Annotated in this window: 47 protein-coding genes and 2 pseudogenes (1 of these 49 running past the window's edge); 32 read left to right on the top strand and 17 right to left on the bottom strand. The window is 70.6% G+C overall.

The genetic code is table 11. The features are described 5' to 3' along the window. Together ADK67_RS32770 and nhaA are read left to right on the top strand one after the other, a co-directional pair. A protein-coding gene (locus tag ADK67_RS32770) for a cation:proton antiporter (RefSeq protein ID WP_053720430.1) crosses the window boundary here: on the top strand, positions 1-511 show its 3' portion. 698 nt of this gene lie to the left of the window's left edge; the window shows 511 of its 1,209 coding nt (coding positions 699-1,209); its start codon lies beyond the left edge, outside the window; its stop codon occupies positions 509-511. A gap of 223 nt (positions 512-734) precedes the next feature. After that, positions 735-2,027 (top strand): Na+/H+ antiporter NhaA, encoded by a 1,293-nt coding sequence (gene nhaA, locus ADK67_RS32765; protein WP_053720429.1) that lies wholly within the window; start codon positions 735-737, stop codon positions 2,025-2,027. Between the two features lie 77 nt (positions 2,028-2,104). On the opposite strand, the gene ADK67_RS32760 is transcribed toward nhaA, so the two are convergent. The 6 genes from ADK67_RS32760 to ADK67_RS32735 all read right to left on the bottom strand — a co-directional run bounded on the left by ADK67_RS32760 (position 2,105) and on the right by ADK67_RS32735 (position 7,700). Further along, positions 2,105-2,995, bottom strand: coding sequence for an SDR family NAD(P)-dependent oxidoreductase (locus ADK67_RS32760; protein WP_053720428.1), 891 nt, complete (start codon positions 2,993-2,995; stop codon positions 2,105-2,107). Positions 2,996-3,015: 20 nt separating this feature from the next. Next, positions 3,016-3,837 carry a DUF3592 domain-containing protein gene (locus tag ADK67_RS32755; protein WP_053720427.1) on the bottom strand — a complete coding sequence of 274 codons (822 nt, stop codon included), beginning with the start codon at positions 3,835-3,837 and terminating at the stop codon, positions 3,016-3,018. 130 nt (positions 3,838-3,967) lie between these two features. Continuing rightward, on the bottom strand, positions 3,968-4,981 hold the full coding sequence (locus ADK67_RS32750) for an SPFH domain-containing protein (RefSeq protein WP_053720426.1): 1,014 nt from the start codon (positions 4,979-4,981) through the stop codon (positions 3,968-3,970). Then, positions 4,966-5,415, bottom strand: a complete 450-nt coding sequence (locus ADK67_RS32745) for an NfeD family protein (RefSeq protein WP_053720425.1) — start codon at positions 5,413-5,415, stop codon at positions 4,966-4,968. The genes ADK67_RS32750 and ADK67_RS32745 overlap by 16 nt, the downstream gene beginning before the upstream one ends. 146 nt (positions 5,416-5,561) lie before the next feature. Further along, complete coding sequence (locus ADK67_RS32740; RefSeq protein WP_053720424.1) at positions 5,562-6,722, bottom strand: PucR family transcriptional regulator; 1,161 nt, start codon at positions 6,720-6,722, stop codon at positions 5,562-5,564. A gap of 120 nt (positions 6,723-6,842) precedes the next feature. Continuing rightward, positions 6,843-7,700: a class I SAM-dependent methyltransferase gene (locus ADK67_RS32735; RefSeq protein ID WP_053720445.1), complete on the bottom strand. Its 858-nt coding sequence runs from the start codon at positions 7,698-7,700 to the stop codon at positions 6,843-6,845. Positions 7,701-8,549: 849 nt separating this feature from the next. Between ADK67_RS32735 and ADK67_RS32730 the strand changes: the two genes are divergently transcribed. The 9 genes from ADK67_RS32730 (at position 8,550) to ADK67_RS32690 (ending at position 28,694) form a co-directional block, all read left to right on the top strand. Further along, positions 8,550-10,604: an acyltransferase family protein gene (locus ADK67_RS32730; RefSeq protein WP_053720423.1), complete on the top strand. Its 2,055-nt coding sequence runs from the start codon at positions 8,550-8,552 to the stop codon at positions 10,602-10,604. Between the two features lie 518 nt (positions 10,605-11,122). Then, positions 11,123-12,658 carry an amino acid adenylation domain-containing protein gene (locus tag ADK67_RS32725; RefSeq protein ID WP_082404179.1) on the top strand — a complete coding sequence of 512 codons (1,536 nt, stop codon included), beginning with the start codon at positions 11,123-11,125 and terminating at the stop codon, positions 12,656-12,658. A gap of 162 nt (positions 12,659-12,820) precedes the next feature. Then, the gene (locus ADK67_RS32720) at positions 12,821-13,900 is read left to right on the top strand and encodes a beta-ketoacyl [acyl carrier protein] synthase domain-containing protein (protein WP_157621025.1); all 1,080 of its coding nucleotides are present in this window, start codon (positions 12,821-12,823) and stop codon (positions 13,898-13,900) included. Between the two features lie 364 nt (positions 13,901-14,264). After that, complete coding sequence (locus ADK67_RS32715) at positions 14,265-19,331, top strand: MupA/Atu3671 family FMN-dependent luciferase-like monooxygenase (protein WP_331459354.1); 5,067 nt, start codon at positions 14,265-14,267, stop codon at positions 19,329-19,331. Between the two features lie 11 nt (positions 19,332-19,342). Then, positions 19,343-20,419 (top strand): phytanoyl-CoA dioxygenase family protein, encoded by a 1,077-nt coding sequence (locus ADK67_RS32710; RefSeq protein WP_053720419.1) that lies wholly within the window; start codon positions 19,343-19,345, stop codon positions 20,417-20,419. Then, positions 20,416-23,460 (top strand): AMP-binding protein, encoded by a 3,045-nt coding sequence (locus ADK67_RS32705; RefSeq protein ID WP_082404177.1) that lies wholly within the window; start codon positions 20,416-20,418, stop codon positions 23,458-23,460. The genes ADK67_RS32710 and ADK67_RS32705 overlap by 4 nt, the downstream gene beginning before the upstream one ends. Beyond that, the gene (locus ADK67_RS32700) at positions 23,457-25,151 is read left to right on the top strand and encodes a beta-ketoacyl [acyl carrier protein] synthase domain-containing protein (RefSeq protein ID WP_053720417.1); all 1,695 of its coding nucleotides are present in this window, start codon (positions 23,457-23,459) and stop codon (positions 25,149-25,151) included. The genes ADK67_RS32705 and ADK67_RS32700 overlap by 4 nt, the downstream gene beginning before the upstream one ends. Beyond that, positions 25,144-26,931, top strand: coding sequence for an ATP-binding cassette domain-containing protein (locus ADK67_RS32695; RefSeq protein ID WP_157621019.1), 1,788 nt, complete (start codon positions 25,144-25,146; stop codon positions 26,929-26,931). Before ADK67_RS32700 ends, ADK67_RS32695 begins: the two co-directional genes overlap by 8 nt. Continuing rightward, a complete protein-coding gene (locus ADK67_RS32690) occupies positions 26,928-28,694 on the top strand; it encodes an ATP-binding cassette domain-containing protein (RefSeq protein WP_053720415.1) in 1,767 nt (588 codons plus the stop codon). Before ADK67_RS32695 ends, ADK67_RS32690 begins: the two co-directional genes overlap by 4 nt. On the opposite strand, the gene ADK67_RS32685 is transcribed toward ADK67_RS32690, so the two are convergent. Next, entirely contained in the window at positions 28,667-30,400 is a 1,734-nt protein-coding gene (locus tag ADK67_RS32685) for a condensation domain-containing protein (protein ID WP_082404173.1), read from the bottom strand. The genes ADK67_RS32690 and ADK67_RS32685 overlap by 28 nt on opposite strands. A 188-nt stretch (positions 30,401-30,588) precedes the next feature. On the opposite strand from ADK67_RS32685, the pseudogene ADK67_RS32680 reads away from it, so the two are divergent. Next, a pseudogene (locus ADK67_RS32680) lies at positions 30,589-31,878 on the top strand (IS701 family transposase); the annotation flags it as partial. Positions 31,879-31,955: 77 nt separating this feature from the next. Here the strand turns inward: ADK67_RS32680 and ADK67_RS32675 are convergent. Further along, entirely contained in the window at positions 31,956-32,318 is a 363-nt protein-coding gene (locus tag ADK67_RS32675) for a GntR family transcriptional regulator (protein ID WP_053720413.1), read from the bottom strand. Positions 32,319-32,335: 17 nt separating this feature from the next. Beyond that, a complete protein-coding gene (locus ADK67_RS32670; protein ID WP_053720412.1) occupies positions 32,336-33,226 on the bottom strand; it encodes a hypothetical protein in 891 nt (296 codons plus the stop codon). Positions 33,227-33,745: 519 nt separating this feature from the next. On the opposite strand from ADK67_RS32670, the gene ADK67_RS51470 reads away from it, so the two are divergent. Next, on the top strand, positions 33,746-33,901 hold the full coding sequence (locus ADK67_RS51470; protein ID WP_157621017.1) for a hypothetical protein: 156 nt from the start codon (positions 33,746-33,748) through the stop codon (positions 33,899-33,901). Between the two features lie 722 nt (positions 33,902-34,623). On the opposite strand, the gene ADK67_RS32665 is transcribed toward ADK67_RS51470, so the two are convergent. Beyond that, positions 34,624-36,099 carry a SulP family inorganic anion transporter gene (locus ADK67_RS32665; protein WP_053720411.1) on the bottom strand — a complete coding sequence of 492 codons (1,476 nt, stop codon included), beginning with the start codon at positions 36,097-36,099 and terminating at the stop codon, positions 34,624-34,626. Positions 36,100-36,460: 361 nt separating this feature from the next. Between ADK67_RS32665 and ADK67_RS55460 the strand changes: the two are divergent. From ADK67_RS55460 to ADK67_RS52865, 5 genes and pseudogenes are all read left to right on the top strand, one after another. Continuing rightward, a pseudogene (locus tag ADK67_RS55460) lies at positions 36,461-36,577 on the top strand (IS982 family transposase); the annotation flags it as partial. 209 nt (positions 36,578-36,786) lie between these two features. Then, positions 36,787-37,974, top strand: a complete 1,188-nt coding sequence (locus ADK67_RS32655) for a hypothetical protein (protein ID WP_053720409.1) — start codon at positions 36,787-36,789, stop codon at positions 37,972-37,974. 101 nt (positions 37,975-38,075) lie between these two features. Further along, a complete protein-coding gene (locus ADK67_RS51460) occupies positions 38,076-38,417 on the top strand; it encodes a YncE family protein (protein ID WP_157621015.1) in 342 nt (113 codons plus the stop codon). 61 nt (positions 38,418-38,478) lie between these two features. Next, the gene (locus ADK67_RS32650) at positions 38,479-39,030 is read left to right on the top strand and encodes a superoxide dismutase (RefSeq protein WP_197289730.1); all 552 of its coding nucleotides are present in this window, start codon (positions 38,479-38,481) and stop codon (positions 39,028-39,030) included. A gap of 222 nt (positions 39,031-39,252) precedes the next feature. Continuing rightward, complete coding sequence (locus ADK67_RS52865; RefSeq protein ID WP_197289731.1) at positions 39,253-39,627, top strand: potassium transporter TrkG; 375 nt, start codon at positions 39,253-39,255, stop codon at positions 39,625-39,627. 184 nt (positions 39,628-39,811) lie between these two features. Here the strand turns inward: ADK67_RS52865 and ADK67_RS51450 are convergent, their stop codons facing one another. Then, a complete protein-coding gene (locus ADK67_RS51450; RefSeq protein ID WP_157621013.1) occupies positions 39,812-39,997 on the bottom strand; it encodes a hypothetical protein in 186 nt (61 codons plus the stop codon). Positions 39,998-40,265: 268 nt separating this feature from the next. On the opposite strand from ADK67_RS51450, the gene ADK67_RS32645 reads away from it, so the two are divergent. Next, positions 40,266-40,484 (top strand): hypothetical protein, encoded by a 219-nt coding sequence (locus tag ADK67_RS32645; RefSeq protein WP_053720408.1) that lies wholly within the window; start codon positions 40,266-40,268, stop codon positions 40,482-40,484. Positions 40,485-40,813: 329 nt separating this feature from the next. Here the strand turns inward: ADK67_RS32645 and thpD are convergent, their stop codons facing one another. Genes thpD through ectA form a run of 4 tightly spaced genes read right to left on the bottom strand, consistent with a single transcriptional unit; the run spans position 40,814 to position 43,948 of the window. After that, positions 40,814-41,701: an ectoine hydroxylase gene (gene thpD, locus ADK67_RS32640; protein ID WP_053720407.1), complete on the bottom strand. Its 888-nt coding sequence runs from the start codon at positions 41,699-41,701 to the stop codon at positions 40,814-40,816. Next, a complete protein-coding gene (locus ADK67_RS32635) occupies positions 41,698-42,144 on the bottom strand; it encodes an ectoine synthase (RefSeq protein WP_053720443.1) in 447 nt (148 codons plus the stop codon). The genes thpD and ADK67_RS32635 overlap by 4 nt, the downstream gene beginning before the upstream one ends. After that, on the bottom strand, positions 42,141-43,400 hold the full coding sequence (gene ectB, locus ADK67_RS32630) for a diaminobutyrate--2-oxoglutarate transaminase (RefSeq protein ID WP_053720406.1): 1,260 nt from the start codon (positions 43,398-43,400) through the stop codon (positions 42,141-42,143). The genes ADK67_RS32635 and ectB overlap by 4 nt, the downstream gene beginning before the upstream one ends. Beyond that, on the bottom strand, positions 43,397-43,948 hold the full coding sequence (ectA, locus tag ADK67_RS32625) for a diaminobutyrate acetyltransferase (RefSeq protein ID WP_053720405.1): 552 nt from the start codon (positions 43,946-43,948) through the stop codon (positions 43,397-43,399). The genes ectB and ectA overlap by 4 nt, the downstream gene beginning before the upstream one ends. A 268-nt stretch (positions 43,949-44,216) precedes the next feature. On the opposite strand from ectA, the gene ehuB reads away from it, so the two are divergent. The 10 genes from ehuB (at position 44,217) to ADK67_RS32575 (ending at position 51,459) form a co-directional block, all read left to right on the top strand. Further along, positions 44,217-45,113, top strand: a complete 897-nt coding sequence (gene ehuB / locus ADK67_RS32620) for an ectoine/hydroxyectoine ABC transporter substrate-binding protein EhuB (protein WP_063797805.1) — start codon at positions 44,217-44,219, stop codon at positions 45,111-45,113. A 15-nt stretch (positions 45,114-45,128) separates the two neighbouring features. Continuing rightward, positions 45,129-45,827 carry an ectoine/hydroxyectoine ABC transporter permease subunit EhuC gene (ehuC, locus tag ADK67_RS32615; protein ID WP_053720404.1) on the top strand — a complete coding sequence of 233 codons (699 nt, stop codon included), beginning with the start codon at positions 45,129-45,131 and terminating at the stop codon, positions 45,825-45,827. Further along, complete coding sequence (ehuD, locus tag ADK67_RS32610; protein ID WP_053720403.1) at positions 45,824-46,483, top strand: ectoine/hydroxyectoine ABC transporter permease subunit EhuD; 660 nt, start codon at positions 45,824-45,826, stop codon at positions 46,481-46,483. Before ehuC ends, ehuD begins: the two co-directional genes overlap by 4 nt. Positions 46,484-46,491: 8 nt before the next feature. Then, on the top strand, positions 46,492-47,256 hold the full coding sequence (gene ehuA, locus ADK67_RS32605) for an ectoine/hydroxyectoine ABC transporter ATP-binding protein EhuA (RefSeq protein ID WP_269436082.1): 765 nt from the start codon (positions 46,492-46,494) through the stop codon (positions 47,254-47,256). Between the two features lie 60 nt (positions 47,257-47,316). After that, complete coding sequence (locus tag ADK67_RS32600) at positions 47,317-47,691, top strand: ATP-binding protein (RefSeq protein WP_053720401.1); 375 nt, start codon at positions 47,317-47,319, stop codon at positions 47,689-47,691. Between the two features lie 190 nt (positions 47,692-47,881). After that, on the top strand, positions 47,882-48,169 hold the full coding sequence (locus ADK67_RS32595; protein WP_053720400.1) for a hypothetical protein: 288 nt from the start codon (positions 47,882-47,884) through the stop codon (positions 48,167-48,169). A gap of 11 nt (positions 48,170-48,180) precedes the next feature. Then, complete coding sequence (locus tag ADK67_RS32590) at positions 48,181-48,468, top strand: hypothetical protein (protein ID WP_053720399.1); 288 nt, start codon at positions 48,181-48,183, stop codon at positions 48,466-48,468. A gap of 102 nt (positions 48,469-48,570) precedes the next feature. Further along, positions 48,571-49,242, top strand: a complete 672-nt coding sequence (locus ADK67_RS32585; RefSeq protein ID WP_053720398.1) for a response regulator transcription factor — start codon at positions 48,571-48,573, stop codon at positions 49,240-49,242. Then, positions 49,242-50,603 (top strand): sensor histidine kinase, encoded by a 1,362-nt coding sequence (locus ADK67_RS32580; protein WP_157621011.1) that lies wholly within the window; start codon positions 49,242-49,244, stop codon positions 50,601-50,603. Before ADK67_RS32585 ends, ADK67_RS32580 begins: the two co-directional genes overlap by 1 nt. 316 nt (positions 50,604-50,919) lie before the next feature. Then, a complete protein-coding gene (locus tag ADK67_RS32575) occupies positions 50,920-51,459 on the top strand; it encodes an SRPBCC family protein (protein WP_053720397.1) in 540 nt (179 codons plus the stop codon). 36 nt (positions 51,460-51,495) lie between these two features. Here the strand turns inward: ADK67_RS32575 and ADK67_RS32570 are convergent, their stop codons facing one another. Continuing rightward, positions 51,496-51,912, bottom strand: coding sequence for a hypothetical protein (locus tag ADK67_RS32570; protein WP_053720396.1), 417 nt, complete (start codon positions 51,910-51,912; stop codon positions 51,496-51,498). Between the two features lie 80 nt (positions 51,913-51,992). Here ADK67_RS32570 and ADK67_RS55455 point away from each other — a divergent pair, with 80 nt between their 5' ends. After that, positions 51,993-52,199 (top strand): ADP-ribosylglycohydrolase family protein, encoded by a 207-nt coding sequence (locus ADK67_RS55455; protein ID WP_082404165.1) that lies wholly within the window; start codon positions 51,993-51,995, stop codon positions 52,197-52,199. An 854-nt stretch (positions 52,200-53,053) separates the two neighbouring features. Here the strand turns inward: ADK67_RS55455 and fxsT are convergent. Beyond that, positions 53,054-55,612 (bottom strand): FxSxx-COOH system tetratricopeptide repeat protein, encoded by a 2,559-nt coding sequence (fxsT, locus tag ADK67_RS32565; protein WP_157621009.1) that lies wholly within the window; start codon positions 55,610-55,612, stop codon positions 53,054-53,056. A 164-nt stretch (positions 55,613-55,776) separates the two neighbouring features. Between fxsT and ADK67_RS32560 the strand changes: the two genes are divergently transcribed. Further along, entirely contained in the window at positions 55,777-57,036 is a 1,260-nt protein-coding gene (locus ADK67_RS32560) for an IS701 family transposase (protein ID WP_053720394.1), read from the top strand. A 152-nt stretch (positions 57,037-57,188) separates the two neighbouring features. Further along, the coding region (locus ADK67_RS32555) for an IS630 family transposase (protein WP_157621007.1) at positions 57,189-57,671 on the top strand (483 nt) is incomplete at its 3' end.

The raw sequence follows: 57,671 nt of genomic DNA, 5'->3' as shown, positions 1-57,671 counted from the left end.
CCACGCCAACCCCTACCTGGCCGCGTTCGCCGCGGGCTCCGCCCTCGCCACCCTGGACCGGGTGACGGCGGAGAACTTCGAGCACTTCGGCGACCTGCTGTCGGAGGTCACCAAGTTCGCCGGCCTGCTGGTGTTCGGCGCCCTGATCACGCCGGAGCGCATCTCGCACCTGACCGCAGGCGACTGGGCCGTGGCGGTCATCGCGATCGTGCTGGTCCGGCCCGCGGCCATGCTGCTGTCGTTGCTGCGCACGCCGCTGCCGCACCGGGAGCGGACCGCCGCGGCCTGGTTCGGGCCGAAGGGCTTCGCCTCCGTGGTCTACGTGCTGCTGGCCGTCCAGGCGGGCATACCCTCCGGCGAGCACGTATTCGACCTGGTCGCGATCACCATCGCGCTGTCGATCGTGCTGCACTCCTCGATCGACGTGCCGGTGGCCAAGGCGCTGAGCTTCGAGCCACCGGACAACCTGCCCACCGGTCGCCCCGACGAGCAGGGCAGGCGCGGGTTGTGACCGGGGTTCCTCCTGCTCCTGCTGCCCCACCGATCGAGCGACCGCGCCCCTGGGGATGACCACGCACGGTGACCGAGGGCACCGGACGTTCATGACGATGTGATCATCGGGTTCGCGTTCCGACACCCACCACCGGGTACGGTCGGGGCGTTGCCCGCGTGCGGGCGTGGTGTGCCGGGAAGCCTGGTCGGCGACGTGTTCCGCCGACCGCTGGGAGCCGCCCGTGCAACGCCGTGCCACCACTCTGTTCAACCGGGGTTCCTGGCCCGAGGCCAAGCGGATCGCTGACATCCTCCGCTTGGAGACCGTCGGCGGGGTGATCATGCTGGCCGCCGCGCTGTCGGGCTTGGTCTGGGCCAACTCGCCGTGGGCGCCGACCTACAAAGCGTTGCGCGACTTCGAGTTCGGCATCGCCTCGCTGCACCTGGAACTCAGCGTCGGGCACTGGGCCTCCGACGGGCTGCTGGCGATCTTCTTCTTCGTCGCCGGGCTGGAGCTCAAGCGCGAGTTCGTGGCCGGGGACCTGCGCGACCCGCGCCGGGCCGCGGTGCCGGTGGCCGCCGCGTTCGGCGGGGTGGCGGTACCCGCTCTGATCTACGTGCTGGTCAACCTGGGCACCCCTGGCGCGGCGTCCGGGTGGGCGATTCCGACCGCGACCGACATCGCCTTCGCCCTGGCCGTGCTGGCGGTGATCGGCCGTTGCCTGCCGTCGGCGCTGCGGACGTTCCTGCTCACCCTGGCGGTGGTGGACGACCTGATCGCGATCGTGATCATCGCCGTGTTCTACACCGACGATCTGGCCGTGACGCCGCTGCTGCTCACGGCCGTGCCGCTGGCGCTGTTCACCGTGCTGGTGCAGCGGCGGGTGCGCTCGTGGTGGCTGTTGCTGCCGCTGGCCGTGGCCACCTGGGGGTTCATGCACGCCTCCGGGGTGCACGCGACCGTGGCCGGGGTGCTGCTGGGCTTCGCCGTGCCGGTCATCCGCCGCGCGCCCGGCGAGGGGCCGGGGCTGGCCGAGCACTTCGAGCACCGGTTCCGGCCGTTGTCGACCGGGGTTGCCGTGCCGGTGTTCGCGTTCTTCGCCTCGGGCGTGGCCATCGGCGGGATGGACGGCCTGACCTCGTCGCTGGCCGACACGGTGACCCTCGGCATCGTGGCAGGTCTGCTGCTGGGCAAGCTGGTGGGCATCACCGCCGCCACCTGGCTGGTGTCGCGGTTCACCCGCGCCGAACTGGACGACGACCTGTCCTGGGTGGACGTGGTGGGCCTGGCGGTGCTGGGCGGCATCGGGTTCACCGTGTCGCTGCTGGTGGGCGAACTGGCCTTCGGCGAGGGCAGCCGGCCCTACGACGACGCCAAGATCGGCATTTTGCTCGGCTCGCTGTTGTCCGCCCTCGTCGCCACGGTCATCCTGCGCGTACGCAATCGCGTCTACCGGCGCATCCACGAGGAGGAGAACCGCGACGAAGACCACGACGGCATCCCGGACGTCCACCAGCGAAACGTCATTGACTAACGCCTGTTAGTGGATAGCACAACGGCGACCGGTCGACCTGCGGCTGCGCGTGATCGGCGCAGCCGCCACCGCGGCCCTCACCACGCCCACGACGGGTTGCCGGCGGCGGCCTGGGTGACCGCCCACAGACGTTCACGGGCCGCCGGGTCGCGGGCGAACGCGGGCACGTTCACCGGCCGTCCGCGCTCGTCGACGTAGACGCCGCGAACAGCCCCGTCCGCCCGACCTTCCCCGTCCTCGGTGACGCGCACGTACGTGGCGGCCAAGTCCTCCGGCGAGGCGGCCAGCCGGTTCTTGGGCGCGTACAGCACGCGCAGGAGCCGCGGCATCCCGGCCAACCGGTCGGCGTCCAATCGCACCGCGGGCACCCGCACGCAGGTCACGTCGACACGGCCCGCGGTCCTCGACGCCAGTTCGAGGCTGAACATGACCTGCGCCAGCTTCGAGTGGTAGTAGGCCCTGGTGGGGCTGTACCAGCCGGTGCCGTCGAGGTGGTCGAAGCGGATCCTGATGCGGGGCATGGTGACCAGGCCCTTGCTGGCCACGGTGACCACCTTCGGACGGGGTGCGGCCCGCAGCAGCCCGCTGAGCGCGGCCGTCAGCCGGAAGGGCCCCAGGTGGTTGGTCACCCAGATCAACTCGTGGCCCGCCGCGGTGTAGCGGGGTTCGCGGAGCGTCTGGTCGAAGTTCGCCGCGTTGTGGATCACCACGTCGAGGTGGTCGACGTGCCGCACCACCGAGGCCGCCACGGCGTCCAAGCCGTCCAGCTCCGCCAGGTCGGCGAGCACCAGCCGCGCCGGTTCCCGCGCGCTCGCGTTGATCCGGGCCAGCGCGTCCTCACCCCGCCTCCGGTCACGGCACAGGGCGAACACCCGGTGACCGCGCTCGGCCAACTGCCGGGCGGCACGCAACCCGATACCGGAACCAGCTCCCGTGATGACGACGGCGAGCGGGCGAGGGTCGTTCATGAAGTGCTCCCCAGATTCTCTCATCGCGAGTCCCGTAGGTGGGTCCCGGCTTCCCGGGCGGCCGCGAGGACGGGACCGCGGGTGAACACCACCGTCAGGTGACGGCCACGACCGCCGACGAGGACCTCACCGGTGCGGAACTCCGGCGGGATCGCGTAGTTGACCGGGCGGGTGGTCACCACGGTCACGGCGCGCTCCGACGGATCCGCGGGGAACTCGATGTGGTGCAGCCGCTTGCCGCGGGCCTCGACAACACCTCGACGCCAGCCGTGGCGACGCAGGGCACGTGCGCGGCGCCCCCACCTGACCGACCCGATCAGCCCGGGAGGCAGCAGCACCACTGACACCACGAAGGCGGCGATCGTCAGCATGGACGGCAGATAGGGGTCGTTGGCCACGCCCGGCGCGGCGATGCGCTCCGGGTCCCGCCGGTCGTAGAACACGGTGATCGGGTCACCCACGCCCAACTCCGGGCTGGTGTCGTCGAGGTTCATCCAGCGGGTCCGCACCTCTCCCTCGACGGTGAACCGCACCTGGATCGAACCGGCCGCGCCGCGCCGGCCCGGTTCCGTGCCGACCACGACGCCCGACGCGGTCCGCCCCGTCGCGAGCAGCTCATCGGCCCTGTCCACCAAGAGGGTGGCGCCCACGACGAACCCCACGAACAGCAGCAGACCCGACGACAACATCACGCGGCCGCGACGGCGCAGGCGCCGCACCGCGAGCGTCGCCACCGCGTCCGGCACGGTGTACCGGGCGGGCCGGATCAGGTCGTCCCGGCCACGCACGAGCACCGCCGTCCACCGCAACCGACACACGTTCCGGATCGTGGCGTCGATCAACGTCCCCCTCCTCGGTCCGGTGCCGCGCCGTTTCCGGGCGTCGCACGAGCACACCGGAGCACGCCTTGGTCGGCAGTGCTCCGGTGCGGCGATCGGTCCCCCGAGGGACCGCCCCGTGGTCGGGGACAGGTCAGGCGGGCGCGGTGACCCGGCCGGTGGTCTCGGCGTCCGCAGCCGCCTCCGCCGCGGCCTCCGCGGCCCGGTTCGCGTCCTCAGCGGCCCGGGCAGCCGCGTCGTCGGTGGTGGCGGCCGGCTCGGTGGCCGCGATCTTCGGCAGTGCCTCGGTGAAGGCGCGGGAGACGCCCTGCAGCGCCGAGGTCACCTCGCTGGGGATGACCCAGAACGTGTTGCCCGGTCCCTGCGCCAACTGCGGCAGCATCTGCAAGTACTGGTAGGCCAGCAGCTTCGGGTCCGGGTCGTTGCGGTGCACGGCCTGGAACACCTGGTCGATGGCCCGGGATTGGCCCTCGGCCTTGAGGATCTCCGCGGCCCGCTGACCCTCGGCCCGCAGCACGGCGGCCTGCTTGTCGCCCTCGGCGGTGAGGATCTGCGACTGCCGCTGGCCTTCCGCGGTCAGGATCGCGGCGCGCTTGTCCCGTTCCGCGCGCATCTGCTTCTCCATCGCGTCCTTGATGGTGCGCGGCGGGTCGATGGCCTTGATCTCCACCCGGTTGACCCGCAGACCCCACTTGCCGGTGGCGTCGTCGAGCACGCCCCGCAGTTGGCTGTTGATCGTGTCGCGGGAGGTCAACGTGCGTTCCAGGTCCATGGAGCCGACGACGTTGCGCAGCGTGGTGACGGTCAACTGCTCGACCGCCTGGAGGTAGCTGGCGATCTCGTAGAACGCCGCCCGCGGGTCGGTGACCTGGAAGTAGAGCACCGTGTCGATCTCCACCACGAGGTTGTCCTCGGTGATGACCGGCTGCGGCTGGAACGACACCACCTGCTCGCGCAGGTCGATCGCCGGGTGCACCCGGTCGATGAACGGGATCACCACGTTCAGGCCCGGTTGCAGGGTGCGCTGGAACCGGCCCAGCCGCTCCACGTTGCGGGCCCGTGCCTGGGGCACGATCCGCACCGCGCTCGACACGACCAGGATCACCAGCAGCGCGATGACCACGGTGACGATCAGTGAAGCTTCCACGAGCCACTCCCCGGGTAGACGAACGCGGTGCTGCCGCTGATCCGCAGGACCTCCACGGTGGTTCCTTCCGGGATCGCGAGGCTGTCGTCGAACGGGCGCGCCGTCCACTCCTCCCCCGCGATCCGCACCCGGCCGTCGTGCCGCGTCACCTCGCGCAGCACGTAACCGGACTCCCCGACCAGCGCGTCCACTCCGAACCGCGCGGACTGCGGCTTAAGCAGGTGGCCACGGGCCAGCGGGCGGACCAGCAGCAGACCCAGGACCGAGACGACGGCGAACACCACGAACTGCGCCGGCAGCGGCAACCCGACACCGGCGGCCCCGGCGGTGAGCAGCGCGGCGCCGCCGAGGATGCCCAGCGCGGCGGTGACGGTGAAAACCTCGACCGCTCCCAGCAACAACCCGAGCAACAACCAGACCAGCCAAGCGTCCATGGAGTGCTCCGTCCCCGGCCGCCGATGCCCGCGTCTTCAAGCCCGTGACCTGCCTCAATGTTCTCCTGCCCGCAGGAGCCGGGACAATGTGGGAACCCGGCGGTCAGGACGCGCCACTCATTGCCGGACATCGGCAACGAACGGCGCTACGAGGTCTGGTCGGTGGACGGAGGTAGTCCCAGGAGTCTGGCGCCGAGGACCGCGACGTGCAGCGAGAGCGCTTGTGACGGGTCCTCCACCGAGTAACCCGTCAACTCCTTGACGCGCTGGAGTCGGTAGGTCACCGTCCGGACGCCCACGCGCAGTTCGCGAGCGCACGCGGTGGCCACCTGCCCGTGGGCGAAGTAGGCGGACAGCGTGTCCAGCAGTGGTTCGACGCCGCCGCGCACACCGCGCAGGGGCTCCAACACGACCGACACCAGGTCGGCCAGCGCGGCGCTGTCGCGCAGCAGCACCTGGTAGACCAACAGGTCCCCGGCCCGGTGCACGCGTCCGGGCAGCGCCAGGCGCCCGGCGATGTCCAACGCGTACTTGGCCTGCTCGAAGGAGCGCACCACACCACCCGGTCCCGATTGGGCGCGACCGACACCGACCGACCACGCCTGGTCGGAGCCCAGCGCTGAGGTCACCTGGCGCACGAACTCGTCGAGGAGTCCACCCATCGCCTGGGGCGTGACGCAGACGAGCAGGTCGTTCTTGGTGGTGATGAGCACGTCACGGGAGTCCGACCGCAGGTGCAGCGACATCTCCACCGCCCTGGCGACCTCGCCGCCGTCGACCACCGGCTGCGAGGCCCGCACGGCCGCGACCACGTTGTTGCCCGCCAAGCGCAGGCCGAACCGTTCCGCCCGTTCGGCCAACCGGCCCAGGTTGCGCCCGTCGAGCAGGTCGTCGACGAACTCCCGACGGAACGACTCCTCCTGGCGCACCGACCACCGCTGCGCTTTCTCATAGCCTCCCGCCACGGCCATGACCGCCGCGTCGGCGGCCTTGAACACCGCCTCGCCCGCGGCGCGGACGGCGTCGGCGTCGGTCACCTCCCGCACCCCCGACAACAACGGCCACGCCAGCCAGGTGGCGCTCAGGTGCAGGTCGATCACCTCGTGCAGGGGCACGCCCTGCTCGGCCGCGCGGGCACCGGCCTCGCGCCGCACCCGGAGTTGGTCGGGTCCCAACCGGCGCCGCGTCGTGCTGACCTCGTCCAAGCCCTCCAGGTACCCGTCGAGGAGGTCGACCGGCACGCCGTGCGCGTCGCGGCCGGCTCGTTCGGCGACCTCCGCCAACGCTTTCGTTCCGTTCGCGGGCATGGAGGCCCCCTTCTTGTGCGTGCCGTGCGATCGACTCCCGCAGCTGGTCCGGCACCGCCCACGTCGTCTGCGGAGTGGTCGGTCGGGCCAGGTCGTCCGGACACCACGGCGCGGTCCCGCTCAGCGCTTCTCGGCCAGCACGGTGCGCTCCAACGGTGAGATCGGCACGGCCCGTCCGGTGCCCCGCACGTAACGCGCGTCGAACTCCGCCGGACCCATCTGCTCCACCTCGCGCCAGCCGCGCTCGGTCAGGAACGCACCCACCTCGTGCGGGTGCAGCCCGAACCGCCACAGCGGCCGCCCGGCCACGAACCGCCGGTGCAGCGCCTCGGAGCCGTACATCTCGTCGCCGTCCAGGAAGTCCTTCACGACGTAGGTGAACACCAGTCGGCTGCCGGGCGCCTGGTCCGCGAGGAAGTCGAAGGTCCTGCGCACGCCGTCCTCGGTGAGGTACTGGGTCACCCCTTCCCACACGACCAGACACCGGTCGCCGGAGTGGTGGCCGTGTGCGGTCAGGACCGCGCGGAGGTCCTCGGTGTCGAAGTCGATCGGCACCAGGGTCACCCCGTCGGCGGCGGGCAAGCGCCTGCGCTTGTGCTCGACGTTGACCGGCAGGTCCACCTCGAACACGGCCGCACCCGCGGGAACGCCCAACCGGTGAGCGCGGGTGTCCAGACCCGCACCCAGGACCACCACGGACCCGATGCCGTCCTCCAACGCCTGGGCGAACTCGTCGTCGATGTAGCGCTTTCGGCAGGCGATACCACCCCAGACACCGGGCGCGGCACGCTCAGACGCCTTGATCAGCGCCGCGCGGACGCCCGGTCGTCGGGCCAGCCGCGCCACCCACCTCGACAACGGCGGCAGCACCGAGAACGCCAACGGGTCGTCGAGGAGACGTTGCCCCGGTGAGCGGTGCTGTTCCACGGCCGCGATCACCATGGGCCCGACCGCCGTTCCCGCCGCCCTGTCCGCCATGATCGATTCCTTCCTCACAGGTCGACCTCTCCGGTCCCGGACGGCGCCGAGCACCGGCGGCCGGTCGCGCTCCCGCAACTCGGCCACCGCGGGTGTTCGCACCAGTGACGCGCGCCGTCACGCACCACGGCGACCCACAAGCCGCCGGCGCACGGCCCACTTCGGCGGGCAGCGCGGAACGCTCGGCGACGACGAGGCCCACCACCGAGGCGAGCAGGCGGCGACGCCCCCTGCGGATGACGGGCACCCGGAGACCGACCAGTCTCGACGCGACCGGATCGCGGCGCACGACGCGGTCTGCACCCAGGTCCATCGCCGCACTCGCCCGGAGGTGGTCGTGCACCGTGACCACGATCGAGGCCACCGGGTTGAGCAGGCGTGCCCATCCAGGTGACCTGCAACGCGTCGCCGTCGGACGCGGCGCGGATCAGCACGGCGTGCGCACCCGGCACTCCGGAGCACACCGGTCTCGGTGCCGTCACCGGCGATCGACTCCGCGCCGGCCACCGCCGCAGCGCCCGCGTCGACGATGTGCCCGATCATGAGCGGCTCCCGGTCCAAGACGGCGACGAACCCACGCCGACCAGGCTTCCCGGCACACCGACCACGATCGTACCGCCCAACGCACGCCGCCACGCTCCTCATCCGGCCACCGTGGCTCGTACCGTCCGGCCCGAGACCCGGCCCAACCAGGCGGCGGGCAGCCGGTCACCGCCTGCTCGCTGCCGGTTTGGCCGCGGCACGCCCCACTCGGTAGCGTTGGGACCGCCGGACCGCGTTCCACGTGGGCGGCTGGTGTGCCGGGAAGCCTGGTCGGCGTCGTGACCGACCATCTCCTGGAGCCGTCCCGTGCCCGTCCCCACCGCGGCCCGCGCCCGCAACCACGCGTCTACGCCCGCGGCCGGCCGTTTTCGCCCCGAACTGCAGGGCCTGCGCGGCGTCGCGTCGGTCCTGGTCGTCGTTTACCACGTCTGGCTCGGCCGCGTGTCGGGTGGCGTGGACGTGTTCTTCCTGATCTCCGGCTTCCTGGTGACCGGACAGCTGCTGCGCGCGGCGGCGGGCGGCGGAATCGCGTTCCGGCCGCTGTGGGGACGGATGATCACGAGGCTGTTCCCCGCGGCGCTGACCGTCCTCACCGCCGTCCTGGTCACGGGCTTCGTGCTGCTGCCGGAGAACCAGTGGTTCCAGACCATCCGCGAGGTCGTCGCCGCCGCGCTGTACCTGGAGAACTGGCAGCTGGTCGCGGACTCGGCGGACTACTTCGAGCAGCACAACGAGGCCAGCGTCGTCCAGCACTACTGGTCGCTGTCCATCCAAGGCCAGCTCTACCTGGTCTGGCCACTCCTGATCGCGCTGGTCGTCGCGGTGGCCCGCCGCGGTGGGCACGTAGCGCACCGCGCCGTGGCGGTCTGCCTGTCGGTCGTGTTCGCCGCCTCGCTCGCCTGGTCGGTGGCGCTCACCTCCACCGACCAGCCGCTGGCCTACTTCCACTCGCTCACCAGGGCGTGGGAGTTCGCGCTCGGCGGGTTGCTCGCCCTGGGCCTCAACGCGTTCACCCCCACCGCACTCGTGCGGCTGGCGTTGGGCTGGGTCGGCCTGGCGGGGCTCGTCGCCTGCGGTCTAGTCCTCCGCGTCGGCAGCGTCTTTCCCGGCTACGCCGCGCTGTGGCCGACGCTGTGCGCCGCCGCGGTCATCGCCGCGGGCGGCAGCGGGAGCGCGTTCGGCGCCGACCGGCTCCTCGCCACCCGGCCCGCCCGCTACCTCGGCGACCTCAGCTACACCCTCTACCTGTGGCACTGGCCTGCCCTGGTCTTCTACCTCGTCGTCCGCGACCAGACCGAACCCGGTCCTCGCGGCGGTGCGGCCGTCATCGGCTTGTCGCTGGCGTTGTCCGTGGTGACCCACCACCTCGTGGAGAAGCCGGTCCGCCGATCGCCGATCGGCGTGGCGACCGGCTGGGGCGCCTACCGCTTCGCCGCGGCTGCGGTGGTTCCCGTCCTGGTGGTGGCCGGCTGCTGGCAGGTGGTCGCCGAGCGCAAGGCGTCCCTGCACGCCGCCATCGTCGACGACCCCGACCACCCCGGCGCCATGGCCCTCGAACCGGGTTTCGAGTACTGGGGTGCGGAACACCCCTCGGTCGCCCCGCCGCTGGTCGCCCTGCCGAAGGACTTCGCGGGCATCGAAGGCAGCACCTGCACCACGGCCACCTACAACAAGGAGCTGACGTACTGCCGCAGCCCCGTCACCGACGAACCCGACAAGCGGATCGTCGTCGTCGGCGACTCCCACATGCAGCAGTACCTCGCCGCTCTCGACCAGGTCGCCCGGCGCCGCAACTGGGAGGTCATCGCGATGAACAAGGGCGCCTGCCCGTTCTCCACCGAGTCCAACGCGATGCCCGGTGACGCCAACTGCCTCAAGTGGAACGCCGACGCCGTCGACAAGATCCTGTCCCTGCGACCCGACCTCGTGCTGGCCAACGGCACGCGTGACGTCCGACGCGGGCTCACCGAGCAGACACCATCGGGATTCGTCGCCCAGTGGCGGAAACTGGAGGACGCCGCGATCGCCGTCGCGGCCGTGCGCGACAACCCGCGCCACCCCTTCAAACCTTCGGAGTGCGCGAACACCCACGGCGCCGAGGCGCCCCGGTGCAGCGCTGCCCGCGCCGACCTGCTCAGCCCCGAACCACCGTACGCACGCATCCCGGACCTGCCGTCCAACGTGGAGTTCCTGGACTTCAGCGACTACTTCTGCCCCGGAGACCTCTGCCCGCCGGTCATCGGCAACATCTACGTCTACCTCGACGACAGCCATGTCAGCGCCACCTACATGAGCACCATGTCCCCGCTCCTCGAACGAGTGCTCGACGAGCGCTTCGCCCACGCCGGCGACAACCGCTAGCCCGGTGGAACCGGACCGTCGCCGGCTTGCCGGGTCGAGCCGAGCATCGTCCTCACCAGCCGCTGCCGCACCGGGTCCGAACGGCCCAGGCCGCACCGTCCACAAGCCGTGGGACAACGGTCCAGGGCCTTCGGCCAACCGCGAGTTCACCGTCTCCGCAGATCCCGGTCCTGTAGATGGCGGCCTGACGGCGTTCCCGAGCACGTTCCCTGGCGGTACTCGCGACAGCTCGTAGTCCGGTCCGCTACGAGCCCGCAGATCGGTTCTCGTTCGGCTCACTCACCAGGCTGCTCCGCCGCCGCGTACTGCCCGTCGCTGCCCCCAGGCCTGTGGTCGCTGGACAGCGCTCGCGTGGCGCACGGAAAGCATTCGACTTCGCCGTTGTCGCAAGGCACAGGCCGCACTGGTGCGGTGGACCAGCGTCTGCCCGACCGCGATGAGTCCACCACCGCCACAGCGCGCTCACCGCAGTGATCGCATCTTTCTCCCTCCGCAGGCGAAGCGGTAGGTTCATCGCAATGAGCTGGTTAGCCCGGATGTTGGAGGAGCACGCGCGACTGCGTCCTCGCGCGACCGCTCTCGTCGCTGGGGATGGGGTGCTCACGTACGACGCGCTTGTCCGGCGCGTCGCGACCACCGCGGGTGAGCTGCGGCGCCGTGGAGTGCTCGACGGGGATGTCCTGGCGATCGCGCTGCCACGCGGGACGAGTCAGGTCGTCGCCGCGCTCGCGGCGATGTGGGTAGGAGCGCCGTTCGCGATCATCGATGTCGATGAGCCTCCCGACCGGCGGCGCGGACAGATCCGGGCTTGTCTCGCGACGTGGCTCGTGGACGGCTCGGAGGCGGACACCGTCGACGGAGTGCCGACCGTGCGGCTCCGCGGTGTGGAGGCCCCGGCACCTGCGATGGCGTCGCCAGACCGCGACGACGCCGCCTACGTCGTCTTCACGTCGGGGTCGACGGGAACACCCAAAGCGGTGGCGGTTCCCCACCGGGCGCTCGACAACTACGCGGCGCGGGTGGCGGAATCGTTGGAGCACTTCAGGTCGACGGGCGAACAGCTCTCCTTCGCCAGCGTGACGAGCTTCGCGACCGACCTCGGGCACACCGCGGTCTTCCCGGCGCTGGTGTCGGGTGATGCCGTGCACCTCGTGGACAAGCCCACGATGATGGACCCCCTCGCGCTGGGCCGCTACATGCGCTCACACGCGGTGGACGTGCTCAAGTCGACGCCGTCGCACATCTCCGTGCATCTGGGCGCCGGCGCCCGCGACGTGCTCCCCCGCAAGCTCATGATCTTCGGCGGGGAAGCCCTGACGTGGGACCTCGTCGACCAGGTTCTGGCGAACGGCACCTGCGAGGTGCTCAACCACTACGGTCCGTCCGAGACCACGATCGGGGTGCTGACCTATCCCGTCGACCCGGACCGGGCGGAACACCGCTCGAGCGCCACGGTGCCCCTCGGCACGCCGATCGGCGGGGTTTCGGTGGAGGTAGTCGACGAGGATCTCGGCGCGGTGCCCGAGGGCGAGCCGGGTGAGCTGCTCGTCTGGGGACAGTGCGTCGCGCTCGGGTACATCGGCGCCCCGGACTCGACCCGCTCGCGATTCGTGCCGCTGCCCGCCCACTGCCGTCCTGCCGGGGACAGCGCGGTCGCGTACCGGACCGGCGACCGGGTTCGGCGGCTCCCCTCCGGTGACATCGAGTTCCTCGGGCGCGAAGACCGCCAGCTCAAGCTGCACGGGCAACGGATCGAACTCGGCGAGGTGGAGGCCGCGCTGCGGCGGCACCCGCAGGTGCGCACCGCGGTCGTCAGCTACGACGCGAGCGAAGGGCTCCACGCCCATGTCGTGCCCACCGATCCGACCGAACCGCCGGACACGAAGTCGCTGCGCCGGTTCCTCAGGGCGGCGCTGCCAGTAGCGGCAATCCCGCGTTCCTTCACCGTGCTCGAGAGCGTCCCACTGACGTTGAGCGGCAAGGTCGACATCGGTAGGCTCGCGCGGTCGGATCGGGCCGACCCCACCACACCGGTGACGCGCGGCGACAGTTGAGCACGCCGCCGAGGCCGACTGGATCGCAGGCGGCCGACGTGGCGGAGGGGACGAGCATTGAACGCACATGTCGTCGGAGCTTCGCTGTTCCTCCCCGGGGGCGTGCGGAGCCGGGCAGACATCGCCGCAGCGCACTTCGACGGCGACGGCGACGGGCCCGCGGTGTTCGACGACGCCGAGCTGCGGACCGACTTCATCCGGTTCCGCATCTCGCCGCGTCAGGCGCGGGTCATGGACCCCCAGCACCTGTTGGTCCTGGACTGCGTGGAGCGCGCGCTTGAGGACGCGGGCATCCGGCCGCAGGACCTCGCGGGCAGCCAGACCGGCGTGTTCGTCGGGATGAGCGAGTCCGATTCCGTGCTCACGATCGACCCCGACGAGGTCGCCGACAGCAACCGGTCCTACCTCGGCATCGGCAACAGCCGCGGGGCGGCCGCAGGGCGGATCTCCTACACCTACGACCTCCGCGGACCCAGCTGGCAGGTCGACACGACCTGCTCGTCCGGCCTGGTCGCCCTTCGGCACGGGATCACCGCGCTGGCCACCGGGGAGGTGGACCTCGCGCTCGTCGTCGCCACCCACCTCGTCCGCAGCAGCTTCGGGATGATGGTCAGAGAGGCGACCGGGGCGCTCTCCCCGACCGGCCGCTGCCGCGCGTTCGACGCGAAGGCGGACGGCTTCACCGTCGGTGAGGGCGTCGTGGTCGTGGTCTTGGCACCGGAGAAGGCCGGGGCGCGCTCGCTCGGGCAGGTGCACTGCGCGGTGAACCACGACGGCCGTACCGCGGGTCTGACCGTGCCCAGCCTGGACGCCCAGCGCGATGTCGTCGAGCGCGCCCTCCGCATGAGCGGCTTGGCGTCCGCCGATGTCGATTACGTCGAGGCGCACGGCACGGGAACCCCGCTCGGAGACCCGATCGAAATCGGCGCGCTCGCCGCGGCGTACCACACCGCCGAACGCACCACCCCGCTTTTCGTCGGCTCGAACAAACCCCGTTTCGGGCACCTGGAGGCGGCCTCCGGCCTGCTTTCCCTGGTCATCGCCATGGAAACGCTGCAACGCGGGCGCCCGCCTCGCACGAACGCATCGGGCCAGCCCAGCGAGACCATCCCGTGGGCCGAGTACAACATCCTCCCGACGATCGGCGATTTCGCCGGACCGGATTCGATCGACAGCGTGGGAATCAGCGCTTTCGGCCTTTCCGGGACAAATGCCCACGCGATCATCACCCGCCCCCGCTAGTCGCCGTCGCCGAACGGCGACCTTCCCGGCACAGTCGTGGCCTGCATGATCCACCACACCGCGGGCAGTGACCTGGGCCACACCGATGCTCCGTAGCCACAGGGATTTGTGCTCGACGAAGTACCGATACGCCCGATCAGACCCCGGATCGGACGCCGAACATCTGCGCCCGCCCCGATATCGGAGACACGAACGGCGATCACGTCTAGCACCCTTCGGACTAATTCTGCCGCAATGCAATACCCCGTCCGGGTCGGCGCCCGCACGACAGCAGCACGCGGTTGGGCGTTAGCACACTTCACCCACGACGCACAGCACTCCGTTCGGAATCCCGAGCAGACCACAACCGCACTTGCGGAAACCGGTGCTAGCATGCCGGCGAATCGGGTTGACTGAAGGAGTTCGCTTGCTGGTCGAGGATGCGGTGGCGGGCCTTGTCGAGCAATTGCTCGAAATGGACCCGGGGTCAGCGAGCCGGTCGGTGCCATTGTTGGACATGGGAGCCGATTCGTTGGTGCTCGTCGAATTGTCGCGGGACGTCAAGTCCCGCTTCGACGTCGACATCTCGGTCCAACAACTCCTGGAGGACATCGTCACCGTCCGCGCCATCACCCGGTGGATCGTCGAGCACCAGGACGCGGAACCGCCGCAGCCCGAACCGGACGACGCGCCGGTCGAGCTCCGCCCCGTCCCCGTCGAGGACGCGGTGGCCGAACTCGCGGAGCGCCTGCTCGAATTCGACCCCGGCTCGATCACCCGCTCGGTGCCACTGCTGGACCTGGGGGCCGACTCCCTCGTGCTCGTCGAGCTGTCGCGGGACGTCAAATCCCGCTTCGACGTCGACATCTCGGTCCAACAACTCCTGGAGGACATCGTCACCGTCCGCGCGATCGCGCGGTGGATCGGCGAATCCGGACAGCGGAACGGAGTGGCTACGGAGAGGAAGCCCTCCCCGCCCGGTCCGACGTTCGCCGCCGACACGGTGGCGCCTCCCGCCGAGCCGAATCCCCGGCGGAGCGCGAGCCAGACGTACGAGGCGGCCACAGCCGCTTCCCGCGCGCTCAGCGAGCGCACGCAGGACGTCCTGTGCAACAACCGGAAGATCGCCCAGCGCGAGCACGACGAGCGCGCCGCCTCCTACCCGATCTGGATCACCCGGTCCGACGGCGCCCACGTGTGGGACGTCGACGGCCGCGGACTCATCGACCTCACGATGGGCTACGGCGCCCACTTGTTCGGCCACAACCCCGACTTCGTTCGCGACGCCGTCCAGCGGCAGCTCGACCGGGGTATGCACATCGGGGCCGAGGTCGAGCAGACCGCGGAGGTGGCGCGGCTGCTCTGCGAGCTGACCCGGATGGACCGGGTGAACTTCTGCGTCACCGGGACCGAGGCGGTCTTCACCGCCATGCGCCTCGCCCGCGCGCACACCGGGCGTTCACTCGTCGTCCTGCTGCAGAACGCCTACCACGGGCACTCCGACTCCACGCTCTTCAGCCCGCGTCCCGCGAAGCGGCGCGAGCACCTGGCCACCCCGTCGTTCCCCGGCGTCTCCGCGGGTGCGGCGGACGACGTGCGCATCCTCCCCGCGAGCGAGCGGCACCTCGCCGACTTCATGGCCGCGCACGGTGGGGACGTCGCGGCCGTGGTGATGGAGCCGCGGCTGAACCAGTCCCCGGACCTGGACCTCGGCCCGCTGGCGCGGTTGGCCCGCGACCTCACGGACAAGGCGGGCGCGCTGCTCGTGTTCGACGAGGTGCTCACCGGGTTCCGCTTCCACGTGCGAGGTTTCCAGGAGATCTACGGCGTCCAGGCGGACCTCGCCACGTACGGCAAGACGCTCGCCGCCGGTCTGCCCCTCGCCGCGGTGGCCGGACGCGCCGAGATCATGGACCTGATCGACGGCGGTCCGTGGACCGAGGCGCTGCGCGCCGATCCCGACAGGGTGTCGTTCACCGGTGGGACCTACGCGAAGCACCCTCTCTCGGTTGCCGCGGCGCGCGCCGTCCTCGGTCGCCTGTCCGAAGTAGGCGAAGGTGTGCTCGCCGATCTCAACGCGGCGGGCGATGAGCTGCGTGGCGAGATCGCACGTGTCCTGGCGGATTCCGGGATCGGGGTGCGGGTCCTCGGGGTCGGGTCGTTCTTCCGCTTCGTGCCGTCCGGGTCGACCAGCTTCGCCTACGGCGGCAAGGCGTTCCACGACTTCCGCCGCGCGATGATCGCCGAAGGCGTGCTCGTCCCGGAGACCGGCAACTGCTTCCTCTCCCCGGCCCACACGCCGGACATCCGCCGCGCCGTCATCGACGCCGCACACGCTGCCGCGAAGCGGCTCACGGCCGCCGCCGAGCCCCCAGAGGTCGCCGGGCAGGCCCCTTCGGTGAGCCTGGCCCTGTTCGGCTTCGCGACCGATGGCGACAGCGACATCTACTCCCGCCTGCTCGACCTCGTCGCGCTCGCCGAGGCCGAAGGTCTGGAGAACGTCTGGCTGCCGGAACGCCACTTCGACGACTTCGCCGGGTTCTCGCCGAACCCCGCCGTGCTCGGGGCGATGGTCGCGATGCGCACGTCGCGGCTGGGCATCCGGGCGGGCAGCACCGTGCTGCCGCTGCACTCGGCGGTCTCCGTGGCGGAGGCCTGGGCGATGGTCGACGTCGCCTCGGGAGGGCGGGTCGGGCTCGGGGTGGCGTCCGGCTGGATGCGGCGCGACTTCGTCCTGTCCGACGCGCCCCACGCCGAGCGCCGTGAGGTGTTCAAGACGCGGGTTGATCAACTGGAGCGCCTGTGGCGCGGAGAGGCCGTCGCGGTCGAAGGGCGCTCCGGTGAGCGCGCGGAGGTGCGGCTGCACCCCCGTCCGCTGAGCGACCTCCGCCTGTGGCAGGCGTGCGTGGGCTCGCCCGAGTCGTTCTACGAGGCGGGCCGTGCGGGCCGCGGTGTGCTCACCAACCTGATCCAGCAGGACTTCGCCCAGCTGGCGGGCAACCTCGAGCGGTACCGGCGGGGACGCGCCGACGGCGGACTCGACCCGGACGGCGGCGACGTGGTCGTGCTGGTCCACGCGGGGCTGTCGACCGACGGCGATGCGGAGAAGCGGAACATGGAGGCGCTGGAGCGCTACATGTTCTCCACGTTCCGAAGCACCCACGACGACCCCGACGCGGTGCCCGAGGACGTGTGGAAGTCGCGCATGCGGACCGCGGCGGACCGCCTGCGCGACGGGCTCTCGCTCGTGGGCGCCGAGGCGGAGTGGCCCGCCCTGACGGCCAGGCTCGGCCTGCTCGGTGTCACGGAGATCGCGTGCCTCGTCGACTACCTGCCGCACGGCGAAGCGTGGACCGACACCGTGCGCGCGCTCGGCCGGCTCCGCACCCGGCAGGCGAACCCGGTGAGCGTTCCCGCGGCCGCACCCGTGGACCGGCAGCCCACGCGGAACGCCGTCGGTGACACGGCGTTCCCGGTCACCATCAGCCGCGCCGCCCGCGAGATCTGGGCCGCGTGCCAGATCAGCGCGGAGACACGCGAGGCGTACGTCATCGCGCGCACGTTCCACGTCTCCCCCGAGGTCGACCTCGACCGGCTGCGCGATGCGTACCTCGACGTCATCGAAGCCCAGCCCGCCTACCGGCTCCGCATCGACCCCGACGGCGGGGCCGGGTGGGTCGAGCCGTTCGGCGAAGCGCACCGGCGCAGCTGGCGCCTGCTCGACGGGGTCGCGGAATCGGCGGCGGCGTTCGAGTCCACCGTGCGGGAGGCCTCGGTCGCCGATCCCCTCGACCCGGTCGAGCGCTTCGGTGTCCGGCTGACCTGCCGGCGCTCCGGCGACGGGGTTTTCCTGAACCTGCGCGCGTCGCACGTCGTCCTGGACGGGATGAGGTTCGCCGAGCTCCTCGAATCCGTCGCCGCCCGTTACGCGGGACACGCGGTGGACGTGCGGCCGGTCCCGTCCGCGGCGGAGCTGGACGAGGCGACCGCGGAGCGGGATCGCGCGTACTGGCGCCAGTGGGTCCGCACCCTCCCCGACGAGGTGTTCGACGCCGGGTTCGACGCGCGCACCCTGGACCGGCGCGGGTACCGGGTGTCGGCTCCGCTGCCGTCGGGCCTGCGGACGGCACTCGCGTCCTACGCGCGGGCCGAGCGCTCGACGTACTTCGTCGAAGCGCTCCGCGCGGTCGCGGAGACCGTCGACGACGCGCTGGGTCGCCACCACCTCTACGCGTTCCCCGCCCGGCCGTCGCTGGTGGAGCACGGGAGCGGCGCCGTCCTCGTGCCGTTCTGGATGGGTGCGGTGACCGGCGGTGCGGCTCGTCCGTCGGTGAAGGCCGCCATCATGTCGGGGGTCGAGCACGGTTCGCTCACCTTCCGGCAGGTGTTCTCCGACGTGACCCGCCGGGTCCAGACCCCGACGGTGACGGTGTCGTGGGACAACCTCGAATCGTTCGCCCTGGACGGGCACCGGGTCGACGAGGTCTCCGTGCCCACCGACGTGGTCCGCTTCCCGCTCGCGGTGACCTTCACGCAGCGGGCGAACGGCGACGTCGAGCTGTCGATCGACGCCGCGCAGGGCTTCCTCCCCAGGGAACGGGGCGAGGAGCTGCTGGCCCGGTTGACCCACGGCCTCGCGGAGCGGTTCATGCCCGCGCCGGTGGAGCCTGAGCGCCAGGTCGCGGCCCGCACGCTCGCCGGGCTCGTCCGGGGCCTCGCGCAGCCGGTCGACGACGACCGCGGCGCCGCGGTCGTGCGCCTCGACGGGCGGGACTGCCCGCTCGACCTCATCGTCGCCAAGGTGCGGGCCTCCGCCCGAATCCTCGCCGAGGAGGAACCGGCCGCACTGCGCGCCGACTCGGTGGCGCTGGACGTCGACACCGCCTTCGACGCCACCGTCGCGCTGCTGGCCACAGGCATGGTCGGCCTCGCGGGCCGGGTCGGTGTGGCGCACGGGTCGGACCGGCTCGTCATCGGCCGCTCGGAACGGGGCGCCGCGGAGGGCCGCCGCTTCGCGCTGAACCGCTGGGCGGTCGTGAGCCCCGCGGAGACGCTCGCGCTGACCCCGTCACGGGGCGAGGACCTCGACGCGGCGCTCGCGCACGTGCTCGGCACGGTGCGACCCGAGCAACGAGCCGAGATCACCGCCGCGCTCCACGCGCTGGCCGACGAGTACGCGACCGACGAAATCGTGGGCCCCCTACCCGACAACCCCGTCGCGGAGAACGGTGAGGTCGCCGAACTCGTGCGCGGCATCTGGAAGCGGGTGCTCGCCGGCTCGGCGCGGTTCGGCGACGAGGACGACTTCTTCGAGCTCGGCGGCGACTCGATCGACGCGATCAGGATGATCGCGATCCTGAACCAGGAACTGCACGCGGAACTCGAAGTGGCATTGATCTTCGACCACCCCACTGTCGGGCAGCTGAGCGACGCTGTGCAGTCACGGATCTGAAGGGCGACGAGATGACCCGGGAAGTCAGGACGACGTTCGGCGAGCTTCGCGAATTCGCCTCGTGGGTGGAGCCGGACGCGCGGGTCGCCGCGGGCTACGGCTTCGAGAACGGAGTCATCCCCGACCAGGCGCAGGCGACGGTGGACTCCAGCCTCGCGGTGTTCGGCTCGACCGGCCGGGGCGCGATCGTGGCCGACTCCCGCGCCGACTGGGCCATGTTCTGCCAAGAGCGGTTCGGACTCGATTCCGCGCGCTGGCCGTCGTTCCGCCGCCACCCGCTCAACGACGGCTTCGTGTGGCGGTCGATCGGCAACGGCAAGCGGGTGCTCAGCGACGCCGAGGCCGAGGCGTACGACCGGGACGGGTACGTCGTGGTCGAGGACGTGCTCAGCCAGGCGTTCCTCAACGAGGTCGTCGCGGACCTCGACCGCTTCGAGGAGGCTCGGGCGGAGGCCGCGAAGCTGGCGGGCGGCAAGAACACCATCACCCAGGCTGGCAAGGTCACGTTCAACGTCCAGCTCGCCCGCCACTCGGCTGCGCTGCGCGAACTCGTCGCGCTGCCGCTCCTGCAGCACATGATGCACGACTTGATCGGGCCCAACGTCCGCCTCTACTGGGACCAGTCCGTCTACAAGAGCCCGCACTCCAGCCTGATCTTCCCCTGGCACCAGGACACCGGCTACACCTTCGTCGACCGGCCCGGGCAGATCGTGACCGCCTGGATCGCGCTCACCGACGCGAACGAGGACTCCGGCTGCATGTGGGTGCTGCCCGGCGCGCACCGGGTGGGCCCGCTGGTGCACGAGAAGAGCGAACTGGGGAACCTGGTCTTCGACGCCGACCCGTCCGGGATGGTCCCGCTGCCGGTGCGCGCCGGATCGATCGTGGTGTTCGCCGGTCTGCTACCGCACATGACCGGCGGCAACAGCCAGAACTGGACGCGCAAGGCGCTGGTGGTCGAGTACGCGCCGGACGGGATGAACCGGATCGCGATCGACCCCTGGGGTGAGCACGTCGTCAGCCCGGCGAACAACCCGCACACCCAGTTCGAGATCCTGCGCGACGGCCGCCCGACGGTTGGCCGGTGAGGACTACTGCAGAGCACCGCGTGCTGTCCGCCCTGTCGGGCGAGCCGATCAGCACGGTGCGCACGGCGACGTCGCCCACGCGTCTGTCCGACGTGCTCGACCTGGCCGCGGGAGACTCGGCGGGCGTCACCACCATCGACTCGGACGGGTCGCGGCGGCGGGAGACCTGGCTGTCCTTCCGCGGCCGGGTGCGGCGGATCGCCGAAGACATCCGCGCCAGTGGCATCGGCCGCGGCAGGATCGCCGTCGTGGCCGCGACCGAGCCGTCGGAGATCCTCGCTCTCTTCTGGGCCGGAGTCGTGGCAGGCGTCGAGCCGCTGCTGGTTGCCGAGGAACTGCTCGACGAGCGCGGTGGAGATGGCGAGTGGCTGGCAGCGCTGTCCCACCAGGCCCCCGTCCACGCGCTGCTCCACGCCGGGGACGCGCAGTTCCCGGTCGTAGCCGCGGCGGCGCGGTGGGGACTCACCCCGGTCGCGCTCGACCTGGGACCCGGCGACGGGCGGGACGGGCCCGATCGCGCCGATGACGGCCCGGACTCGCGGATCCACTTCATGACCTCGGGCAGCACGGGCGCGCCGAAGGTGGTGCCGCAGCGCCACCGGGGAATCATCGACATGGCCTTGGGCGCCGTGGCGGTGAACGGCCTCGACTCCGCGACCGTCGGCTTCAACTGGATGCCGCTGTCCCACGTCGGCGGCATGCTGATGGCCCACGTCCGCGATGCCGTCATCGCCGCCGAGCACATCTCGGCCGCACCGGCACGTGTCCTCGCCGACCCCGGCGAGTGGTTCCGGCTCGTGAGCGAGCACCGCGTCAGCGCGGTGTGGTCGCCCAACTTCGCCTACCGGATGCTGGCGAGCGCGGCGGAGCAGATCCCGGCAGACGGGCGGATCGACCTCTCGAGCATCCGGTTCTGCCTCAACGGGGGCGAGGCGGTGTCGGCCAAGGACTGCGCGCGCTTCGAGCGGTCCCTGGGCAGGCTGGGCATGCCCCGGGGCACCTTCGCCCCCGCCTGGGGAATGGCCGAGACCTGCTCCGGAGTCCTGTACTCCCCGCGCTACGACCCGGCTTCCGACACGTCCCCGACGGTGTCGGTCGGCTTCCCGCTCCCCGGGGTGGAGGTCAGGATCGTGGCGGCGGCGGATGTCGAAGAGGACGGTGTGGGACACCTCGAAGTCCGGGGATCGATGGTCCTGGAGCGATACCTGGTGGGCGGAGACCTCGCCAAGAGCACCGACGGCTGGTTCCGGACCGGCGACCTCGCGCGGATCGCCGACGACGGCGTGCACTTCGTGGGCCGGGACGGCACCAGGATCGTCGCGAACGGCGTGACGTGGAACTCCGCCGACCTCGAAAGCGAAGCCGAGCAGGTCGACGGTGTCGTGCCGGGCACCTGCGCGGTCACGTCCTTCCGCCCGCGCGGGGCCGAGCGCGATTCGGTCGCGGTGTTCTGCGCCGTCGACGGGAACGCCTCCGAGGTGCGCGCCGAGGTCGGACGCAGGCTGGAGAAGATCATCGGCGTGCCCGTCGCGCAGGTGGTGGACGTCCCGCCGTCCGCGATCGAGCGGACCAGCATCGGCAAGGTCCGCAAGGGAAGGCTGGTGCGCAGGTTCATCGACCCCGCCCCGCGGCAGCTGTGGACGCTGGACTGGGTGCCCACGGCGTCGCCAGGGGCGCCGCGGTTGGGCGGAGCCGGGCAGCCGCCGGTCGTCCTGCGCGGGGCGGGGTTGGCCCACTCCGCCGTCGCCGAGCACACCCCGGGTGAACTCCACGACGTGCTCCAGCGGTGGCGCCGGGAGGTCGAGCCTGCCCGGTTGCGCGGTCGGGACGTCTGCGTCGTCATCGAGACGTACGAGGCGAACTCCGACCGGCTACCCCGGTCGCACCCCGTCGCGGCGTTCCTCCGCGCCACCGCGCACGGAGCGGGCGCCCGCTCCGTGCGCACAATCTGGGTGCACCCGGCGGTGGACGAGCAGGCGCTCGACGGCGTCCTGGGCGGGGAGCACACCCCGGACGCGGACCTATTCCTCGGCCCGCACGGGGACCTCTGGCGCCGCGTCCGCACGCCCGTCGCCATCGACCGCTCCGGCCCACGCGCGGACCACTTCGTGATCCTCGGCGGCACCGGCAGGCTCGGCGAAGCGCTGGGCGCGGAGCTCGCGCTGCGCGGAGCTCGCGTCACGCTTGTCGGAAGCCGCACCCAGCCCGGAGAAGACCGGGGAGACGGGATCAGCCGGGTCACCGCCGACATCACCTCCTCGGCCGCGGTGCGGGGCCTCGTCCGCACCGCCGGATGGGATCCCCGCGAGCGGACCCAGGTCGTCCACCTGGCGGGCGCGCCGACGCCCGCGCCGCAGGACGTGGTCGAGCGGCTCATCGGCCCGAAGACCGACGGGGTTCGCGAAGCCGCCGGACTGGCGCACGCCCTGGACGCCCACCTCGCGGTCGTCTCCTCGGTCAACGCGCACGTCGCGGGCACCGGAGTCGAGACCTACGCGGCGGCCTGCGCAGCCGCCGAGACGACCGCCGAACGGGTAGCGCTGGTCCCGACGACCGTCGTGTCGGTGACCTCCGTCAGCGAGGCGCGCCAGACGGACCGGACCACCGTCGCCCTCGGCGAGGCGTTGGGCCTCGACGAGGTCAGCGTCATGGACATCGCGACCTGCCTGCTGGCCGAGCCCGCCCGTTCCGTGCTCCTCGGGGTGGGCGAACACATGCCGCTCATCCCCCCGCGCGACAGCGAACCGACACCACCTCCGGACACGGGACCGACCAGCGCGACCGGGCCCGCCGAGCCGGAGTTGTCACCCACCGCCGCCCACCTGGCGAAGGCGCTGCGCCCGCTGCTGGGCGCCGATTCCGCCCGTCTCGACACGAGCTGGTTCCACATGGGATTGACCTCGGCCGACCTGCCGAACTTCGCCCGCACCGTCACCCAGCACACCGGCCAGAAGGTCGGCGTGCTGGAGCTGATGCGGTACCCGACCCTCGCCGAACTGGCGGACTACGTGGAAGGCAGCCGGAAGAGGAGCAGCGAGTGAGCGACCGGATCGCGATCATCGGGTACGACGCCTGCCTGCCGGCCGGGCGCGACCGCGCGGAGATCGACTCGTTCCTGGCCGCCGGGAAGAGCGCCGTCGCGGACGTCTCGCGCGGCGAGATGCTCGCCGCCGGTGTCCCGGAATCGACCTTCACCCGCGAGGGCTACGTCGCCCGAACGGCCAGGGCCGAGTGGACTCCGGCGACCGCACGCCACCTGGCCGGCGTGACCGCGCACGAGATGGCGGTCACGGACCCGCAGCACCTGCTGTTCCTCGACTGCTGCGTCGGGGCACTCCTGGACGCGGGGATGAGCCCGGAGAGCGTGCGCGGACGCGACATCGGCGTGGTCGGCGGCGTCGGCATGGGGCTGTACGCGGGCAATTCGCTCGACTCGCACTTCACGACCCGGCTCCAGCGGGACGACGCGCTGCGGGAGCAGTCGGTCTTCCCCGAGGTGCTCATCGGCAACAGCAGCGACCACAGCGTGGGGCGGGTCTCGTTCCGCCTGGGGCTGACGGGTCCGAGCGTGAACGTGCAGACGGCCTGCTCCACGGCGCTCGCCGCGCTGGACCACGCGGTGCTGCTGCTCCGGAGCGGGCGGACCGACACGGTCCTGGCAGGCGCCGCCGCCCTGTACTTCCCCGACCACAGGGGGTACCAGTGGGAACGCGGGGGAATCCTCTCCCCCACCGGAGTGTGCCGGGCGTTCGACGCGCACGCCGACGGCACCGTGGGCGGCAGCGGCGGCGGGGTCTTCGTGCTCCGCCGCTACGACGACGCCATCGCCGACGGCAACGCGATCCACGCGGTGATCGAGGGCATCCACTCCGGCAGCGACGGCGGGCGGCGGGCGAGCTACGCCGCGCCCGCGTTCGACGGGCAGGTGCGGGTCATCCGCGGCGCGATGGCCGACGCGGGCATCGGACCTGACGACATCGCCTACGTCGAAGGCCACGGCACGGGCACCACAGTAGGGGACCTGGTGGAGCTGGGCGCGCTCCACGAAGTGTTCGGCGCACGCGGTGCTCCCCTCCCCGTCGGCTCCGTGAAACCCGCACTGGGCCACCTCGACACGGCTGCCGGGGTCGCATCCCTCGTCAACGTGATCCTCGGGCTGAAGCGCGGCTGGATGCCGCCCACGGTGAACTTCACCGAACCGGGTGCCGACGCGCACGACTGGATCGCCCAGCCCTCAAGCGGTCCCGTCCCATTCGGGCCGGGTACCTCGATGGTCGGCATCAGCGGTTTCGGCGCGAGCGGCACGAGCGTGCACCTGGTGGTCTCCGGTCAACGCGATCCGGAGCACAGCGCCTGGCGTGCCGGGGAAGGCACCGCGATCGACTCGGTCGGCGTCACCGCGGCCTCCCGCGCACACGACCCCGGTCAGGTCGAGCCGAGCGGAGACCGGCCCACGCGTCAGGAGATCGTCGAGGTCCTCACCGCCCTGCTGCGGGACCGCGGGGACTTCGCCCATCTCGACCAGGAGCAGCTGATGGAGGTCGGGCTGCTCGACTTCGGCATCGACTCGGTCGACCTGATCGCCGTCACGAAGGTCATCGACATCCGGTGGGGCGTGAGCCTGGAGGTCCTGGACCTGCTCGCGGCGGACTCGGTGCGGGCGATCGTCGACCTCGTCGAACAGGGACTGCCGGACAACGCGGGTGGAGCGGGGACGGTCGGGCATGGCTGAGCGGGCGCAGAATGCGACGCCACCCCGCTCAAGGGTACGCGCCGAGGTCGGCAGGCGGCTCCGGCTGGGCATGTTCGCCGTGGGGCTGCGTCTGCTCCCCGGGTTCACCGTCGGCATCGGCATGCTCATCCTGCTGGCGGCGGCGGTCCCGGCCGCGTCGATCGTCGCGGTCGGCAACGTGCTGGGGAGTGCGGTAGGCGGTTCGTCGGGTGTCGTCCTGGCGGGTGCGGTGTTCGTGGCGCTCTTCCTGCTCGACCAACTGCTCAACGTGGTGATCGACGTCCTGGCCGACCGGTACGGGGGACGTTTGCAGGCGGAAGCGGAGCAGGTCCTGATCAGGGCCAGGCTCTCCGCACCAGGAGCGACGCCGGACGCCCTCCGCCACGCGCTCGACGCGATCGGGTCCGCGCCGCCGATCCGGCGGCTCGCGGTGTCGACGCTGCGGTACGCCCTGCTGCGTGCGCAGGCGCTGGTGCCCGGACTCGTGCTCGTGTACGTCGAGCCGCTTGCCGGGATTCCCGTCGTGATCGCGTTCGCGGCGCTCTCGGCGATGATGGAGAAGGACTACGCGGCGGAGCAGTCGGCGGCGTACTCGGCGGACGGGGAAAGTGCGCGCGCGGTGTACCTGGGCAGGCTCGCGTTCGCCCGCCGCACCGCGCGCGAGGTGATCATCTTCGGTGCGGCCGACTGGGTCATCGGGAAGTTCCGCGAAGCCGCACACGGTGCCCGCCCGGCGACGCGGATCAGCCCGCCGATGCTGGCGGCGCTGGCCATCGCGGTAGCCGCGATGGCTTTCGGCCTGGTCGTCCTGTTCCACGCCGGACTCGCGCCCGCGCAGCTGGTGATGGGCGTCGCCTCGATGGTGGCATTGATGCTGCTCTTCGGCGTCACCATGGACGTGGTCTACTCCGCGATGGGCGTGACGGTCTTCGACCGCGTCCGGCTCGTCGCGGCGACGCGGTTCGGCCCGGCCGAGGCACCTGCCGCGGCTCCGCGCGCAGGGCCGGACAGCTTGATCCGGTTCGAGCGGGTCGGGTTCTCCTACCCCGGCGCGCCCGCACCGGTGTTCTCCGACCTGAGCTTCGAGGTGCGGCTCGGGCGGAGCCTGGCCATCGTCGGGGTAAACGGAGCAGGGAAGTCGACCCTGCTGAAGCTGCTCGTCGGGCTGCTCGCCCCCAGTTCCGGACGGATCACCTGCGACGGCGTCGAGGTGTCGGCCGCGGCGCTGCGGGCCGCCTGGCGCGACTCGTTCGCGTTCCTCGGCCAGCAGTACGTCCGCTACCCGGTTTCCCTGCACGACAACATCGTCCTGGGGCGGGCCCACGGCGTCGGCGTCCTCGACCGCCGGGTGCGTGCCCTCCTCGACGGGCTCGGCCCGGAACTGCTCGCCGAGGGCGCACCGCGGCTGGGCGAGGGGAGCGGCCTTTCCGGCGGGCAGTGGCAGCGCGTCGCGACCGCGCGGGCGCTCGCGGGCATGGTGGACGACGACCGGCGGGTTCTCGTGCTCGACGAACCGACGGCCGCGCTCGACGCGCAGGCGGAGGCACGTTTCTTCGCAGAGCTCGGCGAACTGGCCGGACCGGGCCGCACGACCGTGATGGTGTCCCACCGGTTCGCGGGTGTCCGGCGCGCCGACGAGATCCTCGTGCTCCACGACGGCGAGGTCCGCGAGCGCGGCACGCACGCGGACCTCGTGGACGCGGACGGCACCTATGCGCGGATGTTCCGGTCGCAGGCCGACCGCTACCGGACGCCGGACGAGGGGATCGTGGCCAGGTGACGTTCCGGGGTGCGCTCGGCGAACTCCTGCGCTTGTCGTTGCGCGCCGACCGCCGCGCCGCGTGGGTGACGATCGTGGCGTTCACGGTGCGCCCGATCGCCACCGTCGCCGCGACGGTCGCGATCGCGGCCATGGTGGCGCTGTGGACCACCGGGGACTTCTCGGCAGGCGCGTTGTTCCTCGGCGTCGCCTGCGCGGCTCTGGTGGTGCAGGTACTGCTCGGGCGGTACTCGCTGGCCGTGTCGGCGGTGCTGGTCGACGCGACGAACCGGCTGGTCGACGAAGACCTCCAGCGGGCCGTCTACGGATCGCGGTCCGTCGAGCACTTCAGCGAGCGGTCGTTCCTCGACGACCTCCAGATCGTGCGCTCGGAGCAGCCGCGGCTCACCGAGGGCGCCGACGTCGTCGGGCTCATCCTCGGCACGAGCGTCCGACTGGGCATCACGGTGGTCATCACGATGCTGGCGACCCCGTGGCTCCTCCTGCTCCCGGTCGCCGCGGTCGGCGCCTACCTGTGCGTGCGGCGGCGCGACGCGGCCGTCGGGACGGCCCAACGCGCCGCGTCGGCGGAGGCGCGGGTGAGCGACGAGCTCGCGGAGATCGGGACCGAGGAGAAGCACACCGACGAGCTGCTCCTCTCCCGCGGAGGCGCTTTCGTCCTGGACGCGCACCGCCGTTCAGCCGCGGCGGCTGAGGCGACGCGGAGCGCGGGCCTGTGGCGGGGTGCACTGTGGACGGTGCTCGGCGCTGTGCTGACGAGCGCGGCGCTCGCCGCCGGGATCGCGGGTCTCGTCCGTGCCCTCGGGGAGGGCGCCACCGGCCTCGCGACGACGTTGGCGTCGCTGATGCTGCTGTCCTCGACGACCGCGCTGGTCGGCGCCCTGGCGCGCTACCTGTCGTCGTGCGCGGACTCCATCCGTGTGGTCCGGTCGCTCGTCCGCGTGCACGACCGGCTGCGCGCGGCGTCGACCGTGCCCCGTCCGGCAGGCGACACCGCCGCGATCGAACTCCGCGACGTGTCCTACCGCTACCCCGGCGCGGAGGCAGCCGCGGTCGATGGTGTCTCCCTTCGTCTCGAAGGGGGCCGCGTCTACGCACTCGTCGGCGCGAACGGAAGCGGGAAGACGACCCTCGTCACCCTGCTCAGCGGGCTGATCCGCCCATCGTCCGGTGAGGTGGTGTCGGGTGCGCCGGGCGGCGGCGAGGACCGTGCTGCCGGCCCGGCGTACATCACCCAGGACTACGCCGAGTTGGAGTTCGAGCTCGGCGACGCGGTGCGGCTCGGCGACAGCCGGTTCACCGAGGCCGACATCGAGCACGCGGTCGACAGCGCGGGGCTCGGGCACCTGGTCGCGGAAAGCCCCGCCGGGCTCGCCCTTCCGCTGGGCGGCTCGCTGCCGAACGGGCGGCGGCTGTCCGGCGGGCAGTGGCAGCGCCTGGCGCTGGCACGCGGGTTCCTGCGGTCGGACGCGGCGCTGCTGCTCGTCGACGAGCCGACCTCGGCCATCGACCCGATGGCCGAGGAGTTGCTGCTCGACCGGCTGATCGGTCGGGCCCGCACCGTCGCCCGTGACCGAGGCGGTATCGCCGTCATCGTCACCCACCGGATGTCGCTGGCGCCCGCGGCCGATGCGGTGATCCTCCTGCACGAGGGTCGCGTCGTCGCGGTGGGCCCGCACGAGGAACTGCTGGACGTGCCGCTGTACGCCGACCTGTACGACGCGCAGCGCGCCGGCTACCTGACCGACGAACCGAGCCGCTGACCGTCGTTGTCACGAGTCGCGGGGTCATCGCCGGTCAGCGCGCCCACGGCTTCGCGCCACAGGGTGAGCAACCTGTCGAGTTCAGCCGAGCCGAGTGCGCCTGCCGCGCCGAGCAGCAGTGCCTTGGTGTCCGACGGAGACTCGCTGAGGTAGACGAACAACTCGATGGCCGCTTCGGGGAAGTCGAGCTCCACCGGCTCGACGTCGACACCGTCGAGCCTCCAGCCGAGGTCGACGTCCTCCACCGCGTAGGCCAGCGCGATCTGGTAGAGCGGGTTCCGGCATCCTGCTTCCCCGCGTTCGGCCCTGGCTTCGGCCACGAGGGACGCGATGGGGTAATCACGGCGTCGAAAGGCGTCACGGACGATCGTCCTGCACTCTTCGAGCGTCGCGGCAATGCCCGCGGAACGCGGTGAGCGGGAGCGCAGGAGGACGAGGTTCTGGAAGAAGCCAACGGTGTCGAAGTCCTGCGGTCGCAGCCTGGTGTCCATCGCGGTGACGAAACTGATGTCGTCGGAATCGGAGAACTGCTTCAACGCCCACATCACGGCCGCGACGTGCACCACGAAACGCGTGCAGCGCAGCCTCCGCGACGCCTCCCCCACCCGGTCCCAGACCGCCGTGCCGAGCGTGCGCGAGGCCACGACCGGTCGGAACGCATCCGGATCCCGCTGCGGATCCGGACTTGCGAGAATCCTCGGCGGCAGCGGTGTGAGCAGTTCCCGGAGATCCGGCGTCTCGTCGATGGCCGGGAACACGTTGCGGACGGCGGCAGCGTCGTAGGGGTGAGGCTCACCGAGGTCGTCGACGCGACCGGCGTACAGCGCGGCGAGTTCACGTTGCAACAGGGCCTTCGAACGCTCATCGACGGCGACATGGTCAATCGCCAGGACGAGGCTGTGCACATCCGCCGCGTGGTGGGTCAGCACCGCCTGGAGGATCGAATGCCGGTCCGGGGACGTGAACTTGCCGACCACGCCCCGCATCAGCGTGTTGCCGTGATCGCGGATCTCGCGCTCGTCGACCAGCCCGGTCGGCCGCGCCACATCGAGGACGTCCGGCCCTTCGTTCTCGTGGACGATCGCGAGCACCTCCCCGGACTCGGAGAGGGCGTAGTTGGTGCGCAGGATGTCGTGCCGGCGGGTGAGTTCGATGAGCCCGCGCCGAAGCCGCTCGACGTCCAACGGCCCGCGCAGCAACAAGTGCACCCCGACGACCTGAGCGGCCACACCACCCGGCGCATAGCGCATCATGATCAACCGGCTCTGGACCGACGACGCCTTGTACACCTGCGCCCGTGACGGCACACGACGTTCCAGCCCATCATCCACGTAACCCACCCTCATCCCATCCGCCGAACCGATCGCGTGCCTTTGGCCCTGTAGAAGCTTCCACCACGCCGTCCAGTTCGCCAAGACCAACAGACAGCGGGAACCGACGTGTGCACTCGGGCAGGCCGGCAGCACGTTACCGACGCACAGTCGCCCACTCGCGCAGGCGCTGGCCGTGCGCACCGGACGACCGACCGACGCTCGTCTGGAGGTGATCGCGGCAGCGGCGGTCACCGCGATGGCCGCGGCGGAGCACGATGACAACGACTGAACGCAGCGCACCCAGCGACCGCCAAATCTCGAACGGTCCGCACGACGACGCCAAACTGCATCGCGGCCGTCCTCGTCCTGCACCAGGTCGAGAGCTGCCGCCATCCACGATGAAAGGCTCAGTGACTTTCCAGCGGCACAGCAAGAACTGTTGCCTTGGTTCCGGTTCCGGCCCCTCGCGAGTCGCGCGTTCGGGCACCGCGAGTCGCGTATTCGGGCAGGGTGCTAGTAGTACTTCGTTAGGTCGGGTGAATCTTCTTTAGTCGCAGGCTGTTCGGACCGTTGATCACGGTGTGACACCGGAGGAGATCAACAAGGTTCGACCACGCCTGGAGGCCTTTGCGGCGGGCATGTTCGCGGGGTTGCCACGGTCCGATCAGCGCGCGAAGGGCGAGCTGTACCTGCGGGGTTTGATGCTGGACGGGCAACGCAAATCCATGCAGCCCATGGCCGCGCGGCTGGGTGTGGACCATCAGCGGTTGCAGCAGTTCGTGTCCTCCTCGACCTGGGATCACAACGAGGTCCGGCGCCGGTTGGCCGTGTGGGCGCAGGACGCGATCGCCCCGGACGCCCATGTGATCGACGACGTGGGCTTCCCCAAGGACGGCCCGGAGTCCCCCGGGGTGGCCCGCATGTACTGCGGAGCACTGGGCAAGACCGGCAACTGCCAGGTCGGGGTCAGCGTGCACCTGGTCACCGACTACGCGTCGGCGGCGGTGGACTGGCGGCTGTTCCTGCCCGAGTCGTGGGATCCGGCCGGCATCACCGCCCCGGCGCGTGCCGCGGATGTCGACCGTCGCCGGCGGCGCTGCGGAATCGGCGACGATGTGGGGCACCGGGAGAAGTGGCGGCTGGCACTGGACATGCTCGACGAGACCCGCGAGTGGGGGCTGCCGGACCGGCCGGTGGTCTCCGACGCCGGTTACGGGGATGTCACCGCGTTCCGTCTCGGCCTGACCGAACGTGGGCTGCCCTACATCGTCGCGGTCAAGCCCACCACCAGCGCCTACCCCGCCGACGCCGCACCCGAACCGGTGGCCCACACCGGGCGCGGCAGGCCACCGCTGCCCCGGTATCCGGAGGATCCCGTCAACCTCAAGGCCATCGCCCTGGCCGCCGGACGCCCGGCGCTGCGCTCGGTCACCTGGCGGCACGGAACCAGGAAAACCCTGGGAAACCCCACTGCGAAGATGCGTTCCCGGTTCCTGGTGGTGCGGGTACGCCCTGCCAACCGGGGTATCCCCCGCGGCGGTGACGGAAGCGTCCCGGAGTGCCGACTACTGGCCGAATGGCCGCCCGGCGAGCCCGAGCCCACCGCTTATTGGCTGTCCACCCTGCCGTTCGACACCCCGGTCAAGACACTCGTGCGACTGGCCAAGATCCGTTGGCGGATCGAGCACGACTACCGAGAACTCAAGCACGGCCTGGGTTTGGACCACTTCGAGGGCCGCACCTACACGGGCTGGAACCGTCACGTCACCCTCGTCTCCGTCGCCCAGGCCTTCTGCACCATGCTCAGGCTCGACCCAAAGCCCCTGCACCGGCCTGACCCTCTACGCCGTACTCCGCGCCCTCCAAGGACTGCTCGCCTGCTGGGCCGGTGCATGCCCAACCTGCCATCGCAGAATCCCCTTACACCGAAGGACCTAACGAAGTACTACTAGCCGCCGTTTCGGTAGGCATGCAGCACGGCCTGCACCGCGTGGTGTGAGTTCACCCCGAGCGCCTTCGCGGCCAGCACGTAGTGGGTCGCCGCGTCGTCGAGAGCCGTGGCGACATCGGTCTCGGGCTGGGGGACGGCGGCGACGACGGTGCCCGCACGCCTGGCGGTGTGCAGCAGTCCGGCCGTCTCCAACTCGCGGTACACCCGCGCGACCGTCCCGACCGACAGGCCGAGATCACGTGCCAGCTGTCGAATCGACGGCAAGAGCGCGCCCACCGGCAGTTCGCCGACCCGCATCAAGTGCAGGAGCTGGTCACGCACCTGCCGCCAGGGAGCCACGCCGCTGTCGGGATCGACCATGATTCGGGTCGTCCCGGTCACTCGGCGCTCCGCCGCCGGGAGGACGGGTTCGCCACGAAGCCCCAGCCCAGCGCCGCGACCATGAACACCAACGGCCCCACGAAGTTGGCGAACGACGTGTACTCCAGCCAGCCGGGCATCGGCGACGAGTCCGGTCTCAACCCCGCCGTGCCGCGCAGCACGCCGAGGTAGTTGTTCACGGGCACGACCATCGAACCCATCCACGCGATGCCGATACCGACCGCCACCCTCGCGCTCCGCCTGCGCAGCGCGGCGTCCACCAAGGGATCGGCGACCGAACCGCGCCGCACCGCCAGCCGCACCACACCCAGGACCGCGACCAGGCCCACCACCACTCCGATCAGCACGATCCACCCCACCGGCAGGGCCATCTCGGCGCGGTGCCGGTCGGACACCGAAGACAGGACGTCGTCAGCTTGCACCATGGCGACGGACCGCTCGGCCCACGGCCGGGCGAGCAGTCCGATGACGGCGAACAGCACGGCCAATCCGCCCAAGGCGAGAAAGGTGACCATCGCCGACCTCGGCACCAGATCACGCCACCGGCGGCGGGTCAGCGTCGCGACCCGAACACCACGCACCGGCCGCAACGCCGCGACCACTTCCGCGAGCAACAGGGCGACGATCACCGGAGCGAGGTTGCGGACCGCGTTCGAGTCGGGGTAGGGCAGTCCCAGCATGCGCTGCCCGGCCGGGATGATCAGGAACAGCAGCGGGTAGAGCAACCGCCGGTCCCGCAGGTACCGGACCGCCTGAAGCTCCTGCTGGTCAACGGGCTCGGGAACGCCCCAACGCCGGAGGAACCGCCGCCCTCCCGCCCGGGTCGGCCACAGCACCAGCAACACGGCGAGGCCGATAAGCCCGTTCACCAGCGCTGTCTCCAACACGCGCCCCCTTTGTATCAACCCCTTGACACAAAGGCTCTCACGGCCGTCAACCCACGACCCTCGGTCGAGACTGCTTGCGGTGGATCAAGAACGACGTGAACACCCTGCCGTGCGATCCGCACGAGTACGGTCATGCGCGGGACTTCGATGCACTGCTGCCACTGGGCGCAACCGCACGTCACCCACCTACTCGCGCTCAAGTGCGCCGAGAACGCGATCCGCAACCGACACGACACCCATCGACCTGAACGCGCTGCCACAGTCTACGACCATCGCGACGGACGACGCGCCCGAGTCGCTGCGGCACAGCTACTCCCGCAGCGTCCGCTCGCACCGCGACAGCGCCTTGGTCAACGGCGACCCGCGCCGGTCCCGAGAACGAACGGCTGCCCACCATCGAACTGTCGGCGTGGCCCGTGGCGAGGTCGGGCCATTCTGCGATCAACGCCCCACTCGCCCGTCGTAGAGTCGCGGTGGCCGTACAAGGCCAGGCCGCCGGGCATCGAGACGAGCAAGGCCGTGGCCGGCGCATTCGCCCGCACCGGCGGCTCGGGGGTGAAGGTCTCCCTGCAGCTGGACGCCCTGCCCTGGCACGACATCCCAGACATGGACATCGCCGAGCGCGGGCACGGTCGCACCGAACGCCGCACGTTCCAGGTACCCCCAGCGAGCTGAGCTTCGGGACGGGGACTCCGCGCACCGAACACGTGTTCCTGATCGATCACCACACCGCCTGCCGCGCCACCGGCCCGCGCAGCGCCGCCACCGCGTTCGGCGTGACCAGCCCGACCAGTCCGCAACACCCACTGACCTCCGCACATGCTTCGCCGGCACACACCGGTCGAGCACTGCCACGCCTCACGACAACGGCGGAAGCGGTTGGTCGAGACGACGGCGGTGCGCCGAGCCGTCGACGGGCGGACGCCAGGTAGCCGGCCTTCGACATGGCGGCGAACAGCTGCATCTCCTGCACGAGGACGTGCGCTCGTCCAGATCACGGGCCTACGCGCCGCCATCCATCCCGGTCAGCGCGACACCGCGGTGGCGGACCTGCCGACGCAGCAGGATCTCCGAACCCTCCAGCAACTGCGGAGCCGGACCGACCGGATGGCCGTGAAAGCCCGCTGACGGCTCTGCGCGCCGCCCTGTGCTCTGGTCTGGACGCGGTGCTCGCCTGCGACCGCGAGGCCGTCCAAGCGCGAACCCGGTCGTCACACCGTGCCCTGCGCGCCTGTAAGTGGCGCAACACCGCCATCACGCAGTCGCTCTGGCCGATCGCGCACAACAGCTGAGGGTGATCGCGGCGGCCGCTCGTGACCGTTTTGACGGCGTGGGTCAACGGCGTCGGTCAACGGCGAGGGCACCGAGGCCCGCAGACGTTGGTCGACGAAGCGTTGTCAAGAGGCCCCCTGCGGCCGGTTCTCGACCGCGGCGTCGAGCTTGACCCGTTGGTCCTCGTTCGCGAGTGCGATCAGCTTGCTCTCGATGTGCGGTGGCAGGTCCGTGATGCCCACCTCGACGCCGGACTTGTGCGAGTGGTCCATGAAGGTCAGCAGCGCCATCGCCCCGGACATGTCCATGTAGTCGACCTTCCCCAGGTTGAGCGACAGGCTCGGCCGGCCGTTGCGCAGTGTGGAGAAGACATGATCGACGGACAGGAACGACAGAGGGCCCTCGATGCGATAGGTGTCGGCGTCTTCGGCGACGACCGAGGCTTTGCGCCGGCGTGACTGCACGACGTGGACGATGAGGGCCAGGACGACGCCGACCGCGACCGCGACGGTCAGGTCGACCAGCACAGTGATGATCATCGTCGCGAACATCACGACGACATCGCCCCTCGGCGAGACATGAGCCTTGCGCAGGCTTGCCCAGTCGAACATGCCGAACGCGGTCAGCATCAGGATGCCCGACAGCACGGGGAGCGGGATGTACTGCACGACGGCCCCGAGACCGGCCACCAAGGCGAGGAGGATGACGCTGTGCGTGGCGGCCGACAGCCCGGTGGTACCGCCGCTGCGGACGTTGACCACGGACCTGACGGTCGCGCCGGCGCTGGCCATGCCGCCGAACAGCCCACTGGCGATGTTGCCGAGTCCTTGGCCGACCAGTTCCTTGTTGCTGCGGTGCCGCCTGCCTGTGATGTTGTCCATGACCACCGAGGTCAGCAGCGAGTCGATCGAGCCGAGCAGCGCAATGCTGAGCGCGGGCAGCACGAGCGTGAGGATCAGCGAACCGCTGAACTCCGGAATGGCGATCGAGGGAATGGACTCCGGGATCCGGCCGATGTAGTCCACGGTGGCGTTGAGCGTGACCGGGCCGATGCGCACGTCGTGCAGCAGTGGACCGACCAGTGGCAGGATCGAGGTGATGATCACGAGCGCGATCAGGCTCGCCGGGATCGACTTGATCAGCCGGGCGGACACGAGCATCAGCACGATCGTCGTCGCGACCACCAGGAAGCTCCGCTGCACCTGGTCGAGCTCGCCCAGGATGATGATCAGTGCGATCCCGCCCATGAACCCCGATACGACGGGGTGGGGTATGTAGCGGATGAGCGATCCGAGCCTGCCCAGGCCGAACAGGATCTGGAACGCGCCCGCCATGACGAAGGCGATGAACGCTGACTCCACTCCGTGGGTGGCGATGACTCCGGTGGCGACCACGGTGATGGGGCCGGTGGGTCCGGTCACCTGAGCCGGCGTGCCACCGAACACCGCGGCGAAGAAGCCGGCGAAGATCGCGCCGTACAAGCCCACGAGCGCGCCTTCGGAGGTTCCGGTCGCGGTGACGCCGAACGCGATCGCCAGCGGTAACGCGACGATGGCCACGGTCAGCCCGGAGAGGATTTCCTTGGTGATGCGCTGAACCATCGGCCCCCCTGTGCCACGGCGCTGACCTGCTCGGACTGTGAGCCGAACTGCCGGTCGACCTTCCGGCGACCCCGAAGGGAACGTCTCGTAAAGATCGTTCAAAGGCAAGACCAAGGGAGCTTCGCCCGAAGTCCGCCGACATGTCCTCGACGCCTGACGCCTGCGCCACCCGGCCGGGTCACCTCACCCACGTCCACACCGCCGGCCTGCGCGAAAGAGTCGGTGGACGGGGAAGGAACCAGCGGCATTCCACATCTGCCGGAATGCGAAGTTCTCATTATCGGAACTTCGCTGTGTGATCAGAGACACACGCTCCGTCGTCGCGTGATACGTGGCCGACGGTTGGGCCAAGTACGGCTAGGAACGACAGGTGCTCATGGCGATCTGCGACCACGAACCCCACCTGCTCACCGAACGACACGGCCTGCTGATCATCGCCGACAAGGACTACGTCTCCGCCGAACTCGACCGTTTCCTGGTACCGGTGCTCGAAGTGCGCCGCCGTCACCGTGCCACGGGCGACCGCGGTCACCATGCCGAAGGCGTTGACGTGCCAGCGCGACTTTCGGCACGCCCACAGGCTGCTGACCGACTCCTCCCCATTGGACCGGATGCCCCACCACTCACCGGCCTGCTCACCGCAATCGGACGTCACAGAGGCGATCACGCCGGCGGTACGGTGGGCCGATGTGGGATCCGCTGTGGGCCTTCCTGCTGGACGTGGCGCCGTTCCGCCGCCTGGTGAGGGCCGCGGTCGACCACGGGGTGCAGGAGGAGTCGCGGGCCGCGCGGAAAGTGATCGAGGAGCTCCGGGAACATCAGCGCCGGGAACTCCTACGGCGTGACGAGCGCATCGCGGTCTTGCAGCGGCAAGTCTCCGACTTGCGACGGCAAGTCGAGGAACGGCGGGCGTTCGCGGCGCCGTTGCGCAAGGAGGTGCTACTGCGCGAGGACTACCAGGCCACCGAGGTGGAGCGGGACGAGCTGACAGAGGTGGACCTGTTCACCTGTCTGGGTTGTTCGTCCATCTGGCAGGTGAACACTCGCCCCGACGACACGCGCAGCGTGCTCCGGCCGCACGGGAGCGGCTGCGACGAGTGCCGGGACCACCCGTTCGAACGAATCCGGACGGGCCCGGCCGGGGTCGTGGTCGAGCCTGCCTCCCCGGTGGATGCGCCGATCCCCTTTTCGGCTGATCTGGAGCTGCCGGAGGACCACACCGCTCGGATGAGGATCACGTCGAAGTTCGTGGCCGACCTCATCGAGGGCGGGCTGGAGTCCTCTGTCGCCAAGGGGGTAGTGCGGGAGGCCGGTGAGTACGCGCGCAACGCACTGTGGCCCGCCGACCGGTGCACGACGCTGAGCGCGATCGCCAACGGCCTCGCGCCGATACCGAACTCGGTCAAGACCGGCATCAGGTGGATCGCCACCGGGATCGTCGGGGTTCCGGAGCTGGTGGCCGAGACCATCGCCGAGGTCGCGACGCGCACCCTGGTCGAACCGATCCCGCTCCGATCCCTCGCCCAGGCGATCCGCGTCGTGGGCGTCATGTCCTGCGCGGCGGAGAACCAGCTCGCGCGATGCCAGTGCCTGCGCGACTTCGCCACCAAGGACCTGACGGAGCCGCAACTGTCCCACGCGCTCGAAGACGCCCTCACCAACGCCACCGAACCGCCCGCCGACAGCGCGCTCAACGTGCTGACCCTCGCCGACGTGATGACCGAGGAGCCGCGCGGGGAGCTGAGAGAACTGCCGGTCACAGCCCCACCACGGGAACCGCCGGAACCCGTTCCGCCGGAACCCGTTCCACCGGAACCGGAACCGGGCCTGGACCGGCCACACCTGAAAGACATCCGAACCCCAGGGGGGATGTGAAGCCTCGCCGTCGGCCCGGTGAACGGGCGGTCACCGGTTCGGACACCGTCAGCGTCCTGGGCCCCACTGCCAAACCCCTCGATGTCGTCAAGGTCCAGCGCATGCCCGAGGGCTCCGCGGCGGCGCCCGACGACAGCTTCGCCTACATCACCAACACGGGGTCGGACACCGTGTCGGTGACCAACGCCAAGAACGGCAAGCCCGCAGCACCGTTTGCCGTCGGCAAGTCGCCCGATGGCGGGCCGTCACCTCCTGACATGGTGTCAAGTGACCGGAGCCCTCGTCAGCAGCAATACGGCCATAGCCACGACGGCTGCACCGTTGGCGACTTGGTCAATAGACGCGAAGTTGCAGCAGTTCTACATGCGGGCTCAATATCTCCAGTTAAGTTGAAGAGTTTCCTGTACACGAATTACGGTCTGCTTACGGTGAACTCACAGTGAGGCATGAAGAGACCACCGATGCTAGCTTCGGACATACGCCGCCCCTACCGAAAGGACGAGTGTGAAACGTCTGATTCCTCTGTTCGTCGGCGGATTGCTGGCGGCGATCGTGACGCCCACGGCGTCCGCCGATGTCGCGCAAAGTTCTGATGTCGCACAGAACTCCGGTGTCGCGGTGACGGTGGCCCGCTTCGCCACCCCCGACACCGCGACCAAGGCCTACACCTACGACACCGCGTTGATCGCATCCGGCGCGGCGGTGATGGTCGTGGCCACCCCGGTGCGGCGCTCGACGAAGACCTTGCTCAGCGTGTACGGCCTGGTCCCGAACCGCACCTACGGCGCGCACGCCCACCAGCGGCCGTGCGGCGCGATGGCCACCGACGCCGGCGCCCACCACCAGCACGTGGTGGACCCGAACCAGCCGTCGGTGGACCCGGCCTACGCCACCACCGACGACCGCGGCCGCGCGGTGGTCGGCGCGGTCGTGCCGTGGCGGTTCGCCGACCGCCGGGCGGGCTCGGTCGTGATCCACGCCCAGCGCACCGCCACCGAGCCGGGCAAGGCGGGCACCGCCGGTCCCAGGGTCGGCTGCGCCACGGTGCTGTTCTGACCCGTCGAGCCTGACAGGAAGGCCGGCCGGAACCGGCGGGTCGGCCTTCCTACGCAATCAGTAACCCGAACTCCAGCGCCGGTGATGACGCCCTAATGACGACCGCAAACATCCGACACGTCCTTCCCCAATTCGAAGAGAACAGCCGGAGCGATTTGCCCAGCCCTGTTTCCGACGTCGACGGCGGAGCAGTTTCCTGTTCGACAGTGATAAGATATGCGGGTGGTCGTGGGTGTCGAGGCGGGAGCACCCCTGTCGATCAGGAACGGCGGGAGGCTGACAGTATGCGGCGAGGTCGCCGCAGCCTACGGAGGAGTGTTCCACGCGGTGTCGGCCTTCAAAAACGCCGGGTTCGCCCTCTACGCCACCAGCCTGACCCCGTTCGCCCCGACCCGTGGGCGTGGTCCCGATCATGGTGACAGCGCCCGACACCGTATCGATGCGGACACCGATCCCGCTACGCCGACCGTCCGGTTTGCGCTTCTGCCCGATTTCGGCATCTGGTCGCGCGGAGCGCCGGGAAGTCTGGTCGGCACGCCCCCATCGCGTTCGATTGTGGCGGAGTGCCGCCTGCCCCGCTTCACTCCGCAGCGATGATCGGCTTCCCATCCTGTCCACAGCAGGGAGCCGCCCTGCGGCAGAACCCGCCCACGACCTCAGCGCAAGCAGCATCCCTGCCGTCGGGACGTGGAGGCTGAGCTTTCACTCCGACCTACACCCGATCTACGCGGCTGTCAGCGATGCCGACCAGCACCACAGTCGTAACGGCGAATTGTCGATCTCACACCGCACAGGAATCACAGCGGTGCGGGCCGATCGCCCGGTCCCGGCCCGCCCAGCCTTTCACCACCGCCCGGTGCCACAGCACGACCCACTCATCGGCGCTGCGGTTGTCGAATCGACAACCGCAATCGTCGCAGATCAGGAGCAGAGCGGCAGGATCTTCCTCAACAGGGAAAGCGGTCACGGCGCTGGCGGTCGACTTCCTGGCTCGAACTACGGCAAGAGGAGGTGTCGCTCTCATCGTCTCGCGGACTCCCCATCACTGTGGTCGACAACTCCGCGGTACGACCTTGCGTTCACCTTGCGATGAGAGCCGAGTGCGGCAAGTGGGAGCCGTTCCGCATGCTGCTGACACTCGCGGTCCGCGGCCCGACGATCGTCAGGCACTCGTTAGGTCCTTCACCTGCGTTTTCCCGGAGGATAGAAGGAGCGACCCGAACAGAGGAGCAGCCGTGATCGCCGACCAGCACCGACGGGATCCCGTCTGTCGTGACACCGTGCGCGCCTTGACCGCCGAGTTCCGAGGACGCGTCTCTTCGACAGTCGTGGCTCGCACCGTGGTCACCGCCAGAGAAGACCTGCAAGGGCAGATCCAACCGGAGGCCTTGGCCGAGATGCTGCACCGGCTGGCCCAACACCGGCTCGACGCCATGATCACCGCACGCACCTGAGCACCACCCTGGCAAAGCGCACCAGCACCGCCACGAGGTCGTCGGATCAGCACGCGAACGTCGTCCGGACACAGGACCACGCCCGCCTCGACGAACCTGGCGAAGGCATCGATCAGGACCATGCTGATCTTCTTGGGCACCTGCGGGACGGCCCGGCGGATATCGGCACAACGGCGCGGCGTGACGACCCGAACCCCATTTGTCCTCTGTGGACATCTAAGACGAGTCGTGCAGGACTCCCGGCGGGGTGCCGCCCTCCGCGAGTCCCGCACCACCATGCCGCGGATTCCCCCGACTGCCGCGGCGTGACGAACACCGGACTTCCGAAGTCAGCTCAGCGGGGTGAAGTCGCGTGAGGCGACGAAGTCCGGCCGCGGTCGGGCCGCGGCGAACGGCTTCACCAGGGTGTTCTCCACGCTGTTGAACACGAGGAAGATGTTGGAGCGCGGGAACGGGGTGATGTTGCTGCCCGAGCCGTGCATGCTGTTGGAGTCGAACATCAGCGCCGAGCCGGCCGGGCCGGTGAACTGCTCGATGCCGTGCGCGTCCGCCAGTGCGGTGAGGTGCGCCCGGCTCGGGACGCCGATCTCCTGCTCCTTCAGCGACGACCGGTAGTGGTCGTCGGGTGTCGCGCCGGCGCAGGGCACGAAGGTGCGGTGGGCGCCGGGCATCAGCATCAGGCCGCCGTTGAACGGGTAGTTGTCGGTCAGCGCGATCGACACGCTCACCGCGCGCATCAGCGGCATGCCGTCCTCGGCGTGCCAGGTCTCGAAGTCCGAGTGCCAGTAGAAGCCCTTGCCGGTGAAGCCAGGCATGAAGTTGACCCGGCTTTGGTGCACGTACACGTCCGAGCCGAGGATCTGGCGGGCGCGGTCGAGGAGCCGCGGGTCGGCGGCGAGTCGGGCGACCAGTTCGCTGATCCGGTGCACCTCGAAGACGGAGCGCACGTCGTCGGACTGCTTCTCCACGACCGTGCGCTCGTCGGCGCGGACAACCGGGTCGGCGCGGAGCCTGCCGACCGCGTCGCGGAACAGGTCGACCTCTTCGGGGCTCAGCAGGTTCTCGACGGTGAGGAAGCCCTTGGCGTCGTAGGACGCGAGCGTTCCGGCGTCGAGCGGCCCGGAGGTTTCCCCGCCCCAGACGACGGGCTCGGCTCGGGTGATCGGCGCCGCCTCGGTCGCCGTGCGGGTCGGGTACCGGTCCGTGGTCGTGGTCATGCGCGGGTCTCCTCGTCGGACGGCAGGTTCGCCGGGTCGTCGCCGTTCCCCTGTTCGTCCAGGCGGATCAGCGGGTACACGCCGCGTTCGTCGTGCACTTCCCGTCCGGTGACCGGGGGGTTGAACACGCAGATCGCGCGGATGTCGGTGACGGGCCGCACCTGGTGGCGCTCGTGCCCGTCGAGCAGGTAGAGCGTGCCGGGGCGCAGCGCGAAGACCTCGCCGGTCTCCTTGTCGACCAGTTCGCCGTGGCCTTCCACGCACAGCACCGCTTCGACGTGGTTGGCGTACCAGAAGTCGTTGACCGTGCCCGCTTTCAGCACGGTCTCGTGCATCGAGAACCCGACCCGGTCCCCGGCCAGGATGATGCGCTTGCTGCGCCAGTTGGGCGTGACGACATCGCGGTCGGTGCCGTCGAGGTCGTGCAGCGAACGGACGATCACGGCGCTCCTCCCGTGGTGGCGCACTCGCGCACGGACTCGGTGAGCAGGGTCAGTCCTCGTTCGAGCTCGTCGTCGGTGAGGGTGAGCGGCGGCATCAGCTTGACCACCTCGTCGTCCGGGCCGGAGGTCTCGACCAGCAGGCCGCGCCGGAACGCCGCGCCCGCCACCCGGCCGGCCAGTCCGGTCTCCTCGAACGCCAGGCCGCGGGCGAGCCCGCGCCCCTTCGCGACGCTGCCGGGCACGGTCGCGGAGATGTCCTGCAGCGCCCGTTCGACCTGTTCGCCCCTGGTCTTGGTGCTCTTCTCCAGCCGGTCGTCGGCCCAGTACTCGCGCAGTGCCGCGGTGGCGGTGACGAACGCCGGGTTGTTGCCGCGGAACGTCCCGTTGTGCTCCCCCGGCTCCCACACGTCCAGGTCCGGGCGCACCAGGGTGAGCGCCATCGGCAGCCCGTACCCGCCGATCGACTTCGACAGGCAGACGATGTCGGGCACGATCCCGGAGCCCTCGAAGCTGAAGAACGGGCCGGTCCGACCGCAGCCCATCTGCACGTCGTCCACGATCAGCAGGATCCCGTGCGTGCGGCACAGCGCGGCCAGTCCCGCGAGCCAGTCGAAGCGGGCCGCGTTGATGCCGCCCTCGCCCTGCACCGTCTCCACGATCACTGCCGCGGGGGCGTTGAGGCCGCTGCCCGCGTCGCTGAGCAACCGCTCGAAGTACAGGAAGTCCGGGTACTGCCCGTCGAAGTAGTTGTCATAGGGCATCGGCGTCGCGTGCACCAGCGGAATGCCCGCGCCACCGCGTTTCATCGAGTCGCCGCTGACCGACAGCGCGCCGAGCGTCATCCCGTGGAAGGCGTTGGTGAAGTTGACCACCGACTCGCGACCGGTGACCTTGCGCGCCAGCTTGAGGGCCGCCTCGACCGCGTTCGTGCCGGTAGGTCCGGGGAACTGGACCTTGTACTCCAGACCGCGCGGCTGGAGCACCACCTCGTCGAACGCCTCCAGGAAGTCCCGTTTGGCGGTGGTGTGCATGTCGAGGGAGTGGGTGATCCGGTCCTCGGCCAGGTACTCGATCAGGGCCTTCTTGAGGACCGGGTTGTTGTGCCCGTAGTTGAGCGCGCCGGCGCCCGCGAAGAAGTCCAGGTAGCCGCCGCCGTCCTCGTCGTAGAGGTGCGCGCCGACCGCGCGGTCGAACACCACCGGCCACTTGCGGCAGTAACTGCGGACCTCGGACTCGAGGCTGGCGAAAATGCTCACGTCTCTCCTGGTGTTCGAGTGCGGGGCGACCCCGGCCACGGCCCGAGGCGGTGCAGTTCTTCGGCTTCGTGCGAATCGGGGAACAGGTCTTCGGTGAACAGCGGCTCACAGGTGTGCCGGACGCCGTGGTCGCGCGCCAGCGCGGTGAACAGCCGGATCGACGCCTCGTTGGTCGCCGTGACCGTCGTCTCGACAAATGTCGTGCCGCGGCCGACCAGGTCGTCCAGCATCGCTCGCGCGACGCCGCGACCCCGGTGCCGCTCTGCCACGGCAACCTGCCAGACGAACAACGTTCCTGGCGCGTCCGGGCGGGCGTAGCCGGTGACGAAGCCCACGACCTCCCCACCCGCTCGGGCGACCGCCGAGGCAGCGGCGAAATCCCTGACCCACAGCAGGTAGGCGTACGAGGAGTTGACGTCGAGCACACCGGTGTCGACAGCCAGGCGCCACAGTGCGCCCCCGTCGCCGGCGGTCGGTCGCCCGACCGAGAGCGGTGGCACGGCGCCCGACTGGAGCACGCCGTGCTGCTTCGTCCGTTCGGCGAACATGCTGCCGGAACGTAACAGCCGCGAGGAACGTGCGGGCACACCTCGCGCCACCTGTCAGGCAACCGCAAGGTTGACCATCCACTTCGGACTCCATCCGCTGTGACATACCAGAATCTGGTTGCGGCATAAGCATTTCATGTCGAGTTCGACGGCGCGGCACGAGCTTGGTGTTGACGGTCCGCCGCCGCTTTCTCTAAGGTCGCCGAGTCCGTCCGCCGTGTCGCGGTGCGGTGGACCGTCCTGTCGTCGAAGTTGGGAATCCCACTTCGTGTCTTCTTCACACTTGTCCCGCCGCCTGTTCCTGGCAGCCGGTCTCGGAGCCGGGCTCGCCGCCGCCGGGTGCAGCACCGTCGACCTGTCCGCCGAGGATCACGGCGGCAACCTGCTGGAGCGCCTGCGTGCCACCGGCGAAGTGCGCATGGGCTTCGCCAACGAGGCTCCCTACGGCTACGTCGACCGCCGCGGCGAGCTGACCGGCGAGGCGCCCGAGGTCGCCAAAGCCGTGTTCCGCAGGCTCGGGGTGGACAACTTCGTGCCCGCGCTGTCGGACTTCGGCGCGCTGATCCCCGGCCTGCGCGCCGGGCTGTTCGACGTCATCGCCGCCGGCATGTTCATCACCCCGACCCGGTGCGAGCAGATCCTGTTCTCCGACCCGGACTACAACGCGCCCGAGGCCATCCTGGTGCGCCGCGGCGACGTGGGGCGTTTCACCACGCTCGAGGACTTCGTCCAGGACGGCACGGCGAAGCTCGGGGTGCTGCTCGGGAGCTTCGAGGTCGACATCGCCGCCGGGTACGGCGTCCCCGCCGACCGGACGGTGACCTTCGCGACCCAGGCCGGCGGGGTCGACGGACTGCTGGCCGGTCGCGCGGACGGCTTCCTGCTCACCGCGATCTCGTTGCGCGACGCGATGGCCCGCAGACCGGACGCGGCCGTCGAGCTGACCGAGCCGTTCGTGCCGGTGCTCGACGGCGTGGAGCAGTACGGCGCGGGCGGGTTCGGCTTCCGCCCCGACCAGCGGCGGCTGCGCGACGCGTTCAACGCCGAGCTGCACGGGCTCAAGCGCAGCGGGGAGCTGCTGGAGATCGTCCGCCCGTTCGGGTTCACCGAGTCCGAGATGACCGACCTCACCGCGGACCGGCTCTGCCGGTCCGACCCGGCCTGAGGGGGAGGGTCACCCATGTCCACAGGTCTGTGGCTGCGCCTGCTCGACGGGCTGCTCGTCACGCTGGAACTGACGTTGTTCGGCGCGGTGCTCGGTCTGGTGTTCGCGTTCGCCGCCGGGCTCGCCCGGCTGTCGGCCAACCGGCTGGTGCGCGGTGTCGCGCTGGCCTACACCGAGGGCTTCCGCGGGCTGCCGGCACTGGTCGTGCTGTTCTGGCTCGTGTTCGCCCTGCCCGGCCTCGGGTTCCAATTGGAGCCACTGTTCGCCGGCGTGCTGGCACTCTCGCTCAACATCGGCGCGTACGGCGCGGAGGTCGTGCGCGGCGCGGTGCTCTCCGTGCCGGCCGCGCAGCTCGAAGCCGCCACGGCGCTCAACTTCACGCCCTGGCAGCGGATGCGGCTGGTGGTGCTGCCGCAGGCGGTCGTGGCGATGGTGCCGCCGTTCGGCAACCTGCTGGTCGAGCTGCTGAAGGCCACCGCGCTGGTGTCGCTGGTCTTCCTCCAGGACCTGACGTTCCAGGGACAGATCGTCCGTGCCGCCACCGGTGACACCGCGGCCACGTTCGCGGGCCTGCTCGTCGGCTACGGCGTGATCGCGCTGGTGCTCACCCGACTGGTGAAGCTGGTCGAACGGCGCGCGGCCGCCTCGCTGGGCCGAACCACCACCTCCAGCGGGCCGCACGTCGGTCCCCTGGTCACCGAGGGGGCGCGATGACGTTCGACTGGCAGGCCGCGTGGGAGGCCGTGCCGCCTCTGCTGCGCGGCCTGGTGATCGCACTCCAGGCCGCCGCGATCGGCTACGTGATCGCACTCGTGCTCGGGCTCGGGTTCGCGTTGTCGCGCCGGAGCCACCAGCGCTGGGTCCGGCTCCCGGTCGGCTTCTTCGTCGAGTTCGTCCGCTCCACCCCGTTGCTGGTGCAGCTGTTCTTCCTGTTCTTCGTGCTGCCCACCGTCGGGATCGAGCTGTCCGCGATGGCGACCGGCGCGATCGGCCTCGGCGTGCACTACGCGACCTACACCTCCGAGGTGTACCGCGCGGGCATCGACGGAGTGCCCACCGGGCAGTGGGAGGCGGCCAAGGCGCTGAGCCTGTCGCGCAGTCGCACCTGGACCAGGGTCGTGCTGCCGCAGGCCGTGCCACGGGTCGTGCCCGCACTGGGCAACTACGCCATCGCCCTGTTCAAGGACACACCTCAGCTCACCGTCATCACCATCGCCGAGGTGCTCAGCGTGGTGAAGGCGGTCGGCGCGCAGAACTTCCAGTACCTGGAACTGATCACCGTGGCCGGGCTGCTGTACCTGATCACCGCCCTCCTCATCGCGTGGCCGGTGCGGGTCCTGGAACACCGGTACCGAAGGGAAGTCGCATGACCACGGAGTTGATCACGTTCGACCGGGTCGACAAGCGGTTCGCCGACACCGTCGTGCTCGACGACCTGTCCTTCACCGTCCGCGCGGGCGAGCGGGTCACACTGATCGGGCCCAGCGGGTCGGGCAAGACGACGATCCTGCGGATGCTGATGACCCTCACCCGCCCCGACAGCGGCACGATCACCCTGGCCGGCGAGCCGCTGTTCCACGAACGGCGGGGCGACACCCTCGTCGCCGCCGGTGAACGGCACCTGCGGACGATGCGCCGGCACACCACGATGGTGTTCCAGCAGTACAACCTGTTCCCCAACATGCGAGTGCTGCGCAACGTCACCGAAGCACCGGTCCACGTGCTCGGGCTGGAGAAGGAGGAGGCCGAAGAGCGCGCCCGGGGGTTGCTGGACATGGTCGGACTGGCGGGCAAGCTCGACGCCTACCCGTCACAGCTGTCCGGCGGCCAACAGCAGCGGGTCGCGATCGCCCGCGCGCTGGCCATGCGGCCGGACGTGCTGCTGCTGGACGAGGTCACCTCCGCGCTCGACCCGGAACTCGCCGCCGAGGTGCTCGACGTGCTGCGGGACGTCGCGCGGACGTTCGACGTGACCATGCTGTGCGTGACCCACGCCATGAAGTTCGCCCGCGACGTGTCCGACCGGGTCCTGATGTTCAACGAGGGCCGCATCATCGAATCGGCGCCACCGGACGAGCTGTTCGACGCGCCCAAGCAGGAACGCACCAGGCAGTTCCTGCGCTCGGTGATCGACGAGTCCTGACGCCCGGGATCGCAAGGTTCTCGTCAGGTGTGATCCGCACAGCGGTGGGAGAATCGCCAGGTGGCAGCGGGTGACGGAGCGGTCGTGCTGGTGGTCCAGGACGACGACTCCACTTCGCCGGTGGAGGTCGCGCGGTGGCTCCAGGAGCGCCTGGAAGGCTGGCCGGAGAATGACGTCGTGCTGGTGGGCGTGGTCGCGGGGGAACTGTTCGACAACGCCGTGAACCACGGCCTGCCGCCCTACGTGCTGAAACTCGACCTCGACGAGTTCGGCGAGTCGATGGTGGTCAGCGTTCGGAACCACGCGCGCAGGCGAGTCGGGCCGTGGCAGCTCTCGGCGGGCCTGCTGCTGATCGACGCGCTGTCCAGCCGATGGGGCATTCTCACCCAGAACACGACCACCACCGTGTGGGCCAGACTGGACTTCGAGGACTGACCTCATGTCGCAACGCCACCGTCCGGATAGGAATGCCGGCGCGCGCGGCAGTCGTGGGCCGCGTGCCCATTCACTTGTCGCTCCACCTTTGCTGACAATCTCCTTGCGGTGCAACGCCGACGTGTCCGATCGCAGGAACCAACACCTAGCCTCGGAGGTGACCTGACCACACGCCACGGAGGAATCGACAGTGATCGACATCGATGCGACGGCCGCCTCGGCCATCGACGAGCTGACCACGGCCACCAGGGTGGGCCGGCAGGGTGGGTTGCGGATCGCGTGGGCCGACCAGGCGGACGGCCACGACTTCGACTTGTCCATCCAGCCGTATCCCGCGGTCGACGACGTGGTGGTCACCCGTGACGAGGTGCGTGTCTTCCTCGACCCCCGCGCCGCGCAGGCGCTGTCGGACAAGGTGCTCGACGTGCGCAGGCGCCACGCGGGCCGAATCCACTTCGGCGTCTACCCCCAGGCTTGAGAGGAGTCCCCGTGCTGGACATCACCCACGCGGCCGGCGTGGTGATCGCCGGTCTGACCGGTCGCACGAGCGGGAACGACGGTGGCTTGCGGATCGGTTGGTCTGACCGGGACGGGGTTCAGGCCATCACCCTGGCCGTTCCCGCCCCTCCCGCGGCGCACGACGCGGTGCTCACCGCGCCGACCGGGAGCCGTGTCTTCATGGCGCCGGATGCAGCACTTCACCTGCGCGACAAGCTGCTGGACGTGCGCATGGACATCGACGGGCGCTTCCGCTTCGCGATCAATCGCCGGCACTGACCCGTGGCGCGTGGCGCGACCGACCTTCCAATCGGCTTGCATCCTGCCGCCACAGTGCGTCGTCACGAGGCGCTCCCGGTGTTCGGACCTGACAATCGAGGCATGACGCTGTCCGTGCTGCTGGTCGAGGACGACGAACACATCAGGCAGGCGTTGGGTCTCGCGCTCGACGACGAGGGCTTCACCGTCACCGACGCCGTGTCCGGTGAGGACGCCCTGGACCTGTTGAAGACGACGACGTTCGACGTGGTGCTGCTGGACCTGATGCTGCCCGGTGTCGATGGTCTGGAGGTCTGCCGCGCCCTGCGCGCGCAGGGCGACCTGCCGATCATCATCGTCACGGCCCGCACCGACGCGAGCGACGTCATCGCCGGACTCGAAGCGGGCGCGGACGACTACGTCACCAAACCGCTGATGGCCAGCGTCCTCGCCGCCCGCATCCGCGCCCTGCTACGCCGCAGCGGCCGCCAAGACGAAGTCCTCCGGGTGGGCGAGCTGGAGATCCAGCCGCAGACGAGCACCGTGCTGCGCGCGGGCGCGGAGGTCCACCTGACGCGCACCGAATTCCGACTGCTGGTGGAACTGGCCTCGGCCGACGGCCGGGTGGTCAGCCGCGAGCAGCTGCTGCAACGCGTGTGGGGTTACGACTACTTCGGCGACACCCGCCTGCTCGACGTCCACATCCGCCGCCTGCGCCGCAAGGTCGAAGCCGACCCCGACGACCCGGAGCTGGTCGTCACCGTCCGCGGTGTGGGCTACCGGGTCGACCTCTGATGCCCCGGCTCTCACTGCGCTGGCGCGTCGCGCTCGTGCTCGGACTGGGGTCGCTGCTGCTGACCAGCGCACTGGCGGTGCTGGTGTGGAACCTGTCCTCGGGGTACATGCAGCGCCAGCGCGAGCAGAGCGCCACCCGCCAGGCCGAGGTCAACGTCCGCCTCGTCGACGGGGCCCTGCGCACCGGCTCCGACGGGCTCGAAGAACTGCTCACCGGCCTGACCACCGGCCCCGACTCCACCGTGCTGCTCTACCGGTCGGGTCAGGTGCTCACCAGCGGGCGACAGATCGACCCGCAGGTCCTGCCCGACGAACTGGTCGACCTCGGCCGCCGCGGCGTGCCGGCCACCCAACGACTCGTCGTCGACGGCATCCCGGTGCTGGCGGTGAGCCTGCCGATCAGCTCTGCCGACGCCGCCTACGTCGAACTCGCGCCGCTGCTGCAACTGGACCGCACCTTCCGCTTCCTCAGCGTCCTGCTGATCACCGGCACGCTGGTCAGCGGGCTGCTCGGCGTCGCGCTGGGCTCGTGGGCCGGCAGGCGCGCACTGCGCCCGCTGACCGAGCTGACCAAAGCCGCGTCCCTCATCGCCGGCGGCGACCTCAAGGCCCGCCTGCCCACCCAGACCGACCCGGACCTGGCGCGCCTGGCGAGCACGTTCAACACCACCGCCGACGCCCTGGAGGAACGCGTGCTGCGCGACGCCCGCTTCGCCGGCGACGTCAGCCACGAATTGCGCTCACCCCTGACCACCATGGTCAACGCCGCCGAGGTGCTGCGCCGCCGCCGCGCCGAGATACCCGGCACCGCCGGCCGCGCCCTGGACCTGCTCACCTCCGAAGTCGACCGATTCTCCCGCACCGTCGTGGACCTGCTGGAGATCTCCCGCGCCGACCAGGAGGCCGACGACACGAACCTCGAGGTCATCGACCTCGTCTCGCTGGTCGACAACGTGCTGGACTCCCGTCCCGCCACCGACGTCCCGGTCCGGCCCGGACTACCGGGCCCCCAGGTCCTCGGTGACCGCCGCCGCCTGGACCGCGTGGTGGACAACCTGCTCGACAACGCCGAGCGCCACGCCGGCGGAGCGGTCCGCGTCGCGGTCCTCTCCCACGACGGCCACGCCAGACTGGAGGTCGACGACACCGGCCCCGGCGTGCCGCCCGAACTGCGCGAGCGCATCTTCCACCGCTTCGACCGCGGCACCCGCGCCGGCAGCCGCGGCACCGACACCGGCAGCGGCCTCGGCCTCGCTCTGGTCGCCCAACACGTCCACCGCCACAGCGGCACCGTCTGGGTCGAGGACCGTCCCGGCGGCGGGGCGCGGTTCGTCGTGGAGCTCCCGGAGGCGCACCAGTGAGGACCACCACGACGACCGCCCTCGCACTCCTGTTGACCGGTTGCTCAGCGCTCGCGGCCTGCAGCGTGCTCACAGCGTGCGGGATCACAGCCCAGAACGAACCACGACCGCTGACCTCTTCCACTGCGGCCCCGCTGCCCACACCGACCGTCACCCAACGCCCCGACCAGACATCCTCCGAGCCTCGCCCACCGACGAGCACCACGGCGTCGACACCGATCCCCACACCCCGGTGACCGCAGATCGTCAGCAGGTCGTCAGGTCAACCCGCACATGCCCCGACCGAGGATCGGGTGAACCCGACGAGAGGACGCCGATGACGCTGCACGAGCCCACCACCCGCGAGCCCACACCGAACCGGGGAGCGGAGACCGCGGTCCGCGTGCCCGCCCGGACGACACGGACGAGAACCATGCCGGCCGACGCCGAAGTCGTGTTCGACATCGTCACCGACCTGGAACACCTGGACTCCTGGCTGCCCACCGGTGCGGAGGTCGAGCTGTACGGACCCGGTCTGCTGCGCCTGTGGCCCTTCGACGGCGCGGACGACGAGCCCTGCGAGCGGCGGGTGCGCATCGACTGGGGACACCTGAAGGTCCAGTGGGGTGGCGACGAAGCGACGACGTACACGGGGGTCCTGCGGGTGCTGCGCATGACACCCGGGCGAAGCGCCGTCGCGGTCGACCTGACCGGTCCGGCCCACCTGCCCCAGCCGCTGCTGGACAGCTGGCTGGCACGGGCGCTCGACGCACTGGCCACCGTGGTCGGCGCCGAACGACCGACCACCGCATGGCCGGGCGTCCCGGCAGGCGGCCAACGCCACGAACACGGGCTCGCAGCGACTTCCTCGACGTGAAGCAGACCGTGCTCGTTTCCGGGGAGCCAAGGCAATTCACACGACGCCGGCGTCGAAGCAGCTACCCGAGTTCACGGCCATTTGCGCGACGGGAACGGCGACGGTCAGCTCACCGGCCAGGGCAAAGTCGAACTTCACGACCACCGTCGACCCAACGGTGTGTTCCTCCCGCAGGCCCACCAGCACGAGCCGGTAGTCCGCACCGACACCGCGACCGCTGGGCACCACGCCATGCTCCAGCGGCAACGTCGCCACTGGTTCGGCGACCCCGTCACAGTCCCGGTCCCAGCGCAGCTCAACCCGCCGCACCTCGTCGCTGTAGACCGCCACCAGCTCGTCGCTCAAGCCGCGCTCGGCATGAACCCTGAACCTCACCACGACGTCGTCCCCCGGCCGCAACGGCACGCCGCCCGCGGCCACCACCGGAGCCGCGCGCAGCACGACGTCACCCACACGTCCACGAACACCGACGTCACCAAGCGTGCCCAGCCCACGGGCAATGACCACCAGGCACAACCCGATGCCCACCGCCCCTGCTCGCCTTCCTCAGCAACCCCGACGACCCGGTCGAAGCGATCGGCTACGCCATCCACGCCAGCGGCGCCACCAACTCCGCCGCCGCCATGACCGGCGCCCTCGCCGGTGCCTGCAAGGGCACCACCACGCTGCCCACTACCTGGCTGCGCCGCTTCCACACCGCGACCAGGCTCCGACTCCTCGCCGACCGCCTCACGGGATAGACCAGGCCGACGGCATCTCACCAACGACCGACACCCCCTCGCCGAACGCCTGCGGGCCGGCGGCGTACTCACCCTATGGTCCAACGAAACCCGGACGACGACTACACCGCCGCGCTGTCCGACCACTTCGCCCACACCACCCGTCGAAGTCGTCCACTTCCAACCCCTTGCCGGGACGCGACGCCACCTGGCGATCACCACAGCCGGACGGCCCTCCCCGCCGACGACCCGCGCGGCGCCGGCATGGCCGCCGGCGCCCTGCCCCTGGCCATGGGCGGTCTGCTGGCCGCGGTGCTGCTGACCAGGCTCTTCCGCGGCACGGTTTCGCCGGGTCGTCGGAGCACTCGCCTTCGCTGGGACCGCAATCCCTGCTCGGGTACGCAGGCATCAGGATCGGCGTCATCGGCTCGATACTCGTCGGCAACCCTTCTTGGGCACGGCGACCGCACCGGAGATGCTGCCTGGCTGGTCCGGCGAACTCGGCCAACTGCTGCCGCCCGGAGCCGGCGGCTGGCTGCTGCGCTCGACCACGTTCTTCGACGGCCGCCGCCGGCCACACCGTCACCGTGCCAGCCGCTTGGGTTGGGCTCGGCGCAACGCTGTGCCGGGTCAGCGAGCTACGCGTCGACCGCGCCGCCAAGACCGCCGCAGCACTCACCCGCCGCCTGACCACCCACAGGTAACCGCGGTCCGGCCCGACCGCGCTCGGTGTGAGGTCACCGCCGGGCGACCGGCTACCGGGGGCGTCGTCCAGCTTCCTGCCGTAGCGAATGTGCAGCGGAAGAACGTCCGACCAATCGCGGATCGCACCCCAGCCGTGGATTCAGGTGCACGGCATGCAGCATCGATCACGCTTACTCGTCGAGGATCCGCGACCGATCCTCCAGCAGGTGCGCGGTGGTGTCGACGGCCTTGGCGGTGTCGCCGGCGGTCACCTTCCACCGGGCGAGTTGTTGCCGGACTCGGAGGGTGTCCGGGTGGTCGGCACCGAACACCCGGGCCGAGTCGACGGCGAGTCCTTCGAGGGCCCGTACCGTGGCGACGGCGTCACCGGCCTTGGCGTGGACGACCACGGCGCGGGCGCGGACCTGCCAGAGGTCGGGGTGCTCCGGGCCGAAAGCGCGTAGGCACGCGGCCAGCAACTCGTCCACGGCGGTCACCGACGGATCGCCGGGACCTTCCCGCAGGATGGCCAGGCTCAGGCAGGCGTGCCAGACGTAGGGGTGGTCCCGGCCGAGGACCCGCAGCATGTCGCCGAGCAGCCGCTCGTGCTCGGCGACGCCGTCCGTCGCCTGCCCCGCCAGCGCACGCGCCCCGATGAGATCGAGCCGCGTGTACAGCGTGTCGGGGTGGTCGGGGCCGAGCACCCGCAGCCGATCCGCCAGTAGCGACTCGAACGCGGCGGCTGCGCCCGCGGGATCCCCCGCCATTCCGGTGAACTGGGCGAATTCGCCGCGGGTGGTCAGCGTCAACGGGTGGTCAGGGCCGAGCAGGCGGGCCCGGTCGACCAGCAGCGACTCCAACGCGGCGGTGGCGCCCGCCGGGTCACCGGCCGTGCCCCGCCACCGCGCCAGTTCGTGGCGGGTGCTGAGGGTGTCGGGGTGCTCGGGGCCGAGCACCCGTTCGGTGTCGACGAGCAACGCGTCGAACGCGGTGACGGCGGCTTCGGCGTCACCGGCCTCCCCGCGGTTCGCGGCGAGGTTGTGCCGCGTGGTGAGGGTGTGGGGGTGGTCGGGTCCCAGCACCGCCACGCGGTCGGCGAGCAGTTGTTCGAGTTCGGCGGCCGCGTCCGCCGGGTAGCCCGCGAGGCCGAGTTGGCGCGCGAGGGTGTGCCGGGAGGTGAGGGTGTCCGGGTGGAGCGGACCGAGCACCCGCCGCCGATCCGCCACGAGCTGCCTCGCGCCCTCGACGCCGCGCAGGTCGCCGCTGTCTCCGCGCCACAGGGCCAGCTTTCCGCGGACGCCCAGGGTCAGCCGGTGGTCCGGGCCGAGCCGCTCGGTGGTGGTGGCCTCCAGCCGGGCGAAGTGCGCGACGGCGGCGGCTACCTGCCCGACCTCGCCGAGGCTGTCACCGGCCACGGCCAGGACTTCGTGGTACTCGTCGGCGGTCCACAGGTGCTCACCGGCACAGCCGTCGAGGGCGTCGGTGTTCGCGCGTAGCCTCTGGCTCAGGTCCGGCTCCCGGCCGTCGTCCGGCCAGGCGTCGGCGAGGGAATCGGCCGCGGCCCAGGCCAGCTCGGCCAGGCGGCCGGGCGGCAGGTGGTCGCGGACGGCGCGCTGGACCACGCCGTGCACGCGCACCGCTTCGGCGTCGACGACGGCCAGGCTGAACAGGTGCAGGCGGCGCAGCGCGGCGAGGGTGGTGTCGACGTCAAGCCCCGGCGATCCCCCGGCTTCGTGGGCGTGGCCCAGCCACAGGCGGGCGGCTTCGGTGGTGAACACGATCTTGGGGATCCCGCCCGGGTCCAGCAGGGCGGCCAGCTCCAGCACCGGACCGGCCAAGCCGGTGGGGTGCTGGGCGTTCGCCACCTCGATCGACAACGACCACGTGACGGCCACGGTCCTGCGGTACTCGTCGGGCAGCGCGTCGGGCGCGGGCACGAGGTCGGCGAGGCGCTTCGTGCGGTCGGCGAAGCGCCGTCGGTACTCGCCGCAGGGCACGTCCTGGTCGAGCATGTACGCGGCGGCCTGCCCGAGCGCGAGGGGCAGCCGGCCGAGATCGGCGACGACTCCGGCGACGTCGTCGGCCAACCGCGTGTCGAGGGCGGCGCGCAGGTATGAATCCGCCTCGTCCTCGGTGAAGACGTCGACCTCCACCCACCGGCCACCCAGCCCGGCGACCGCGGCGTCACGGCGACGAGTGGTGATCACGGTGCGCCCCGACGCCGGCGGTCTCAGCCCCGTCAGGTCGGCGGGGCTCGTCAGGTCGTCCAGCACGACCAGCCACCGTCGCGGCGTCGTCTCCAGCCAGCCGAGGAACAGCTCTGCGGCCAGTTCGGGATCGTCGGCCCGGGCCTGGGCGACTTCGACACCGGCTTCGGCGTACCGGGAGACGATCGCGTCCCGTGAGGAGGCCGCGATCCACACGACCAGGTCGACATCGCCGGACGCGAGGCGGCGTCGCGCGTACTCGGCCGCCGACTGCGTCTTGCCCGCGCCACCCATGCCGGTGAGCACCCACAGCGCCTCGTCGGCGGGTCCCGGGAGCGCGCGGTGCCGGAAGCAGCTGGCTCGCGGCGGGATCCGGCCCAGGACACGCGCGGGCGCGTCGGCCGGTGATGAGGTCGAGTGGACGTGCAGGTCGCCGTACAGCGCGCCGACCTGCGCCACCGGCCCGGTCACCGTCCCCGACAGGTCGTTGTGGACGTGGACCCGATGGGAGCCGTCCGTCCGCTCCGGTTCCGCTGTCGCCACCGACACCCCCTGATCACGTTGCTCATCGCCATGAACGACTGTGCCACCGCGGCACATCGCCACGCGAGGGTTCCGGGTCTGCCCTGGGCCGAGTGGCGCAGGTACCCGATCGCCGACCTAGTAGGACTTTGTTAGTTCGAGGTTGAGTGTGGGATGATCTTGTGATGCTCCCAGCAGAGTTGGAGGCCGTGCGTGAGCGCCTGGAAGACTTCGCCGGTGAGGTGTTCGCGTCCTTCTCCCGGCGGGAGCAGCGACTCAACGGCGGGTTGTATCTGCGCGGGTTGATGCTGGACGGGCGGCGGAAGTCGATGCAGCCCATGGCCGAGCGTCTGGGTGTTGACCATCAGCGGTTGCAGCAGTTCATCACCTCCTCGACCTGGGGCCACACCGCGGTGCGCCGTCGCCTGGCCGAGCGGGCCATTGCCGCGGTGGCCCCGGATGCGTGGGTGCTGGACGACACCGGGCACGTCAAGGACGGTGACGCCTCGCCGTGCGTGTCCCGCCAGTACACCGGCACCGCCGGGAAGGTGACCAACTGCCAGATCGCGGTCAGCGTGCACGCGGTCACCGACACCTGTTCGGCCCCACTGGACTGGCGCCTGTTCCTGCCCGAGAGCTGGGACGACCAACGCGCCGGCGACCCGGATCAGGCCGCCCTGATCGCCGCACGCCGCTCGCGGTGCGCGATTCCCGACGATCAACGGCACACCCCGAAATGGCGACAGGCCCTGGAGATGCTCGACGGGTTGGCCGCCCGGGGCCATGTTCCGCCGGTGTTGTGCGTGGATGCCGGCTACGGCGACAACACCGCCTTCCGGCTCGAACTGGACCGGCGGGGCATCGGCTACGTGATGGCGGTCAAGGGCAGCACGTCGGCCCACCCCGCCGACGCCGCACCCACGGCAGCGCCCTATTCCGGGCGCGGCCGTCCGCCACGGCCTCGTTACCAGGACAAGCCCACCACCCTGGCGGAGTTGGTCCGGGCCGCCGGACGCGCCCGTCCGCGTCAGGTGACCTGGCGGCAGGGCAGCAGGAAGACCAAGAGCGACCCGACCGCGCGGATGCGGTCGAGGTTCGTCGCGTTGCGGGTCCGCCCGGCCAACCGGGACATCCCCCGAGGGGAGGACGGCAGCCTGCCGCAGTGCTGGCTGCTGGCCGAATGGCCGGCCGGCGCGCCCGGGCCGACCGACTACTGGCTGTCCACCCTGCCCTGGCGCACCCCGATCAGGACCCTGGTGCGCCTGGCCAAGATCCGCTGGCGCGTCGAGCACGACTACCGCGAACTCAAGACCGGCCTGGGTCTGACCCACTTCGAGGGCCGGTCGTTCACCGGCTGGCATCGTCACGTCACCCTGGTCTCGGCCGCACACCTGTTCCTGACCGAGTTGCGTTCCAGCGACCCAAAAGCCGTTGGGGCGGCCTGACCTTCTACAAAGTTCTGCACGCGCTCCAGGTCCTGCTGGCGACCTGGACCGGTCGATGCCCCACATGCCACCAGCGACCACCCTGATCAAACTAACAAAGTCCTACTAGTGTCCTGCGCCTGAAGTTCGTTGATGAATTGTAGGGTTGCCGGATGGCTCGCAGGGGTCGGCCGGTGGCCGTGGTGACGTTGACGGACGAGGAACGCGAGACGCTGACACGTTGGGCGCGGCGGGCGAAGTCGTCGCAGGCGTTGGCGCAGCGGTGCCGGATCGTGCTCGGCTGCGCCGACGGCAAGTCCAACCAGGATGTCGCGGCCGAGTTGGGGATCTGGCCGCAGACGGTGGGCAAGTGGCGACGCCGGTTCCTGGACAAGCGGCTCGAAGGACTGGTCGACGAGCAGCGTCCCGGCGCCCCGCGGAAGATCACCGACGAGCGGGTCGAGCAGGTGGTGGTGGCCACGCTGGAACGGACGCCGGTCGATGCCACGCACTGGTCACGTGCGTCGATGGCGGCCGAGAGCGGGCTGTCGCGTTCCACGGTCGGGCGGATCTGGAAGGCGTTCAACCTCAAGCCGCACCAGGTCGACACGTTCAAGCTGTCCAACGATCCGCAGTTCGTGGACAAGGTCCGCGAC

The sequence above is a fragment of the Saccharothrix sp. NRRL B-16348 genome (assembly GCF_001280085.1).
In the GTDB taxonomy this organism is placed as follows: domain Bacteria; phylum Actinomycetota; class Actinomycetes; order Mycobacteriales; family Pseudonocardiaceae; genus Actinosynnema.
This window is presented reverse-complemented; position numbering and strand designations above follow the sequence as displayed.

Excerpts from the sequence above, each read along its gene's own strand:
- ADK67_RS32740 (WP_053720424.1), bottom strand. The coding sequence starts at position 6,722 with ATGCCCGCGAACGGAACGAAAGCGTTGGCGGAGGTCGCCGAACGAGCC.
- ADK67_RS32695 (WP_157621019.1), top strand. The coding sequence starts at position 25,144 with ATGGCTGAGCGGGCGCAGAATGCGACGCCACCCCGCTCAAGGGTACGC.
- ADK67_RS32685 (WP_082404173.1), bottom strand. The coding sequence starts at position 30,400 with ATGGCGGCAGCTCTCGACCTGGTGCAGGACGAGGACGGCCGCGATGCA.
- ADK67_RS32655 (WP_053720409.1), top strand. The coding sequence starts at position 36,787 with ATGTGGGATCCGCTGTGGGCCTTCCTGCTGGACGTGGCGCCGTTCCGC.
- ADK67_RS32735 (WP_053720445.1), bottom strand. The coding sequence starts at position 7,700 with ATGGCGGACAGGGCGGCGGGAACGGCGGTCGGGCCCATGGTGATCGCG.
- ADK67_RS32560 (WP_053720394.1), top strand. The coding sequence starts at position 55,777 with ATGCTCCCAGCAGAGTTGGAGGCCGTGCGTGAGCGCCTGGAAGACTTC.
- ADK67_RS32665 (WP_053720411.1), bottom strand. The coding sequence starts at position 36,099 with ATGGTTCAGCGCATCACCAAGGAAATCCTCTCCGGGCTGACCGTGGCC.
- ADK67_RS32725 (WP_082404179.1), top strand. The coding sequence starts at position 11,123 with ATGAGCTGGTTAGCCCGGATGTTGGAGGAGCACGCGCGACTGCGTCCT.
- ADK67_RS32580 (WP_157621011.1), top strand. The coding sequence starts at position 49,242 with ATGCCCCGGCTCTCACTGCGCTGGCGCGTCGCGCTCGTGCTCGGACTG.
- ADK67_RS32710 (WP_053720419.1), top strand. The coding sequence starts at position 19,343 with ATGACCCGGGAAGTCAGGACGACGTTCGGCGAGCTTCGCGAATTCGCC.
- ehuC (WP_053720404.1), top strand. The coding sequence starts at position 45,129 with ATGTCCACAGGTCTGTGGCTGCGCCTGCTCGACGGGCTGCTCGTCACG.
- thpD (WP_053720407.1), bottom strand. The coding sequence starts at position 41,701 with ATGACCACGACCACGGACCGGTACCCGACCCGCACGGCGACCGAGGCG.
- ADK67_RS32745 (WP_053720425.1), bottom strand. The coding sequence starts at position 5,415 with ATGGACGCTTGGCTGGTCTGGTTGTTGCTCGGGTTGTTGCTGGGAGCG.
- ADK67_RS32575 (WP_053720397.1), top strand. The coding sequence starts at position 50,920 with ATGACGCTGCACGAGCCCACCACCCGCGAGCCCACACCGAACCGGGGA.
- ectA (WP_053720405.1), bottom strand. The coding sequence starts at position 43,948 with ATGTTCGCCGAACGGACGAAGCAGCACGGCGTGCTCCAGTCGGGCGCC.
- ADK67_RS32760 (WP_053720428.1), bottom strand. The coding sequence starts at position 2,995 with ATGAACGACCCTCGCCCGCTCGCCGTCGTCATCACGGGAGCTGGTTCC.
- ehuD (WP_053720403.1), top strand. The coding sequence starts at position 45,824 with ATGACGTTCGACTGGCAGGCCGCGTGGGAGGCCGTGCCGCCTCTGCTG.
- ADK67_RS32675 (WP_053720413.1), bottom strand. The coding sequence starts at position 32,318 with ATGGTCGATCCCGACAGCGGCGTGGCTCCCTGGCGGCAGGTGCGTGAC.
- ADK67_RS51460 (WP_157621015.1), top strand. The coding sequence starts at position 38,076 with ATGCCCGAGGGCTCCGCGGCGGCGCCCGACGACAGCTTCGCCTACATC.
- ADK67_RS32585 (WP_053720398.1), top strand. The coding sequence starts at position 48,571 with ATGACGCTGTCCGTGCTGCTGGTCGAGGACGACGAACACATCAGGCAG.